Source organism: Amycolatopsis sp. Poz14 (assembly GCF_006704225.1).
Classification (GTDB): Bacteria; Actinomycetota; Actinomycetes; order Mycobacteriales; family Pseudonocardiaceae; genus Amycolatopsis; species Amycolatopsis nivea.
In genome coordinates, this window is the sequence record NZ_JACLHD010000001.1 from 2,705,521 (window position 1) to 2,761,050 (window position 55,530).

Here is a 55,530-nt window from a genome sequence, read left to right on the forward strand (position 1 = left end):
CCGTGTACCCAGGTGCTGGATGAGCTTGAGGCGACGCCTAAAGCCAAGCCGCGGCGGGCAGCTTCGTCTAGGTAGTCGAGTACGCCTTCTCGTGGGCCGTCTTCGGCTAGGAGTTCGTGTACTCGGGCGCGCATGGATGGGCGCAGGGTTTCCGGGTCCACGTTTTCTACTTGTTCGGCTAGCAGCTTGAACATCGTCGCGGCGGTGTTCTGGGTGCCGATGACTGTGTGCCAGACGTCCAGGGGCAGTTCGACTCCGTGTCCGGCGAACATTTCCTGCCAGGACCGCAGTACCGCTGCTTCGGTGTCGGCGAGGGTGCCGTCGAAGTCGAAGATCAATGCTCGCGTGGCCACGTCTCGCAGCTTGCCTCACGAGAGCCGGTGGCGGGTTAGTTCGTGGCGAAAAACTCCGCCAGTACCGGTGCCAGCGCGGCGGTTTTCACCAGGTGCGTCTGGCCGGGCAGGGTGCGGTAGGTGGCGTGGGGCAACTGGGCAGCCGCTGCTGCGACGCCGTTGCGCATCCACTCGGGGCTCTTGCCGCCGTCGAGGATCAGGGTGGGGGCGGTGATTCCGGACCAGCGTTCGGCGGGGAGCGGGCGGCCGGACTGGTTGTCGTCCATGACCTGGGCGTCGTAGGCGAGGGTGTGGGCCACGCGCTTCATCCGCGGCCAGGCGGGCATCAGGCGCATCATCGTGACCATCAGGGCGGGCAGTCCGACGCCTTCGACCATGAACGTCTTGATCGCGTCGCCTCGTTTTCCGGCGGCGACGGCTGCTTCGAGCTTCGCCTGGTAGTCGGCCGGGACGCGCTTGCGGGTGCTGTCGACGACGAACGGCGGTTCGTACACCGCGACCTTCTTGACCGGCACGCCGCGATGGGCGGCTTCCAGTACGAGAGCGGCGCCGGACGAGATGCCGTACAGGCTGATCTCTCCGCCTGCTTCCTTGGCCAGTGCGGAGATGTCTTCGATCTCGCGCTCGACGTCGTACGGAGCGGTGTCGCCGCTTTCGCCTCTGCCTCGGCGGTCGAACGTGTAGACGGTGAAGCGGTCCGCGAGGGCTTTGGCGAGATCGTCGTTGGGCGTCGAGGTGCGGTAGCAGAGCGCGCCGTCGACGAGGACGAGTGCGGGGCCGGAGCCGGTGCGGGAGTAGGCGATCTGGGTGCCGTCGGCGGACGTGACGGTGGGCATGGGGTTCCTCCTCGGGGTGGTGCTGGTGAGGAGAACTTTCGCATCCGATGGTTTGAGTTGTCAAGACAAAAAAATTAGTCGGTGGGATCTGCTGGGGTGCAAGGGGGCTGGCGGGTTTAGGCGCTGCGGAGGGTCAGCAGGGCGATTTCGTTCGGGGCGAAGACCCGGAACGGCGGGCCCCAGAAGCCGGAGCCGCGGCTGTTGTACAGCTGGGTCGGGCCGTGCCGGGTGAGGCCGGACAGTGTCGGCTGGTCGAGGCGGACGAGGAGGTGGAACGGCCAGATCTGGCCGCCGTGGGTGTGGCCGGAGATCTGCAGGTCGACGTTTTCCTCGCGGGCCTGGGCGACCTGTTTCGGCTGGTGGGCGAGCAGGACGACGGGGACGTCGTGGTCGGCGCCGTCGAGGGCGGCGGCCAGGTCGGGGCCGTGCCCGGGCAGGCCGGAGGCGGCTCCGGTGGGGTCGTCGATGCCGGCGAAGAGGAGGCGGGCGCCGTCGCGTTCGATGAGGGTCGAGCTGTTGTGCAGGGTGTCCCAGCCGAGGCTCGCCATGTGGTCCAGCCAGGCCTGTGCCTCGCCGAAGTACTCGTGGTTGCCGGTGATGTAGAACCGGCCGAGCGGGGCTTGCACGCCGCCGAGCGGGTCGACCTGCTTGCGCCGTTTGGCGACCGATCCGTCGGCGAGGTCCCCGGCGTGGCAGACGACGTCGGGCTGCAGCCGGTTCAGTTCCGCGACCAGGCGCTCGGACCAGCGGGTGCGGTCGAGCGGGCCGTAGTGGGTGTCGGTGATGACCGCTACGCGCAGCCCGTCGAGCCCGGGACCGAGCTTCGGCAGCACGACGTCGACCGCCTTCACCGGCGGCACCCGCATGGCGATCCGGTTCCCGCTGACGAGCAGCACCGCCGCGACGGCCAGCGTGACCGCGGCTACGATCCGTGGCCGCGCGGGATCGTCTACTCCGGACACCAGCAGGACCAGCCGCAGCAAGTGCGTGAGGACGCTCCAGGTGAACAACACCCACACCGCGCCGAGCGTGACGTCCCCGACCCGCGCGGCGGCGTCGCTCTGCTTCGGACCGTGCCCGAGCACCATGAGCACCGGAAAACTCACCGCGGCGACGGCGAAAACGACCGTGCCCACGACGGTGCCGGCGACCGGCCACTCCGGCAACAACACGAGCACCGACCACGGCTCGCCGAACAACAAGAGCACCGCGGCGACCACGAAGGCAACCCGACGAACTCCGACCACGGTTTTCTTCCCTTCGCCCGCGTGCTACCCAGCGTAGCCGCATTCGGAGGGTGGGGGCCGGGGTGTGAAGGGGAGTGGGTGGCGGGGCTGGACGGAGGGGCCGGGAATGTGCGGTGTGGTGGCGCGGACGGCGCGTCTGGGGTGGGTGGGGTTCCCGGGCGCGCGGGTCTCGTGCCGCTGCGGTGCGACGGGAACCGGGCTGCGGGCCCTTCGTCCGGTCACGGTGGAGTTGCCGCGAGCAGTCGGAATTGTGCTGCTGCGGTGCGACGGGCGGAGGGGAACGAGCTGCGCATCAGGTGGCGCGGGATTTCAGGTGCGGCCGGATCATGCCGCCGCGGGCTCGGCGAGACGGACACAGCCTCCGGGCCCACAGCCCGCATTCACCCCGCGTGGCTCAGGACTCTCCCCGTCCCGCGCGCCAGTTCGCCACCGTTTCCTCCACGTCCAGTGGGCGGGCTCGCAGCACCGGGCCGTCCTGGGGCATCGCGTGTGCCTTGCGGATGCGGGCGTTCAGGTCTTCGACGATCTGCCGCACCTTGGCTTCGGAGTGGACTTTCGCTAGTTTCCCCGGCAGGTCTTGGATTTCGCGCGGCAAGGCGAGCGACGGCGGCAGGAACGCGGCTACGTCGAGGTCGCCTTCGCGGGCGCGGCGGATCGCCCAGTCGGTGGCGGCGTCGCGGCCGCTCGGGGGCGGCAGCGGTTTTCCTGTTCCGGGAAGGTCTTCGAAGTCGCCGCGGGCTTCGGCGGCGGCGATTTGCCGGTCGACCCACGAACCGTACGACACGCCCGGTGGTTTGCGTTCCGTCACTGGAACCACCTCCCTCGCTCCCCAGCGTAGCGGCCATGGCGGCGTCGCGGAGGGGACGAAGGTCCTGAAACGGCAGGTAAGATCCCACGCTGACGGTACGAGGCCGGGAGGGGACACGATGATCGTCGAGCACGAGGGCGACGGTCCCGAGGCCGCGCGCGAGGAGGTCGCGCGCACGCTCGCGCTGCTGTGGCGCGATTGTGCGGGCGCTCCGGAACCCTCGGCTCGCGGCAGGCGGCCGACGCTCACCATCGAACGGATCATCGTGGCGGCCATCGCGGTCGCCGACGCCGAGGGGCTCGTCGCGACGTCCATGCATCGCGTCGCGAAAGAGCTCGGGGCGGGCACGATGACGCTCTATACCTACGTTCCCGGCAAAACCGAGCTGATCGATCTCATGGTCGACACTGTTCTCCTGGAACGGAATCTCCCCGGACCTGGCGAACCGCGGCCGGAGGATTGGCGTGCGCAGGTGCGCGTTTACGCCGACCGCACGCGCGACATTTACCGTCGGCATCCGTGGCTGCGCGAGCGTTCGCGCGTGCGGCCCGCGCTTGGCCCGGGGCAGCTGGCCGGTCAGGAATACCTGCTGTCCATTATGGAGAGTCTGGGGCTGCCTGCCCGGGAAATCGTCGCGGCGGCCAATTCTGTCGCGGGCTATGTGGACGCGAACGCGGCGGCCGAGGCGGAGAGTGTCCACTTGGAACGGACCACCGGACAGTCCAACGAGGCGTGGTGGGGACAGCGTTCTTCGTTCTGGCACACGTATTTCGACGTCGAATCCCACCCGGCGATGAACCGGACGTGGCTTGCCGGTGGGTTCGAGAAGCCGTCGGCGGAGCAGGCGTCGGACGCGTCGGAGTTCGGATTGGACCGGCTTCTGGACGGGATCGCGGCCCGGATCGGCGGATAGGCTCAACCGCGAGCGTCGAAGCGGATGCCGGTTGCCTCCTCGGAAAGTGTCCACAATCGACGGCCTCGCGCTGGATCCCGGGACGCGCCCATCGCCGTGCCCAGCCGGGGGCGGCCCACTCCGCCGAAAGCCGGACCGTAGTAGGCGCCGCCGGTCGCGGTGGGGTCGACGGCGGCCCGGACCGCTGGCCAGGCGCCGTGGTCCTTTCCGTGCGTATAGGGCGCGAGCAGGCGCATCACCGGCACTGGCTGGGTGATTCCCGGACGCGCGGGGCTGGCCCGCTCCAGGCTGAACCCGGGGTGCGCGAGGATCGCCCGCACCGGTGAAGAGGCCGCACGCAGGCGTCGGTCGAGTTCCATCGCGAATGACTGCACGGCGTGCTTCGACAACGCATACGCGCGGAAGTCCGAATACTTGCGCGAACTCTGCAGATCATCGATGTCGTACGGATACATCCGGGTGATCAGGCTGCCCGCCAGCACCACGCGCGCGGACGACGCGGTCAGCACCGGCATCGCCAGCGCGGTGAGGGCGAAGTGGCCGAAATGGTTGGTGCCGACCGCCAGTTCCAAGCCCTGTTTCGTGGTCCGGCGCACCGGTCCGGGGGCAGTGATGCCGGCGTTCTCGATCAGCGCGTCCAAGCGGTCCAGCCGGCCGAGCGCTTCGACGGCGGACGGGACGGAGTCGAGATCCGCGAGGTCCAGCGGGATCGTGCTCAGCGAAGCCGAACCGACCCGGGTGCGCACCATCTCGACCGCCGCGCGCAGCCGCGACGGGTCTCGGCCCAGGAGGGCGACGTGGGCTCCGGCGGCGGCCAGTTGCTCGGTGATGAAGTAGCCGATCCCGGCGTTGCCGCCGGTCACCGCATAGCACCGACCGGCCAGGTCAGGCAGGTGCCGAGGATTCCACGCCACGATCGCTCCCCCGTAGTCCGGTTTGGTCCGGACTATACGAACGCCGCGGTCAGTGCGTCGGCGCGGCCTCCGTGGTGGTGCTGGAGGTCGTGGTGCTGGACGTCGCCGGGTTCGCCGGGGCCGAACTGGACGTTGTCGTGCTCGTCGTCGGCGTGGTGCTGGTGGGGCTCGTCGACGAGGTAGGCGTAGAAGACGTGGTGGGCGCCGAGCTGGTCGGCTTCGCCGGGGACGAGCTGCTGCTCGGCGCGGTGCTGCTGCCGGGAAGCTGCGTCGGGGTGCCGGGCTGCTGGCTCGGCGGGGCCGGGGTGACCGGCGGCGGCGCGGGCGGGGCGACGTCGCCCGCCGGGCTGCCCGCGGCGGCTTCGACCGCTCCGGGGCCGGGCGGGGCTCCGATCGGGACCTGGCTGTCCGGCAGCTTCGAGACGCCGTTGCGGTAGCCGTACGCGTACGCCATCACAGTGTCCACATAGGACTGCGAGTTGTTGTACCGGCGCACCGCGAGGCGCTGGGCGGCGTCGCTGGAGAGGTCCAGACCTCCGGAGCACAGGTAGCGCGCGGTGGCGAGCGTTTCGTCGTAGATGTTGTTCGGGTCGGAAACGCCGTCGCCGTTGCCGTCGGAGGCGTAGGACGCCCAGGTCGACGGGATGAACTGGGTCGCGCCGACCGCGCGGTCCCACACCGGGTCGCCGTCGAAGCGGCCGTGGTCGGTGTCGCGGATCGCGGCGAATCCGCCGGAACCGTCGAGTACCGGGCCGAGAATCCGCTCGAGGGTGTTGCCGCGCGCGTCGACGTAGCCGCCGCGGGCGTGGTTCGACTCGACCCGTCCGATGGCCGCGATCAGCGCCCAGTCGACGTGGCAGCCGGGTTGTTCGCGGGCCATGATGTCGGCCGCGTTGCGGTAGGCGCGCAGCATGCTGTCCGGGATGCCCAGCGGGCCGGCGGTGGTCGCCGAGCCGGGGCCGTTCGGGTAGCCCGGCACGCCGAGCGCCTGCGGGACCGGCGGCTGCGGGAGGCTGCCGTCGACCCCGATCGGCGGGAGCGTGATGCCCGGCGGCAGTCCGGGAACGCTGGGCGCGGCCTGGGCGGCCGACGGCGGCTCAGCGGCGCGCAACGCCACCGGGATGCCGGACGACGTCACCGTCGGCAGCACCACGAGCGCGCCTCCGGCGAGGGCGGCGAAAGCCCGGCTGCGGGCGTTCCGTCCCTGCGGGCGGCGTCTGGCCATGCTCGTCTCCCCGTTCGTTCTGCCGTCTGCGGCCAAGCTAGCGGATCTGTCCGCGATCCGGTGAGGGCTCGGCGGAATTCTGTCCGTTCCGGCCAACTTTCGTTCGTCTGGCATAAAACCTTTGGCGGGTTCCGGTCATCGGGGCTTAACCGGAACTTCGCCGATTAGGCCGAATGGAGCAATCCCTTCGTATGGTCCACAGTGGACCCTGAGGCGAATTAGGCCGCCGGGCCGAATCGTTTGCGGTATTCGGACGGCGACAAGCCGGTGTGCCTGCGCAGTTGCAGCCGGAGATTCGCGCCGGTGCCGAGCCCGGTGCGGGCGGCGATGCGGTCCAGACCATGTTCGCCGCGTTCGATGAGCCTGCGGGCCAGCGTCACGCGCTCGGCGGTGAGCCAGGCGAGCGGCGTCGTGCCGAGTTCCGCGCGGAACCGGCGGTGCAGGGTGGCGGCGCTGGTCGACGCGCGGGCGGCGAGGTCGGTGACCGCGAGCGGCTGGTCGAGCCGCTGACGCGCCCATTCCAGCACCGGCGCGAGCGAGGCGTCGGGAATCTCCGGCATCGGGCGTTCCACGAACTGCTGCTGGCCGCCTTCGCGATGTCCGGTGAAAACGAGGCGGCGGCTGACCGCGTTGGCGATTTCCGCGCCGTGATCGCGTTGGATCACGTGCAGCGACAAGTCGAGCGCGGCCGCGCTTCCGGCGGCGGTAAAAACTGTGCCGTCCTCGACGAAGAGGACGTCCGGCTCCAGCCGGACCCGCGGGTAGCGCGCGGTGAACTCGTCGGCCCATTGCCAGTGCGTGGTGGCCCGGCGATCGTCGAGCACGCCTGCCTCGGCCAGGGTGAACGCGCCGGTGCAGAAGCTCATCAACCGCGCGCCGCGGGCGTCCGCACGCTGGATCGCGGCGAGGATTTCCGGGTCGGCGGGCGTGGCCGGATCCGGCCGGTTCGGGACGATCACCGTGTCCGCGCTGTCCACCGCGTCGAGGTCGGCGACGTCGGCGAGGGTGAAGAAGCCGAGGTGCATCCGGGCTTGGCCGCCGGGGGCCGCGAGCGCGAAGTCGTACCAGGGCCGGCGCAGTTCCGGCCGGCGCAGGCCGAACAGTTCCGTCGCGACGCCCATCTCGAACGGATTCGAGCCGTCGCCGACGATCATCACGACGCGGTGCGAGGATCCTTTCGGCATATGCGATTCCTAGCACTCCCGGCGACGCGAGACCAGGCCCAAGATCGGACTATGACTACTCAGCCCCTCGATCTGCAGGCCGTGCTGGCCGGATTCGACGCCCCGTGGAGCCCCCGGATCGTCGCCAACGTCAACGACTACGACATCCGCCTCGCCCGGTTCGCCGGCGAACACGTGTGGCACAAGCACGACAACACCGACGAGTTCTTCCTCGTTCTCGACGGCAGCATCGAGATCGGCCTGCGCGAAGCGGACGGCGAACGCACCGTGACGTTGACCCGCGAACAGGCGTTCGTGGTTCCGCGCGGCACCTTCCACAAGCCGTCGTCGAAGGAGGGCGCGGTGGTGCTGCTCGTGGAGCCGTCCGGGACGCTTTCGGTCGGCGACGAGCACGAAGAAGTGCCCGACATTGTCGACGTGACCGTCGGGCATCGCGTCTGACCTGCTGGGTTGCACTGTGGGACGGCGTATCCTCGCCGTCATGAAACGCACTTCCTTCGCGCAGTGGCCGTGCTCGATCGCCCGGACCATGGACCTGCTCGGGGACTGGTGGACGCCGCTGGTGCTGCGCGACGCCTTCTACGGCGTCCGCCGCTTCGACGAGTTCCAGCAGGCGCTCGGCATCGCGCGCAACACCCTCGCCGACCGGCTGCGCAGGCTGGTCGACGAGGGCTTGCTCGAAAAACGCGCCTACCAGGCCGAACCGGTGCGCTACGACTACGTGCTCACCGAGAAGGGCCGCGATTTCTGGAGCGTGCTGGCGGCGATGACGGCCTGGGGCGACCGGTGGCTGGCCACCGAAGCGGGCCCGCCGATCGTGCTGCACCACGACGCCTGCGGGCACGACACGACCGCGACCGTCGTCTGCGCGGACTGCGGCGAGCCGTTGTCCGCCGAGGACACCCGGATGCGGCGCGGGCCCGGCTTTCCGGAACGCCTCTCGCAGCGGCCGGACGTCCAGGCGAGGTTCGCGCCGCAGGAATAGCGGTCCGTGGCGTTGACATGGTCAGTCTAGTTACGCAACTATGCTGGTCGAGACGCCAACGGAGGAGGACTCGCCATGGAGTGGACCGGCGCGCGGTACGCGGACGCCCCGACGGTGCAGGTGGACGCGTGGATCGACGGCTCGCCCGAGCAGGTGTGGCGGTTCGCCTCGGACGTCGCGCTGATGCCGGAGCTGAGCGGCGAACTGCAGTCGGTCCGGTGGTGCGACGAGGGTTCCGCGCCGGCGCTCGGGCGGTCCTTCGTCGGGCGCAACCACCACCAGGCGCGCGGCGACTGGGAAACGACGTCCTACATCGTCGAATGCGAGGAGCCGCGCGTCTTCGCCTGGGCGGTCAGCGATCCGGCCAATCCGACCGCGGTCTGGCGGTTCACCCTAGCCCCGGAGAACGGCGGCACGCGGCTCACGCAGTGGGCGCAGATGGGGCCGGGGCCGTCCGGGGTGACCGAGGTGATCGCGCGGATGCCGGAGAAGGAGCAGAAGATCGTGCACGTCCGGCTGAGCGAGTTCGAAGCCTCGATGACCGCCACGCTCGGCGCGATCAAGGACCGTGTGGAAGCCGCCGGATGATGCGCACGGCCACCACCGTCGAGGCGTCGTCCGGCTGGCCGGAGACCCGGGATTTCGTGCTGGAGGCGGAAAAACTGGGGCTCGGCGAATGCTGGGTGGCCGAGGCGTGGGGTTCGGACGGGCCGTCGGTGCTCGGCTACTTGGCCGCGCGCACGAACCGGATCCGGCTCGGTTCCGGGATCATGCAGCTCGGCGTGCGCACGCCGGTCGCGCTCGCGCAGGCCGCGCTCACCCTGGCCGAGATGTCCGGCGGGCGGTTCGCGCTGGGGCTCGGGCCGTCCGGTCCACAGGTGATCGAGGGGCTGCACGGGGTGCCGTTCGCGCGGCCGCTGACGCGGATGCGCGAGACGGTGCAGATCATCCGCAGTGCTTTCGCCGGGGAGAAAATCTCCTTCGCGGGCAAGGCTTTCCAGATCCCGTTGCCGGGGGAGTCCCGCCCGATGCGGCTGTCGACGACGCCGAACGAGGACATCCCGATCTACCTGGCCACGCTGTCGCCGCGAATGCTGGAGCTCACCGGCGAACTCGCCGACGGCTGGCTCGGCACGAGCTTCGTCCCCGAGGGCGCCGACGCGTACTTCCGCCACCTTGACGCCGGGCTCGCGAAAGCCGGTCGGAGCCGTGGCGATCTCGTGGTGTGCCAAGGCGCGGAGGTCGCGTTCGCGTCCGATGAGGACGAACTGCGCCCGATGGTCGCCGGGCGCAAGAAGGAGCTGGCGTTTTCGCTGGGCGGCATGGGTTCGGCGAGCACGAACTTCTACCACGACGCCTACAGCAGGCAAGGCTGGGCGGAGGTCGCCGCGGAGGTGCGGGAACGCTGGCAGTCCGGCGATCGCGACGGCGCGGCCGGGCTGGTGACCGACGAGATGGTGCTCGCGACGACGCTGATCGGCACCGAGGACATGGTCCGCGCGCGGCTGAAGGTGTGGCGCGCCGCCGGTGTCGACACGGTCCGGCTGTATCCGGCCGGTGACACGCTGGAAAAACGGCTGGCGACGCTCGGCAGGGCACTCGAGTTGGTAACGGAAGTGCCCTGACAGACCAAGTATTGGGCCAACCGGCTGCGTCGGCGGGTCCGGCTGCGCCATAGTGTCGGCGATCCCGAACCTCAAGGAGTCGCTCGATGCGCAAGATCGTGTCCACGTTGTTCGTCTCGCTCGACGGCGTGGTCGAGGCGCCGGACCAGTGGTCGCTCTCGTACTGGAACGACGAGCTCGAACACGCGGTGGGCGACGGCATGGCGGACGCCGACGCGATGTTGCTGGGCCGCGTGACCTACGAGGGCTTCGCCGAGGCGTGGCCCGGCCGCACGGACGACCCGGGCGCGGAGTTCATGAACAGCGTGCCGAAGTACGTCGCGTCCACCACCCTGACCGCGGCGGACTGGCACAACACGACCCTCCTGCGCGGCGACCTCGGCGAGGCGATCGCGGACCTGAAGTCCAGCGCGGGCGGCGACATCATGACCAGCGGCAGCACGACGCTCGTGCGGTGGCTCCTGTCGCACGGGCTGGTCGACGAGCTGACCCTGCTGCAGTACCCGGTGGTGGTCGGCAAGGGACGCCGGTTGTTCCCCGCGGAGGGGCCGCAGCTGGACTTCGAGCTGGCGGATTCGACGGCGTTCCGCAACGGGGTGCTGCGGCTGGTTTACCGGCCGTCCGACGACTGACACTGTCCTAAAAGGACTTCGCCCTGCCCGAAAACCGGCCCGCCGCGCAGGATTCGGGTCATTCCGCCAGACGGGCGCCGCGACGCCAGATGGCGCGGATGTTGAGCGTGTCGCTGATGTCGCGGGTCGGGTCGCCGTCGACGAGCAGAAGGTCGGCGCGGAGTCCTTCGGCGACGCGGCCCCGGTCGCTGAGGCGGAAGCGGCGGGCGGTGGTCGCGGTGGCTGCGCGCAAGGCTCGTTCGGGCGTGAGGCCGGCGTCCACGAGGTACTGCAGTTCGTGGTGCAGGCTCGCTCCGTGCGCGAGGCCTCCGAAGAACGTCTCGGGCATGGAGACATCGGTGCCGGCCAGCACGTCGACGCCCGCCGCGTCCAAGGCCCGCACGGTGTCGTACACGTCTTCGAGCTTGCCTTGCGGGTAGCGGTTGTAGCTGGAGCGCAGGGTTTCCTCCCACTCGCGGTCGAGGCGGGAGGCGACCCGCGGGTCGTCGGCGAGCGCGCTGCCGGTGATCCCCATCAGCGAGGCGTTGAGGCTGATGCAGGGGATGACGAACATGCCCGCGTCCTTGACGAGGCTGACGATCTCGGCGGTGTGCGGCTGGTCCATGAACACGTGGGCGAGCCCGTCGATGCCTGCTTCGACGGCCATTCTGGTCGCGTCGACGGTCAGCGCGTGGGCGACGGTGAGAGCGCCGTACTTCTTGGCTTCCGCGACCCCGGCGTTCACGGTGGCCTGGTCGAGACACGGCAGTCCGGGATGTCCCTCCACACTGCCGTCGTCGATCATGAACTTGATGAAGTCGGAGCCCCGGGCGAGGAGCTGGGGGACGAAGGCGGCCGCTTCCTCGGGAGTGGTGGAGAACGGCATCAGCGGCATCACCGGCGGGAGGTCCCACTTCGGGCGGAACCCTTCGGGCATCAGCTCGCTGGGGTGACCGCCGGGCGGGGTGATGCCGAAACCGGCGGACCGTACGTCGGCGACGGTGTCGTCGTCGGTGATGTGCGCCCGGTTTTCCCGGGTGTTCATCCCCTGCATCTCCAGTTCGGTCGTCACGCCGAACCGCAGTGCCAGCGCCAGCGAGCCGGGTGCGGAGTGCACGTGCGCGTCGACGAGCCCCGGCAGCAGGGTGGCCCCGGTGCCGTCGACGGTTTCGCTGCCCGCGGGGATCTCGCCGCCGACCTGGACGATCCTCGTGCCGTCGAGGACCACGGTCTGCACGCCGAGGGACTTCTCCCCGTCGAAGACCCGGGCGTTGGCGATCGCGGTGAGTGTCATGGGAGGTCGTCTCGATTCATTGCTCAGGGTATTTACATACCTAATGCTATGTACTTGTCGCTGGGTATGCAACTGCGCTGGTGCGGGCCTAGGATCATGCGCATGAGCAGCTCTCCCGAGCGGACCCCGGACGATCCGGTGCTGGACCAGATCGGCCCGGCGCTGTCCCGGCTGCGTCGGCGAACCCCGGCGTCGAACAAGGATTTGTCCCGCAATCTCGTGCTCAACGTGATCGCCGATGCGTCCGACGAGACGACAGTCGGCGGGCTCGCGGTCGAGATGGGCGTCGCGCAACCGGTGGCGAGCCGGACGGTCGCCGCGTGCATCGCCGATGGGTTGCTGCGCCGGGCGGCCTCGCAGGCCGATGGGCGCCGGACCGTGCTTGAGCTGACCGAGCAGGGCGAGGCGGAACGCAACCGGTTCGCTGCCGAACAGCGGAAAGCGTTCGAGGAGATCACCGCCGCTTGGTCGGCGGAGGAACGGGTTCAGTTCGCGCGACTGCTGGCCCGGTATGGTTCCGACGCCGCCGCTTGGTCGAGGAAACAGGCCGCGAGGCGCGACTGAGGGGGTTGGATGGCGAAAATTCGGTGCGTGTGCGGGAACATCGTCCGCGACGACGACCCGCAGGACAGCATGTACTTCCTGACCAATGCCGAATTCGACGTCGACGCTCCTGGCATCGAGTTGTTCGGCAAAGCCACGCTGGTCGTGCGCTGTCCGGAATGCGAGCGCCTGTGGTTCTGGGGAGAAAACGGCGTATATCGCGAATACACGAAGGCCTGGGAGCGAGAGTCCTGAGCCGCCGCGGTGCTCCTTCGGGTCCGGCCCGAAGGAGCACCCCGGCTCAGTTCACCTGCCGTCCCTGCCCTTCCCAAAACGGCTGGCGCAGTTTGAACTTCTGGATCTTCCCGGTAGCCGTCCGCGGCAGTTCGGCGAGGAATTCCACGCGCTTCGGGCATTTGTATCCGGCCAGGTGCTGGCGGCAGTGCGTGATCAGCTCGTCCGCTGTCACCTCGGTTCCGTCGGTCACCACCAGCGCGGTGACCAGCTCGCCCCATTTCTCGTCCGGGATGCCGATCACCGCGGCTTCCCGGACGGCCGGGTGCGAGTTCAGCGCGTCTTCCACCTCGATGGACGACACGTTCTCGCCGCCGGTGATGATGACGTCCTTCTTGCGGTCGGCGATGGTGAGGTAGCCGTCGGTGAAGGTGCCGCCGTCGCCGGTGTGGAACCAGTTGCCTTCTTGCACCCGCGCGGTTTCGTCCGGGTTTTCCCAGTAGCCGTCGAGGTTGTGGTTGCTTTGGGTGAGGACCTCGCCGTCGGCGTCGATCGCGACGCGGACGCCCAGTGCCGGAGCGCCTGCGCGGCCCAGGAGTTTCGCCTGCTCGTGCGGGTCGAGGTCGGCCCATTCGCTGCGGAAGCGGTTGACGGTGACCAGCGGCGACGTCTCGGTCAGGCCGTAGATCTGGATGAATTCCCAGCCGAGTTCCGCGCGCACCCGTTCGATGGTGCGGGTCGGCGGCGGCGCGCCGGCCACGACGATGCGGACTCGGTCGCGGCCGGGGATTTCGCCGTCCCAAGTGGCGGCGCCGTCCAGGGCCGCGGTGACGACGGCGGGGGCGGCGCACATGATCGTCACGCCGTGGTCCTGCACGCGGCGCAGGATTTCGGCGCCGTCCACTTTGCGCAGCACGATGTGCCGTCCGCCGAGACCGGTGACCGCGTACGGCATGCCCCAGCCGTTCGCGTGGAACATCGGCAGCGTGTGCAGCAGGACGTCGTTGTCGCTGAGCGTGGTGTGCAGGCCGAAAGTCGTTGCGTTGAGCCACAAATTGCGGTGCGTGAGCTGGACGCCCTTCGGCCGCGCGGTGGTGCCCGAAGTGTAGTTGATCGTCGCGGTCGCGGATTCGTCGGCGGACCACGGCCGCGGTTCGCCGTCGCCGCCCCAGATCTTGTCGTCGTCCTCGCCGAGGACGAACACGTGTTTCGCGGTTACGCTGTCCAGCAACGGTTTCAGCTCGGGGTCGATCATCAGGACCTCGGCGCCGGAATGCTCGACGATGTAGCGCACCTCGGCGGGCGCGAGGCGGAAGTTCACCGGCACCAGGATTCGGCCCCAGCCGGACACGCCGAAGAACGACGTCAGCAGTCGCGCGGAGTTGTGCGAGACGATCGCGACCCGGCCGCCGGTCGGAACGCCGAGCGCGTCGAGGTTCGCCGCCTGCGCGCGGGCGCGGCGGGCGAGTTCGCGGTAGGTCACCTCGCCCCAGGACTGCGCGGGCTGGGCAGGCTCGTCCACTACCGCGATCCGGTCCGGGTACACCGTTTCGGCGCGGTCGAGGAAATCGCGGACACTCAGGTCATAAAACACGTGCCGATCCCTTCGCGTCAGCGGGCCGCACTGCCCGCGCGGGTGATTTTCGCTCGCCGGACCGGATCCAGCCACCCCACATGGAGGGTGCCCTCCCAGCGGACCTAGCGAAGCAGCCCAGCGGCGCGCGCCCGGTTCACCGCCTGTACCCGATTGGACACAGCCAGCTTCCGCATCGCGTGCTTCAGGTACGACTTGACCGTGTTGGGCAGCAAGCCGAGCCGGTCGGAGATCTCGTCGTTCGTGCAGCCCTCGCTCACCAGCCGCAGCACGTCGACCTCGCGCGGGGTCAGCGCGACGCCCGGCAGGTCCAGTTCCGGACGCAGCCGCTCGCACACCGCCAGCAGTCGTTGCCGGGCGCTCTCGTCCTGGATCGACCCGGCGATCGCGGTGAGTTCGGCGTGCAGGTCGCCGCGTTCAGCCGCGGGGACAGCCGTCGGCGCGGCCAGCCGGCGCTGCACTTCCTCTTCGACCTCGATGTCGCGTCCCAGCCTCGTCGCCACCGCGGTCGCCGCGTGCAACAGCCGATCGCCGAACGTGATCGAATCCCGGGACGCCGCGTACAGCACCGCGCGCGTGCTCTCGCCGACGCGCACCGGCAGCGCCACCATCGCGCGCAGCCGTTCGGGTTCCACCGCGTGGTCGTATTTGTGCGTGATGCCCTGTGCGCTGAGGTAGTCGACCACCGTCGACGGCCGGGCCAGTGCCACCGCTTTGCCGCCGAGCCCGGCCCCGGTGTCCACCTGGACGTGCTGCAACGACCGGGTGGTGGTGCCGCGCAACTGGTCGATGACATGCGAACGGGAAGCCGCCGACACCGGTCCGCCCATCGCGACCGGCAGTTCGGTGGCGATCTGCAGTGCTTTGAGCGCGCCGGCGACCAGGGGGCTGGCCGTCAGCGCGAGCCGGCCCGGAGGCGTCATGGGCACCGTCCCGCTTCACTCGACCTTGCTGGGTGGACGTCCACGTTACGCGTTGCGTCGCGTTCGGACTACTCGTGTGGTTCGGTGGCACACGTGGCAACCACGGATTTCGATACCGTCGCCGACCGGCTCTACGCAGGTGAACCGGCCGACTTCGTCGCGGAGCGCACCGCGGCCGCCCGCGCGGCGAAGGAAGCGGGCGACGTCGAGCTGGCGCGCCGGATCCGCGCGCTGCGCAAGCCGACCGCGGCCGCGGCGTACGTCAACCGCCTGGCGCGCGACGGTTCCGCTCCGCTGACCGAGCTGGCGTCGCTCGGCGACAAGCTGCGCGACGCGCACGAGCAGCTCGACGGCTCCCGGCTGCGCGAACTGGCGCACCAGCGCGCGGAGCTGGTGCAGCGGATCGTGCGGGACGCGACCGGCTTGAGCGATTCCGTCGAACGCGAGGTGGAGGAAACGCTGGAGGCGATCGTCGCGGACGCCGACGTCGCCCGGCTGGCACTGGCCGGACGGCTGACGTCGAAGGCCCGCCAGGACGCCGACCGCTGGCTGTCCCTGCCGACGAATCCCGCGCCTGCCAAGAAGACCCGACAGTCCGAAAAGGACCGGAAAGCCGAGGAGGAAGCTCGGGTCCGCGCCCTGGAACGGCGGCAAGCGGTCCGCGCGCGGGCGGAGGCCGAGCGGAACCTGCAGCGCGCGGAGCGGACAGCCGAGCAGGCCGACGAGCGGGTGACCGAATTGCGGGAACGGCTCGCCGAGGCGGAGCAACGCGCTGCCCGGGCGGCCGACGACCTGGCCAAGGCGCAAAAGACTTTCGAGGAAGCCGACGATGCTGTCCAGCGGTCTTGACGGCGAGCTCGCGTTGTCGCCGCTGCGCCCGGACGACGCCGAGGCGCACTTCGCGGGCGAGGACCCGGAGCTGATCCGCTGGCTCAACGGCGGGCCGGGGACGCTCGCCGGGACCCGGGAGTATTTCCAGCACTGCCAGGAGGAATGGGCTTCCGGCGGGCCGTTGCGGGCGTTCGGCATCCGAGTGAACGACGTGCTCGCGGGGACGGTCGACCTGCGCTTCTCCGGCGAACATCTCGCGCCGGGCGAGGTGAACGTGGCGTACGGCTTGTATCCGGCCTGGCGGGGCCGCGGGTTCGCCACGAGAGCGGTGCTGCTGGCGGTCCGGTACGCGGCCGGCGAGGGCGCTGAGCGGGCGGTGATCAAGGTGGAGCCGGAGGATGCCAGCTCGGGCGCGGTGGCTCGGCGGGTCGGGTTCGAGCTGAGTGGTCGGGTGGTCGAGGACGGCACGGTGCTGGATCGGTATGTCCGTGACCTTGGTTAGCGGCTGATTTCCGTTCCGGCGCACCAGACTGTGCGGATGGCGCGGGTCGCGGACAGGTCGGCCACCGGATCGCCGTCGATGAGGACCAGGTCGGCGCGCAGCCCGGCTCGGATTTCGCCGCGGTCGGTCAGGCCGAATGCCTGTGCCGGAGCGACAGTCGCCGCGCGCAGGATTTCCACCGTGCTCAACCCGGCTTCGGCCAGCAGTTCGAATTCGTGGTGCAGGCTCGACCCGTGCGCGACCGCGACAGGGGCTCCGGAACCTCCGTTGGCGTCGGTTCCGGCGAGGATTTCGACTCCGGCTGCGCGCAACGCGGCCACGTTCGCGAGGTGATCGCCCTCGGCGCCGGCGAAGAACGCGAGCGCGCCTTCCATCATGGTGAGCGTCGGGATCGCCGTCTGCCCGGCGGCCTTCATCGCGGCGACGTCCTCGGCGGCGATGCGGCCGACCACCGGCACATGCGTCACGAATCGCGCGCCGGTCGCCACCGCCAGGTGGTACGCGCCTGGGGTCGCCGCGTGCACGACAGCGGCCAAGCCTCGCTTCCGCGCCGTATCGACCAGCGCCTGCAACGCCTCCGAGGGAGGCCCGCCGTCACCGGGAGCCTCGGCGACGCCTTTCACGTAGTCGACACCCTCCGCGACCCGCGCTTCGACAAACTGCACGGCGGCTTCCGCGGTGGTGACGATCGCGGATCCGGGCATTTCCGGGATCGTCGCGTGCAGGCCGTCCGGGCCGATCAGGGGCAGCCCGGCGCTGCGGAAATCCGCCGGGCCCGCGGTGCGCAACGCGGCCACGCGCTCGGCTGGCCAGCACGCCATGTCCAGCCCGGTGGTGACGCCCCACGCGGCGAGATCGGCCAGCTGCTCCGGCCGCTCCAGGTGGACGTGCGCGTCGATGAACCCGGGCAGCAGCGCCGCTCCGGCAACGTCGATTTCCCGTGCCCCCGCGGGATCCGTGCCCAGCACCGGCCCGTCGATCACGACGGTGCGCGGTTCGGTGAGCCCCAGCCCGTCGAAGACGCGCGCGTTGCGCAGAGCGGTTTTCGCCACGATCCCTCCCCGGGTCAGTGGACGCGATACCGCAAGAGTACTGAGTTGTCGTCCACCAGAGCAGAGAGAAGTTCGAGCTGCTTCGGGTCGATGGCCGCGCCCATCGCGACGCGCGGGGCGTCCCCGGCGATCAGCATCGGCGCGACGGTCAGGCGCAATTCGTCCACGACGCCCGCGGCCAGCAGCGACGCGAACAGGTGCGGTCCGCCCTCGCAGTCGATGCGGCGGAGGCCTCGCCGGGCCAGTTCGTCCACCGCGGCCCGCAGGTCGACGTCGCCGTGCCGGGGGCGCGGGCGCTGGTCGTCCGGATCCGCGTGCAGAGCCGGGTCGCCGGTGGCCTCGTGCAGGGTTGGGTCGCCTGTCCCAGCGACCAGGACATCCGCCCCAGCCGACGCCCACGCGGCGCGCAGTTCCGGATCGGTCGCCGCGCTCGTGACGACGATCGTCGGCACCAGCGCCTTGGTGATCACCGGGGCGTCCGGCGGCAGCGAACGGCCGGTGCTGACCACGGCGATCGGCGCGATCGGGGCCAGCCCGTGCCTGCGCCGCCGCTCCGCGGTCTTCTCGTCCGGGCGCAGGCCCTCGAAGCCCTCGGCCAGTGCGGTGCCCGCGCCGACCAGCACGACGTCGGCGAGATCGTTGCCCAGCCGGTAGACGATCCGATCCGCGGGCGTCGACAGCCCGCCCGAGCGGCCGTCGATGGTGATGCCACCGTCGGCGCTCGACACGAAGTTCACCGCGAGCCATTTCGGCACGTCCGGATAGACGTAGAGCTGCTCGACGTCGGCCTCGGTGCGGTCTTGGTTGCCGGGAAAGATCTCGCGCATCAGACCGACCGTACAACGTTCGCCGGCGGCCGGGTGCCGACGATGCTCGCCACCATCTCCGCGACCTGCCGCGTCTCGCGGACCTGGTGCGCGCGGAACATCGCCGCGCCGTGCAGCGCGGACACCGCGGTGGCGGCGAGCGTGCCGATGACGCGTTCGCCGACCGGGAGGTCCAGCGTTTCGCCGATGACGTCCTTGTTCGACAGCGCCATCAGCACCGGCCAGCCGGTGGCGACCAGCGCGTCGACGTGCCGGAGCAGTTCGAGCGACTGGTAGGAGTTCTTCCCGAAGTCGATGCAGGGGTCGATCATGATGCCCTCGCGCGGCACGCCCGCCGCGAGCGCGCGCTCGGCCAGTTCGGTGGTGCCTTCGACCACCGCGGCGACCACGTCGTCGTACACCGGCCGGAGCGCTTCGGTGCGCGGCACGAGACCGTTGGTGTGCGAGCAGATGTAGCCCGCGCCGTGTTCGGCGGCGACGTCGAGGATCTCCGGTTCGATCGCGGCCCAGTTGTCGTTGACCAGGTCCGCGCCCGCGCGGCAGACGGCGTCGGCGACCTCGGCGCGGTAGGTGTCCACGCTGATGACCAGCTCGGGGAAGTGCTCGCGGGCCCACTCGACGGTCGGCACGACGCGGCGGATCTCCTCGGCCGCGGTGACCTCGGGGCCCTTTCCGGCGGGCACGCCGCCGATGTCGATCAGGTCGGCGCCCTCGGCGTGCGCGCGGCGGATGGCCGCTTGCGCGGGGGCTTCTTCGAAGGTCGCACCGTTGTCGTAGAACGAGTCGGGGGTGCGGTTGACGATGGCCATCACCAGGGCGCGGTCACTGGTGAGGCGACGGCCTCGGAACACGAGGTCGGGCGTATGCATGCGGTCTCCCGGGCCGGAACGAAAGATCTCGCGTGATCATAGGCGAGTTCGCGGCGGGAGTACGTCCGGCAGGTGGCGGGCGGAGCGGTCCGGAGGCCACCTGCGTCCGGGCGTTCGGTCGATCGGCTTGGCGGGTGCGATCAGGAGGCGAGCGCCTCGTTGACGGTCAGGAACTCGCCCGCGGTGCGCGTGGCGGAGAATTCGATCACGCGGTAATGCGCGAGCCGTTGCAGCACGAGCGGGTCGGTGGCGAGCACGGCGTCCAGCTTGCCGCGCAGGCACGGGCGGGAGATGATGACCTGGTCGGCGTCCTCGTTTCCTTTTCCGGAAACGAGGAACAATCCATGCGCGAACTGGCTTCGCAGCCACTCGGCGTGTTCGGCCAGTGCGTAGTCGACTTCGTTTCGAGGGGCTGTGTAGGACAGCAATGCGATGTACATGACCTCAGAGTAGGACGCTCGGTCGGATGGTGCATCCTCCTCCCGAGTGCCGTCCTGGTTCATCGAATGGTCAAGTATTCCCAATAAATCTTTACGGATAAGCGTACTGCTTGGATTTCCGTTACGGGGTACGGAAAATCCCGCGGCCCGGCGTTTCCGCAGGACATTTCGGACGGATGGTCAAGACCACCCCCAGTTCTGCGTGAAGCAGCCCGCCAGATAAAGATCCACGCGGTCGGCGAAGCGGCTCGGATCGCGTCCGGTGAGTTCGCCGATCCGGGTGATCCGGTATCGCAGGGTGTTCACGTGCAAGTGCAGAGTGGCCGACGTCTGTGTCCAAGATCCCGAATGTTCCAGGAACGCCTTGAGCGTCGTTATCAATTCGGAACCGTGTGCCGCGTCGTACGCGAGTACCGGTCCCAGTACTTTTTCGCCGAATGTCCGCCGCAGGTCCTCCGGCAGGGCGGCGAGCAGCAGCAGATGCGACGCAACTTCGTCGCCGGACAGCACCGTCGCGCGGCCCGGCGTCAGCGCGGCCAGCGTGCGCGCGTGCCGGGCTTCCTGCACCCCGGCGCGGAGCCCGGCGGCGTCCGCGGCCCGGCTGAGGCCGAGCGTCAGCCGCGCGGACCCGAGGGCGGGTTCGATCGTGTGCACCGCCTCCCGCAACGTTTCGGTGTCGCGCGAGGAGCAGAGGCCGAAGGTCTCCCCGTCGACGGTCGCCACCAGCACCGGCTGCCCAGTGGTCGAAAGCAGCTCCTCCACCAGCACCTGCGCGAGGCCCGGCCCGCCGCCGCGGACCTCGGCGGACAGCGTCGTCACCGGTTCCTGCGGCGCGAACCCGGCGGCGGACAGCCGGGAGGTCAGCTCGCCCGGCGCGGCGTCGTCGGAGAGCACCAGCCGGAGCAGCGGTTCGGCCGCGCGGTTCTCGATCCGCCTGGCCTCGTCCACCCGGGACCGTTCGAGCCCGACCAGCGCCGCCAGTTCCAGCGCCAGCTCCCGGCGCGCGGACGGCCACTGCGCCGGATCGCCGTCCACCACGAGGAACCAGCTCGCGATCCGGTGGCCCGAGCGTCCGGCCGCGCCGAGCAGGGTGACCGGACCGTCCTGGCACGGCAGCCGTTCGGCGCGCAGGAAGCGGCGGGCCAGCGCGGTGCGGCGCGCGGCGGGCAGTTCGGGGCCGCCCGCCAGCTGCTGCCCGGTCGCGCTGAGCACGAGACAGCCGGTGCCCAGCTCCTCCGCACCGGCCTTGACCAGCGCGGACAGCCCGTGGCCGGAGGTCACCGCGGCCACCAGCCGCCGGTGCGAATCGCGAGCAGGCGCCGAGCGCTCCGCCGCGAGGCCCAGGATCACCCGCTCGGCCACGGTCGCGAACGAAACCGACACCGGCACCTCGAACAACGGCAGGCCGACGCGCTCGCAGGCGGCCACGAGATAGTCCGGCACCGGGCCGCCGACCTCGGCGGTGCCCGCCCCGAGCGCGGTTACCCCCGCGGCGGCGAGTTTGCCGACGAACACGTCCGCGTCTGCGGGACCGGGCAGCCAGCGCATGCCGCACAGCACGATCTCGCCGCCGTCGAGGTACCGCGTCGGATCCTGCAGGGTCGCCTGGAAGACGCGGCCGAACTCGCGGTCGCGCGCCTTCTCGCCCGCCAGCAGCCGCAACCCCAGCTCCGGGGTGTCGAGCAGTGCACCCAGCCGCATGCGCGCCTCCTTCCGCCCATCAGTACCGCACACCAGAGGGGTTTGGCGGAAGCTACGAAAAACCGGCCGTTCGCCGTCGCCGCTTTCGGTGGATCTGCCGTGGCCCGGGCCACGCCGCGGCAGGTGTACTCACTCGGCGAGCGAACGAGAAGGGATGACCAATGGCGATCGTTCTTGGCGACAACCGCTACGGGAAGGCTGAAAACCGGCTGGTCCGCGTCGACCGCGAAGGCGACGAGCACCGGATCACCGACCTCACCGTGAGCGTGTCGCTGTCGGGCGACATGAGCGACACCCACCTGACCGGGGCCAACGACAAGGTGCTGGCCACCGACACGCAGAAGAACACCGTCTTCGCCTTCGCCCGCGACGGCATCGGCGAGATCGAGGACTTCGCGCTGCGGCTGGCCCGGCATTTCGTGTCCACGCAGGAGAGCATCCACGCCGCCCGGGTCGGGATCGTGGCTCACCCGTGGGAGCGGCTGCAGGTCGGCGGACGGCCGGCGCATCACTCGTTCGCCCGGTCCGGGGCGGGCACCCGCACCACGCGCGTCACCTACGACGGCGAGCGGGCCTGGGTGCTCGGCGGGGTCGAGGACCTGACCGTGCTCAACTCCACCGGATCCGAATTCTGGGGCTTCCCGCGCGACGAATACACCACGCTGGTCGAGGTCAAGGACCGGATCCTGGCCACCGCGGTGTCCGCGACCTGGCGGTACTCGGTCGAGGAGACCGACTGGACGCACGCGCACGAGACCGCGCTCGCCACCCTGCTCGACGCGTTCGGCGGCACGCACAGCCAGTCCCTGCAGCAGACGCTGTACGCGATGGGGCAGGCGGTGCTGGAGGCCGTCCCGGAGATCGCGGAGATCCGGTTCTCGCTGCCGAACAAGCACCACTTCCTCGTCGACCTCGAGCCGTTCGGCCTCGACAACCCCGGCGAGGTGTTCTACGCCGCCGACCGGCCCTACGGCCTGATCGAGGGCACCGTCCTGCGCGACGACGCCCCGCCCGCCGGTCCGGCCTGGTCCTGAGCAAACCCGAAACCCGAGCTGTTGGGAGCAGTACTGTCATGACCGTGTCCATCGATGCCGACGTCGAACGCGCCTGGCTCGCCGAATGCGTGCGGATCGCCGAGAAGAACGTCGCCGACGGCGGCGGCCCGTTCGGCGCGCTCGTGGTGAAGGACGGCGAAATCGTCGCGACCGGCGTCAACCGCGTCACCCCGTCGCTCGACCCGACCGCGCACGCCGAGGTGGTCGCGATCCGCGCGGCCTGCCAGGCGCTCGGCACGTTCAGCCTCGCCGGCTGCGTGCTCGTCTCCTCGTGCGAGCCGTGCCCGATGTGCCTCGCCTCGTCGCTGTGGGCGCGCGTGGACCGCGTGCTGTACACCGCCGACCGCGACGACGCCGCCCGCGCCGGGTTCGACGACCGGGCTTTCTACGAGCTGTTCGAGAATCCGCGCGAAACGTGGCAGACCCCGGTTTCGCGAGTGTCCACTCCGGAGGCTTTCGCCCCGTTCTCCGCCTGGCTCAACCGGTCCGACCGGATCGAGTACTGAGCCTCGGCGAGTGCTGATGCCGGTCAGAATCGGCTTCAGCGTTCCCCGCCCCACCCCACCGGGCCACCCTCCCGGTGCTGACCGGAGCACCAGAAAAACGCAAACGTCCCGCCGTCCCGCCCCGTGCGTATGCCAGGGGTGCGGTGCGGCACACCCACCGGCAAGGGGAGGACGCATGACCCAGGTACGCCTCGACGAAGCGGTGACCTCGGCTCCCGGACCACAGCGCAAGTCCATTGTGGAGCGACTATTCGAAATACGCGCTCGCGACACCAGCGTAGGCCGGGAAGTACGCGGCGGCGTGACCACGTTCGTCGCGATGGCCTACATCGTTTTGCTCAACCCGCTCATCCTCGGCGCCTCCGCCGACATCACCGGCGCGAAACTCAGCGCCGCGCAAGTGACGACGGCGACCGCGCTGGCCGCCGCCGTGATGACTGTCCTCATGGGACTCGTCGGCAACGCGCCGCTCGCGCTCGCCGCCGGTCTCGGCATCAACGGCATCGTCGCGTTCCAGATGGCGCCTGCGATGACGTGGGCGCAGGCGTTCGGGCTGGTAGTGCTCGAAGGCGTCTGCATTGTGCTGATGGCGGTCAGCGGGGTCCGGGAACGCATCATGAACGCGATTCCCGGGCCGCTGAAAACCGCGATCACCGTCGGCATCGGCTTGTACATCGCGCTGGTCGGTCTGGTGAGCGCCGGGTTCGTCACGCGGACCCCGGACGCGGCGCATTCGACCGTCCCGGTGCGGCTCGGGCTCGACGGGCATCTCGACGGCTGGCCGATCGCGGTGTTCTGCTTCGGCCTGCTGCTGATGACCGTGCTGATGTCGCGGAAGGTGCCCGGCGCGGTGCTGATCAGCATCGCCGCCGCCACCGTGCTCGCGGTGGTGCTGCACGACGGATTCGGGGTCGGCGAATGGGGTTTGACGACTCCGACGCTGCCGCATTCCGTGGTCGCCGCTCCCGATTTCGGACTGCTAGGGCACGTCGATTTGTTCGGCGGATTCGCCAAGGCGGGTGCGCTGACCGCGACGATCTTCCTGTTCACCCTGGTGCTGTCCGGGTTCTTCGACGCGATGGGCACGATTACCAGCGTGTCGGCCGAGGCCGGGCTGTCGAAGAACGGCCGGGTGCCGCGGATGGGCCGGATCCTGTTCGTGGACGGGGCCGGGGCGATCGCGGGCGGGATGTCCGGCTCGTCGCCGAACACCGTGTTCCTGGAGTCCGCGGCCGGCGTCGGGGAGGGCGCGCGGACCGGGCTGGCGAGTGTCGTGACCGGACTGCTGTTCGGGGCGACGCTGCTGTTCACGCCGATCGCGGGCATCGTGCCGGCGCAGGCCGCCGCGCCCGCGCTCGTGGTGATCGGCGGGATGATGGTGGCGCAGTGCCGCAACATCCCGTGGCACGACCCGGATTACACGATCCCGGTGTTCCTGACCGTGGCGCTCATTCCGTTCACCTACTCCATCACCAACGGCGTCGGCGCGGGCCTCATCGCGTTCGTGCTGATCAAGACCTTCCGCGGGAAGTGGCGTGAAGCAGGGTGGATCCTCACCATGCTCGCGCTCGTGTTCACCGTCTATTTCGGAATCGACGTGGTGAAGGCGATCCTCTAACGAGAAAGGGACCACCATGCCTCTGATGTTCCTCAACGGCGGCGCGATGCGCGGCGAACCTCTGCACCATCTGCTCGACGGCGCTCCGCTGGTGGCCGAAACGACCACGGCCGCGAAGTACCGGTTCTATTCGGTAGGCGGGCAATGCCCGGCGCTGGTCCCGGTAGCGCACGGCGGCGCGGCGATCTCCGGCGAGGTGTACGACCTCACGCTGGACCAGCTGCGCGACCGCGTGCTCCCGTCCGAACCGCCGGAACTGGAGCTGGGCGTGATCGAACTGGCCGACGGCAGTTCGGCGTTCGCGATGCTGCTGCGGCGGCCGCAGACCTCGCACGTGCAGCTGCGGGACATCACGGAAATCGGCGACTGGCGAGCGTTCAAGGCCGCGGCGTGACGGTTCTGGTCGCCCCGGACAAGTTCAAGGGCTCGCTCACCGCGGCGGAGGTCGCGGAGGTGGTGGCCGCGGCGTTCGCCGAGGTCGCGCCGGGCGAGCCGGTGCGGCAGCTGCCGGTGGCGGACGGCGGCGACGGGACAGTCGCCGCCGCTGTCGCCGCCGGGTTCCAGCGGATTCCGGTGCGGGTTTCCGGGCCGACCGGCCGCCGGATCACCGCGTACTACGCGCTGCGCGGGACGGTCGCCGTGGTCGAGCTGGCGGAAGCGTCCGGCCTCCACCGGCTGCCCGGCGGCCGGCTGGAACCGCTGACCGCGTCGAGCTACGGCACGGGCGAGCTGATCGCGGCCGCCCGTGCCGCCGGGGCGACGCAGATCGTGCTCGGGGTCGGCGGCAGTGCCTGCACCGATGGCGGAGCCGGATTGCTGACCGCGTTGGGCGCGCGATTGCTCGACGCTTCCGGCACGCCGCTTCCGCCGGGCGGCGCCGCGTTGACCGAGTTGTCCACAGTGGATCTGTCCGGACTGCCCGAAGTGGACATTGTTCTGGCGTCCGATGTGGATAACCCGTTGCTGGGTGTGGATGGCGCCGCCGCGGTGTACGGGCCGCAGAAGGGCGCCGGTCCGTCCGAGATCGCGGTGCTGGAACGCGGACTCGCTCGATGGGCCGAAGTTGTGGGCTCCGCGCACGCCACCACCCCGGGCGCTGGCGCGGCAGGCGGCGTCGGGTTCGGTGTGCTCACCGGACTCGGCGCTCGCATTCGGCCCGGGATCGAGTTGCTGTTGGAGCTGCTGGGTTTCCCGGCCGCGGCCCGCGACGCCCGGCTCGTCATCACCGGCGAGGGCTCGCTGGATACCCAGTCGCTGCACGGAAAAGCGCCGGTGGGCGTTCTCCGTGCAGCGGGCGGCACGCCGGTTGTCGCGTTGGCCGGGCGATGTCTGCTGTCCGCGCCGGAATGGCGGGAAGCGGGCTTCGCCGGGGTGTACGCGCTGACCGACGTGGAGCCGGACGAGTACCGGTGCGTCGCCGAGGCCCGGTCGTTGCTGCGGGACCGGGCGGCGCAGCTGGCTCGGGATTTCAGCCGAGCAATACCTGCCTGACGTGGTCGGACAGGGGGAGTCCGGCCGCGTCCGCGGGGGTCAGCCAGCGGTGGTCGTCGTGTTCGGCCGGGTTGAGCTGAAGGTCGCCGAGGAATTCCGGATGCGCGTCGTAGTAGGCGGCGTGCACGGTGAACGGTTTGCCGGTGCGGTCCGGCCAGGATTGGCGGGCCCGTTCGCGCGCGAGCCGTATTCGCAGTCCGGTTTCCTCGGCGACTTCCCGTACCGCGGTGGCCTCCGGGGCTTCGCCGGGCTCGACGGTGCCGCCCGGGAATTCCCAGTGCCCGCCGAGGAAAGTGCCTGGGGCGCGGCGGATCAGGAGCACGGTTTCGCCGCGGGGGAGCAGGACGTAGGCGAGATGTTTGTCGTTCACGGCGCACCTCCGTTGGATACGAGGACCTGACCGTTCACCCAGCCGCCTTCCGGGCCGCAGAGGAACGCGACGAGACTCGCGCAGTCGCGTGGGGTGCCGATCCGGCCCAGGGGATTGTGTTGTGCGAACGCTTCGCGGTGGGCTTCGGGGATCCAGCCGGTGTCGGTCGGGCCGGGGTTCACCGCGTTCGCTGTGATGCCGAGATGGCCGAGTTCCCCAGCCGCGGCGAGAGTGATCCGGTCGAGCGCGCCTTTGCTTGCCCCGTACGGCAGGTTGTGCACCACGTGGTCGCTGGTCAGCGTGACGATCCGGCCCGCGCCGTGCGGTCCGCGGTAGCGTTGGGCGAACTCCCGGATCAGCAGCCAGCTCGCGCGGGCGTTCACCGCGAAGTGCCGGTCGAAACTGTCCACTGTGGTGTCGAGCAGGCTGGAATCCACGGACTCGCAGTGGGCTAGCACCAGAGCTTGGACGTCGTCGTCGATCTGGTCGAACAGCCTCGCCGGGGTTTCCGGGTCGGCTAGGTCGGCTTCGATGCCCTGGACGGTTTCGTCGGCGCCCCATGGCATTCGGCGGTCGTAGTCGGACCAGTAGGTGGTGACGACATGCCAGCTGTCTTCCTGCAGCCGGGTCGCGATCGCGGCGCCTATTCCGGCTTTCCTGCCGACTCCGGTGACCAGGGCGGTTTTCTTATTCTTCAATGGCGCCGTCTTTCGCGCGGAGGTGCTGGCGGAAAGTGTAGGACGGGTCGGTTTCCCGGCGGGACAGGAATTCGCTGAACCGGACCTGTTCGCGGAGGGGGACGCCGTCGCGGATCTTCGCGGCTTGCCGGTGTTCGGTTTCGCGGATGGATTCGGCCAGCCGGAAGACCTCTTCGGCTTGGGCGGCTGGGACGAAGAGAACGCCGTCGTCGTCGCCGAAGACCAGGTCGTCGTTGGTCACGGTCCATTCGCCGACAGTGGCGGATTCGAGGGCGTTCGCGGCGCGGTCGTTGAGGTGCAGGGGTCCGGTGGAGAGGGAGCCGAGACTGAATACCGGGAGGCCGATTTCGCGGAGTTCGGCGGTGTCGCGGTGCAGCCCCCAGATGACGATCCCGCTGAGTCCGGCCGCCGCGACTTCGGCGGTGATGAGATCGCCGACGCAGCTCTCGTCCAGCCGGCCCCGGTTGTCGGCCACCAGGACGTCGCCGGGGCTGGCGGCGGTGATCGCTTCCAGGAAGACGTCGACGCTGCCCGCGTGCCTGGCTGGCAGGACTCGCCCGGAGAGCTTCTGGCCTGGGATAACGGACCTGGTCCCGGCTGGGGCGCACCGCACGGTCAGGCGGGCTCGCAAGCAGCCGTCGGCCAGGTGGGCGGTGGTCAGGGTGGCGAAACGTTCGGTGAGTTCGGTGTGGTTCATGCTCCCGCCCTTCGTGCGAATTGCTTTCACGCTAGCGGGAATCCGCGCTGCGGGGTGCCGGGTTTTCGGCGCTGGCTTGGCGGAGCGGGGAGCCGGGCAGATCAGCTGAGCGCAGGAGTCTCGGTCGCCAGCTCCTCCTGGTCGGCCGCCCACGACGCCAAGAGGGCCAGGCCGTCCGCGGCGGCCGTGCCGGCGGGAGCGGTGTAGATGTTGAGGAGCAGGCCGGGGTCGGTGGGCAGGTCCATCGATTCGACGTCGAGGTCGAGCCGGCCCACGACGGGATGGTGCAGGCGTTTGCGTCCGGACCGGTGGAGCCGGACGTCCTGGGAGGCCCACCGCTGCCGGAACAGTTCGCTGCGTGTCGATAGTTCTCCGACCAGGGCGATCAGCTCGTCGTCGTGCGGGTTGCGGCCCGCTTCCATGCGCAGTTTCGCGGCCACGTCACGGGCGACCCGGTCGTAGTCGACGAAGAACGTGCTCGCCGCGTCGGGATCCAGGTACACGAACCGCGCGGTGTTCGCCGGTCGTCGCGGGTCGGCCAGCACCGGCGCATACAGCGCGCGGGCAAGGCGATTCGTGGCGAGGACGTCGTAGCGGCCGTTGCAGATCCACGCCGGGGCGTCGGTGACGGCGGCGAGCACTTGCTGAAGCGCCGGACGCACCGTCACGGCTGGCCGCCGACGGCGGGCACCGCCCGGTGTCTTGGACTGCCGCGCGAGGTGGAACAGGTGGTCGCGCTCGGCCTCGTCGAGCTGCAGGGCCGAGGACACCGCGTCGAGCACGCCGTCGGAGGCCCCGGCGAGGCTGCCGCGCTCCATGCGCACGTAGTAGTCGACCGAGACCCCGGCCAGCAGCGCGACCTCTTCGCGGCGCAGGCCTTTGACCCGGCGGTTGCCGCCGTAGGCGGGCAGCCCGGCCCGCTCAGGTGTGATGCGCGCACGACGCGAGCTCAGAAACTCCTTGATCTCGCTGCGCAGATCGATCATGGCCACCCTTTCACGGTAAGCCCTGCCCGCAGCCGAAGGGAGGCCCTGCCAGTACCCCGTTAGGTGCCCGAGGCGGTGGTGGCGGTGCCGCCGTCGACCGGGACGATGGCGCCGGTCAGATAGGACCCGGCTCGGCTGGCGAGGAACACGGCGACGCCTGCCATGTCGTCGTCGCGGCCGAGCCGGCGCAGCGGTGCTTTCGCCGCGATCGTGTCGCCGATGGCGTCGATGGTGGCCGCCATCATCTGTGACGGGAACACGCCGGGGGCTACCGCGTTCACCGTGATGTGTTGTGGTCCCAGTTCCCTGGCGAGCACCCTGGTGAGTTGGTGGAGTGCTGCTTTGCTGCTGGCGTAGGAGTAGTTGGGCGCCTCGGCGACGTGGATGGCGGCGATGCTGCCGATGTTGATGATCCGGGCGGGATCGTCGGCGGCGCCTGCCTTGCGCAGTGCCGGGAGCAGGGCCTGGACCAGCCAGAACGGCGATTTGAGGTTGAGGTCGAGGACGGCGTCCCAGGCTTCGGTCGGGAATGTCTCCAGCGGCTCGCGTCGCATCGCTCCCGCGTTGTTGACGAGGATGTCCAGGCGGTCCGAGCCGGCGGTGACCAGGTCGGCGAGGCGCTGGCACTCGTTGTGCTTGGACAGGTCGGCGGGAATGGCTTGGACGTCGCCGAATTCGGACAGTTGGCGCTCTGCCTCGGCGCATGCGTCTGCTGTGCGTGAGCTGACAATGACGCGAGCGCCTGCTTGCAGGAGGCCGCGCGCGATCATCATCCCGATGCCTCTGGTGCCGCCAGTGACGAGTGCGCATTTCCCGCTCAGGTCGAACAGGTCTGAGTGAGTGTCCGCCATGGGTCTTCGTTCCTTTGCTGGGGAAGCAGGTACGGACACAGGCTGACGGGATTTCTGGACGTCCGGGAGACCCTGGCGAGACCGGCACTGCGAGACCTCCCCTTGCCTGGCACCGGACATTCCGAATGATCCGGACATGGCTTGAGAGTGTTCATTTCCGGCGAATCGGGCAGTCATTACCACACGCTTTGGCGGCTATGTCCGGCTTCTTCCGTTCTTTGGTTGAAGTCCTGGTGAATTCCCGGGTAGGCGACGTTCTCGGCCAGGGTTTCTTCACTTTCCGCACGCATAATTCCGTCCCGGTAGCCCGAACGTGTGAGTGGAGGAAAGAGTGCCGGGGTCTGTGCGTGCCCGCTGGATCGGCGGTGGGGTCGCGATCGCGGTCGTCGCGGCGGGGATCGCGTTCGCGGTCTGGCCCGACGGGGCTTCGGCGCAGGATCCGGAGATCCAGATCTCCCGGTCGGCCTGCGGGCAGGGCTGGGCGGATCCGCGAGCAGGGGTGCAGACCTTTCGCCTGCACAACACCGGAACCGTGACCGCCGAGGTCGATTTGATCGACCCGGCGACCGGGGTGGTCTACGGCGAGGTCGAGGGATTGGGCAGCGGGACGACCCGGCCGATGCAGGTCACGCTCGGCAATGGAGGTTACGCATTCCGTTGTCTCCCCGAGGATTCGTCGGCGATTGTCGGACCGACCGTCACGGTGAGCGGCGGTGCGGAACGCGGTCCGGGCGTCGCGCCGGTGACGCAGAACGATCTGCTCGGACCGTTGAAGTCCTATCAAGCCCATGTGACGCAAGGACTTGGCCAGTTGGCCGCCGACGTCGGCAAGGTGAAGGACGCCATTCGCGCCAACGATCGCGGCGCGAGTCAGAGCGCTTGGCTTGTCGCGCATCTCGACTACGAACGGCTTGGCGCGGCCTATAACGCCTTCGGCGACTCCGACAAGGCCATCAACGGCACCGCCGCCGGGCTGCCCGACGGAATCAAGAGCCCGGACTTCACCGGGTTCCACCGGCTCGAATCCGGCTTGTGGCACAACGAAGACCTCGCCGCCCTCGCGCCGGTGGCCGACCAGCTGGACAGCGACGTGCAGAAACTTCGCAAGTCCTTTGCGGACAGTCAGGTCGATCCGAACGACCTCGGTCTGCGCGCGCACGAGATCGTGGAGAACACCCTGCAATTCGAACTGACCGCCCGCACCGATTACGGCAGCGGCACCAACCTCGCCACCGCTCGCGCGAACCTCGACGGGACCCAGGCGGTCCTCGATGTGCTGCGTCCGGTTCTCGCTCCGCGTTATCCGGGACTGTCCAAGGTGGACAGCTGGATGAAGCGCACCAAGGCCACGCTCGACAGTGCCAAGAAGCCGGACAGCTCGTGGACGCCGGTCGGTCAGCTGTCCGCGCTGCAGCGGCAGAAGCTCAATGCCGACGTCAGCGAGTTGACCGAGTTGCTCGCGCCGATCGCCGCGATCGCGGAGCCGAGGAGGATCTCGTGACGACGGAGTCCTCTCGCCGGTCCTTCCTGCGTCGTACGGTCGTCGGCGCGGGGATTACCGCGGCTGCCGGAATGGGGGTGGCGGCCAGCGCGAGCGAAGAACCCAAAACCGTTCCCTTCCACGGTCCCAGGCAGGCGGCGATTCTCCGCCAGCCGCCGGCGCAGAGCGTGATCGCGTCCTTCGACGTGGTCGCCGAGAATCGTGCCGAGTTGACGCACTTGTTCCAGGAAATCACCGACCGCGCGCGGTTTCTCACGAACGGCGGTGCTCCGGCCGCGCTCGGGATCACCGCTCCGCCCGCCGACTCGGGGGTGCTCGGCCCGGTCGTGCCGCAGAGCGATCTTGGCGTGATCGTCGGCGTCGGATCGTCCCTTTTCGACGGTCGGTACGGGTTGGCCGAACGCAAGCCCAAGAAGCTCAAGCCGATGACCATGTTCCCCAACGACGCGCTCGACGCCCCGCAATGCCATGGCGACCTGTCGCTCACGCTGTCCGCGAGCGACACCGACACCGTGCTGCACGCGTTGCGCGACCTGACCCGCGCGACGCGTGGCGGGATGCAGCTGCGCTGGAAGATCAACGGCTTCAGTTCGCCGTCAAGGCCGTCCGGCACGCCGCGCAATCTGATGGGGTTCAAGGACGGCACCGCGAATCCGGGCGAGTCCGAAATGGACCGGCTGGTGTGGGTGTCCGGGGCGGGCGAGCCCGCGTGGACGACCGGCGGCAGTTACCAGGTGATCCGGCTGATCCGGATGCTGGTCGAGTTCTGGGACCGGGTCTCGATCACCGAGCAGGAGAACATGTTCGGCCGCCGCCGGGACACCGGCGCGCCGCTGGACGGAGCGTCCGAACAGGACGAACCCCGGTACGCCGACGATCCGATCGGCACCGTCATCCCGCTCACCAGCCACATCCGCAAGGCGAATCCGCGCACCCCGCAGACCGACGGACAGCGGATCCTGCGCCGCGCGGTCAACTACGACCGCGGGGTCGACGCCAACGGCAACCTCGACATGGGTCTCGTCTTCACCTGCTACCAGCAGGACCTCGAGCGCCAGTTCGAGGCGGTGCAGAAACGGCTGATCGACGAACCGCTCGTCGACTACATCTCCCCGTTCGGCGGCGGCTACTTCTTCGCGCTGCCCGGCGTCACCGGTCCCGGCGACCACTTCGGCCGGGCGCTCCTCGCCTGAGGCGCGCCCCGATCCCCACCCCGCGAAACCAGGAGGAATCCTCAGTGGACACAGCATTCGGCAGGCGGCGCCGTCGCCTGCTCGGTGCGGGCGCGCTCGTCTCGGCGGCCGTGCTCGCGATCGTCACCGGGTCCGCGGCGTCGTCCGCGCAGGCCCAGCCGCTGCACCCGCTGCCGGCGTCGTGGCTGCCCACGCTCACCCCGATCAAGCACGTCGTGGTGATCTTCGGCGAGAACATCTCGTTCGACCACTACTTCGGCACCTACCCGAAGGCCGCCAACGAGAACGGCACCCCGTTCCAGGCCGCGAAGAACACGCCGAAGGTCAACGGCCTCGACGACAAGCTGCTGACGCGGAACCCGAACGCCTACAACCCGAAGCGGCTCGGGCCGGACCAGGCGCTCACCTGCGACCAGAACCACAGCTACGGCGCCGAGCAGGCCGCGTTCAACGGCGGCAAGATGGACAAGTTCGTCGAGAAGACCGAGACCGACAAGTGCACCGGCCAGCCGGTCCTGTTCGGCGAGCCGGGCCTGGTCATGGACTACTACGACGGCAACACCGTCACCGGCATGTGGAACTACGCGCAGCACTACTCGATGAGCGACAACTCGTTCAACACCGTCTTCGGCCCGTCCACCCCGGGCGCGATCAACCTGATCTCCGGGCAGACGCACGGGATCCAGGCGGTCGACCCGGTCACGCACGAGCCGAAGAGCGACCCGTACGTCGTCGCGTCGCCGGACCAGGACGGCGTCGGCACCGTGATCAACGACCCGGACCCGGCGTGGGACGACTGTTCGGACAAGAACCACACCGCGAAGGACAACCTGGGCGCGATGCAGGGCCGCAACGTCGGCGACCTGCTGAACGACCGGCACGTCACGTGGGGCTGGTTCCAGGGCGGCTTCAAGCCGACCGGCACTCAGAACGGCTACGCGGTCTGCGGGCAGAAGCACGCGAACGTCGGCAATCAGTCCTCCGTGGACTACAGCCCGCACCACCAGCCGTTCCAGTACTACAAGTCCACTTCGAACCCGCACCACCTGCCGCCGTCCTCGGTGCAGGCGATCGGGCAGACCGACCAGGCCAACCACCAGTACGACACGAGCGATTTCGACGCCGCGCTCAAGGCCGGTTCGATGCCCGCGGTGAGCTTCCTGAAGGCGCCGGAGTACCAGGACGGGCACGCGGGCTATTCCGACCCGCTCGACGAACAGCATTTCGTCGTGGACGAGATCAACAAGATCCAGCAGTCGCCGGAGTGGCGTTCGACCGCGATCGTGCTCGCCTACGACGACTCCGACGGCTGGTACGACCACGAGAACCCGAAGATCGTCAACGGTTCGCAGGACGCGTCGCAGGACCAGGCCGTGTGCACCGGTAAGCCGGCCGGGCTCGGCGGGCACGCCGACCGTTGCGGCTACGGCCCGCGGCTGCCGCTGCTGGTCGTCTCGCCCTACAGCAAGGTGAACTATGTCGACCACACCCGGACCGACCAGACCTCGGTGCTGAAGTTCATCGAGGACAACTGGTTCTCCGGCCGGGTCGGCAACGGCTCGTTCGACACTCGCGCGGGCGGACTCTGGAACATGTTCAACTTCTGGTGGCCGCAGGCGGGCAAGCTTCCGCTCGACCCGCGCACGGGTGCGCCCGCCGGGCGGAACTAGCTCGCGTTTTCTCCTCGCACCGCCGAAGGCCATCGGGTTTCGACCCGGTGGCCTTCGGTCGTTTCGGGCCCGCTCTTCCGTCCGCTCAGCGGGAAACCGCGTGCGAATACCGTGATACTGGAAATTTTCCAGTGCGCCGGAACTGTGCGCGGCGTCGCGGATTGGGTACCGAAGGTGTTCGGGAACCGGCCGGGAAAGCACGGGCGGCGGAACCGGAATGGAGTCGCGCTGCGCGTACCGTCACTCGACACGATAGGGTAATCGCAGGCACATCCTGTAGAAGGTGAAGGAACGCGAATCATGGCGCAAAAAGTCCATGTCGAGATGGTGGACGACATCGACGGCAGCATCGCCGAACAGACCGTCCCGTTCAGTCTTGACGGCGTGAGCTACGAGATCGACCTGTCCGAAGACAACGCTGCCGCACTTCGGGAAGAGCTGGCCCGCTACGTCGCCGCCTCGCGCCGGGTCGGCGGCCGCAAGGTCCGGATGGCCGCCGGGCAGTCCCCGCGGCCGGCTTCGACCGCCGCGGACCGCGAGCGCAACAAGGCGATGCGCGAGTGGGCCGAGAACAACGGTTTCACCGTGTCCGACCGGGGCCGGCTCCCGGCGGAGATCGTGAAGGCGTACGAGGAGCGCGACACCGAGGCTCCGGCCAAGCCGGCTCGCAAGCGCGCGACGCGCAAGAAGGCCAGCGCCTGAGCGTTCTTTTCGGCAGCTGTGCCGCGGGGGCCGCGGCAGTTGATCAGCGGTGAGGGCGCCGCCGGGAATCCCGGCGGCGCCCTTCTGGCTGCCAGGGGGAAATAGCGCGTTCCCCCGGCCTCGACGCGATACCACTTCGGGAACGGAGCCGGTGCCGGGAAAGAGCCGCGTCGACCGCTTCGGGGAATCGATTTCCCGGCGTTAAGACTTGCCGAGTCCGAGCAGCGTGTCCAGATCGATCTTGCCGCCCGCGGCGTCGCGGATCGCGCGCATCGCTTCGGCCGACGGGAGCTGTTCCCCGTGCTGGTCGGCGTGCGCGCGCAGCAGATTCCCGATGTGCCGTTCCGGGACTGTCCACGTGGGCCAGCGGCGGCGGGCGATCGTGGCGAGTTCGGCGAAGTCCGGCGTGCCCGCGCTGGCGGTCGCGTCGAGCAGCCAATGCAGATACGTGCGCAGCACCGCGACCGGGAAACTGCCCGGATGGCTGAGCCCGCCGTGCCCGGGCACGAAGGTGCGGACGTCCGGGAACATTTTGTCGAGCCAGTCCAATGCGGTCAGCCAGCCCGGGACCGAACCGTGCACGGCGAACGGCGTCGACCCGACCGACAGCAGGTCGCCGGTGAAGAGCGTGCCGGTGCGCGGTTCGAACAGCACGAGGTCGCCGTCGGTGTGCGCGGTCCCAGGAAATGGGACGACCTCCACGACGACGCCGCCGAGGTCCACCTCGACCGGTTCGATCACCGCGTGCACCGCCTCGGGCCGCGGCGCCTCGAGCTTGCCCCAGTTCGCGCAGGCGAAGATCTCCTCGTCGCACTGCGGTCCGGACCGGATGATCGGCACCGCGGTGGGCGCGGCGAGGATCCGGCCGCCGTTGCGCAGCGCGACCCCGGCCCCGTTGTGGTGGGTGCCGTGCGCGTGGGTCAGCACGAGCGTGAGCGGCATTTCGACGGTCGAGTACTTGCGGACGTCGCTGACCAGGTCGAGCGTGTCGCGTTCGGTGCCGCAGGTGTCGACGAGCAGAACGCCTTCCCGGCCCCGGATCCAGCCGCAATTGGACACCATCCAGTCGCTCGGGCTGCGCACGTAAGCGACGACGCTCGGGTCGGAATACCGGAGCGGGACGATATTGCGCCTGATGACGGGCATGGGATCCCCTCGTTGGCCACCGGACGGGAAATGATCACCGGAATGGTATAGACCAAGTCACCTGCTGTCAGCGGGGTGGAGACCACGCTCACGCGCGGGGTCTCTCGCCTGTCCCGTTCCGTCCAGCTTCGCGCGCATCGTTGCCCCCGGCTCCGTCGGTGCCCGACAGCGTATACCCCGAGGCCACGGTTTTCTCGATGGTCCACAGAGGACTGGTTTAGGGGTTGCTCACGTCCGGTAGCCGGTGAATACCGGCAGTGAGGCCGGCCGCGCCCAGCGCCACGGATTTCGCCCCGTGCCGGGAGAGCCGGATCGCCACCGGTTCCCCGGACAGCAGCGGCTGTTCCGCCAGCGCTTCCCGCAGCGGTTTCTCCAGGAGTGCCCAGGACCGGACCACCGAGCCGCCGAGCACGCAGGTCGCGAGGCCGAGCAGCCCGGCCGCGTGCGCGATCGCCTGGCCGAGGAACCGGCCCGCGTCGGTGAACACCGCTTGAGCGGCTCGATCCCCGGCGAGCGCTTCCTCGGCGATCGCTTCCGCGGTGCGGGTCCGGCCGGTCGCTTCGGCATAACGGCGGGCCAAGGCGCGTCCGGAGGCGTACGCCTCGAGATGTCCGATCTGCCCGCAGGTGCAGAGTTCCTCCCCGTAGCGGCCGACGTGCCCGATCTCGCCGGCCCCGGTCGCGCCGCCGTACAGCAGCCGCCCGTCGACGAACAGTGCGCCGCCGACCCCGGTCCCGACCGCGACGCCGAGCACGTTCCGCTCGCCTGGCAGCAATTCGCCGAGCAGGAATCCGTCCACGTCGTTGACGGTGCGCACCGGCACCCCGCCGAGCCGGGCGGACAGCTCGGCGTTGACCGGCGTGCCCGCCCATCCGGTGAACGAATCCCCGGTGACCAGCACTGTTCCGGTCACCGGGTCGACGACGCCCGCCGCTCCGACGCCGACCCCGGCGAGCGCCGCGTGGTCCGGCACCAGCGAGCTGACCAGCTCCGCCGCGCGGTCGAGGATCGCCGCGCCGCCCCGGTGCGACTCCGACGGAGCGGACGCCGAGCCCAGTTCCTTTCCTTCCTCGTCGCACACCACCACCAGGGTTTTCGTCCCGCCGATGTCGACTCCGGCCCGCAATCCGGTCACGCCGCGGGGTCCGCGCCGGCCAGCGCCTCGCGCCGGCTCCGCTGCAACTGCGGATCCGGGACCGGCGAGGACAGCAGCAACGCCTGCGTGTACGGATGTTCCGGCGTGCGCAGCACCGTTTCCGCCGGGCCTTCCTCCACCAGTTCGCCCGCGCGCAGCACCGCAACCCGATCGCACAGGCTGTCCACCACCGCGAGGTCGTGGCTCACGAACAGGCAGCCGAAGCCGAACTCGCGATGCAGCCGCCGGAACACCTCCAGCACGGCTGCCTGCACGGATACGTCCAGCGCACTCGTCGGTTCGTCGGCGATCAGCAGCTTCGGGCCCAGCACGAGGGCGCGGGCGAGGCTCACGCGCTGCCGTTGCCCGCCGGACAGCTCGTGCCCGTACCGGCCCAGCAAGCTTTCCGGCAGCTCCACCGCGTCGAGGAGCTCCCGCACCCGCCGCTGCCGCTCGCCGCGACCGGCCGAGGTGTGGACCACCAGCGGTTCGGCGACGGTCTGCGCGACCGTCATCCGCGGGTCGAGCGACGACGCCGGGTCCTGGAACACCGCGCCGATCTGCCGCCGGACCGCCCGCGCCGAGCGGCCGGTGCCTTTCGGCAGCGGTCCGCCGAGCACTTCGACAGTGCCGGATTTCGGCGTGACCAGCCCCAGCGCACAGTTCCCGAGCGTCGTTTTCCCGGAACCGGATTCGCCGACCAGTCCGACAATCTCACCGGCTGAGACGGACAGGGAAACGTCGTTCACCACCTGGCGTCCGCTGTACTCGACCACCACATTCGACAGCGCGAGCACCGGCTTCGGGGTTTCCCCGGCCGCCGGTTCGTGCGCGAACGAACCCAGTTGCGGAACCGCGGCCAGCAGTTCCCGGGTGTAATCCGCCTTCGGCGACGAGAACAGTTCCGTCGCCGGGGCTTCCTCGACGAGCGTGCCGTTCCGCAGGACCGCGACGCGATCCGCGACGTCGGCGACGACGCCCATGTTGTGCGTGATCAGCAGCGTCGCGGTGCCCTCGTGCTCGCGGATGTCGCGCAACAGGTCGAGAATCTGCTGCTGCACGGTGACGTCGAGCGCCGTGGTCGGCTCGTCCGCGATGATCAATTGAGGCCCGGCGGCGAGTGCGATCGCGATCATCACGCGCTGCCGCAGACCGCCGGACAGTTCATGCGGGTACTGCTTCAGCCGCGCGGCCGGTTCCGGGACGCCGACGCGGTCGAGCAGTTCGGCGCACCGGTCGTAGTAGCGGCGGTGGCGCAGTTTCTTCGGATCGTGGTTGCGGATCGCCTCGGCGAGCTGGAAACCGATGGTCCGCAACGGGTTCAGCGCGGTCATCGGTTCCTGGAACACCATCCCGGCGGCCGGGCCGCGCAGTTTCCGCAGGTCCTCGCCGCGCAGGTCGAGGACGTTCTGCCCGGCCAGCTCGATCGACCCGGTGACCCGCGCGGATCCCGGCAGCAGCCCGAGCACCGCGAGCGCGGCCGTGCTCTTGCCGGAACCGGACTCGCCGACCACCGCCACGATCTCGCCGGGCGCGACCGACAGGCTCAGCCCGTCGACCGCCGCCGCACCGCCGGAATAGGACACCCGCAGGTCACGGATGTCCAGCACTGCTTCGCTCATCGTCGCCCCTTCACCGCGAACGCGTCGCGCAGCCCGTCGCCGAGGAAGTTGATCGCGCACACCACCACGACGATCGCGATGCCCGGTGGCAGGATCAGCCACCACGCGCCGTCGAAGGTGTAGGTAATTCCTTTGGAGAGCATGGCTCCCCAGTCGGTGTCCGGCGCCGGAACGCCGAGGCCGAGGAAGCTGACGTACGCCACGAGCAGGATCGCGTCGGCGATCTGGAACGTCGCGTTCACCACCACGGTGCCGATCGCGTTCGGGATGATGTGCCGGAACACCACGCGCGTGCGGCTCGCACCGAGCACGGTGATCGCGCGGATGTAATCGCGTTCGCGCAGGCTCACCGTTTCCGCGCGCATCAGCCGCGCGGGCACCAGCCACGACACCGCGCCGATCAGCAGTGCCAGCACACCGACGCTCGGCGTCACCAGCGTCGCGGCCACCAGCAGCAGGAACAGCGCCGGGATCGCGACGCCGGTGTCGACGATCCGCATCAGCACGGTGTCCAGCCAGCCGCCGGTGTACCCGGCGACCGCGCCCCACACCGCGCCGATCGCGGTCGCGATGAGCCCGGCGAGCACGCCGATGATCAGCGACGTCCGTCCGGCGACCATGAGCCTGCCGAGCACGTCGTACCCGAGGTCGTCGGTGCCGAGCAGATGTCCGCCGCCCGGTCCGAGGCGCGCCGAGGCGAGGTCGGTGTGCGACTGGTCGGTGCCGTAGAACACCGGTCCGAGGAAACAGAACGCCACGACGAGCAGCAGCAGGACCGCGCCCACGACCGCGGATTTGCGGGCAAACAGCCGCGAAAGGACAGTCACGACCGCGCTCCCTTCACCCGCACCCGCGGGTCGATCGCCAGCTGGACCAGGTCCGCGAGCAGGGAGCCGAGCACGGTCGCCACGGCGATCACGAGCACGACGCCCAGCAGCACCGGGAAATCGGCGGTGCGGGTCGCGGTCCAGAACAGCAGGCCGATGCCGGGGTAGTTGAACATCGATTCGACGACCAGCGAACCGCCGAACACCACCGGCACGTAATAACCGAGCATCGAGACCACCGAGGTCAGCGAGTTCGGCCAGACGTGCCGCCAGATGATCGTGCGCTCCGGCGTTCCCTTGGCCCGCGCGGTGCGCACGAAGTCCTCGGACAGGCTGTCCAGAGTGGACGCTCGCATGTACCGGCTGAACGCGGCGAGCGCGGCTCCGGTCCCGGCGAGCACCGGCAGCACCAGCGCACCTGGCTGGGACAGCAGTTCGCCGATCGTCTCGCCCTGTGCGGCCTGCGCCGGGAACCACGGCAGGACCTGCGCGAACAGGATGATCAGCACCAGTGACAGGAAGAACACCGGCGTCGCGTAGAGCACGAAGGTGATCGCCGTGGTGAGCACGTCCGCGGTACGGCCGCGGCGGACCGCTTGCCACACGCCGAGCGGCAGCGCGACGAGGATCGCGAGCGCGGTGGACAACACGGTGAGCAGCAGGGTTTTCGGCATCCGCTCGGCGAGCAGGGTGCTCACCGGCGAGTTCTGCGTGTACGACTCGCCGAGGTCGCCCTGCAGGAGCCGTAGCAGGTAATCCCAGTACTGCACCGGAAGCGGCTGGTCGAAGCCCTGCGCGTGGTTGAACGCGGCGATCTGCGCCTCGGTGGCCTTCACACCGAGTACGCCGCGGGCCGGTCCGCCGGGCAGCAAATGCAGCAGCACGAACGTCACCACGGTGACCAGCAGCACGACCACCACGGCCAGCACGAGCCGGCGGAGGATGTAGCGCGTCATGTCCTCACCTCGTCCAGAACCAGCGTTGCGGGAGCAGCCCGGCCATCGGGTCCTGGGTCACGCCGTGCAGCGCGGTGTCGATCGCCGACACCTGGTACGGCGGATTCGGCAGCCACAGCACCGGAAGCTGCTCGGCCAGATAAGCGCTGTACTCGAGCATTGCCCGGTTGTCCGACGCCAGGTTGGTGGCTGCGATCAGCTTGTCCGCCTTCGGATCGGTGTAGCCGCCGAAGTTCGTGCCCGCGCCGGTCGCGAACAGCTCCTCGCCGCTCGGGTTCGCCGGGAAGTACCAGCTGCCTTGCGTGCCGAAGTAGGACAGCTGCCAGCTGCACGACGGGTCCTCCGGTTTGCACGTGGTTCCGTTGGCCAGCACGGTGTTCAGCGGCTGCGCGTTGATCTTCATCTCGATGCCGACCTTCGACAGCTGAGAGCGCAGTTCCTGCATGGTGCCGTCGGTTTCGTCGGAACCGGACTCGGTCAGCATGGTCAGCGACAGCCGGGTGCCTTCGGCGATGCCCTCGCCGCATTTCGCCGGGTCGGCGCAGAGGAGGACGCCGTCGGAACCGGGTTTCCAGCCGTGGTCGGCGAGCAGCTGCCTCGACTTGTTCAGGTCGAACGGGTACGGATTGGTCTTTTGCTTGGGCGACAGGTACTTCGTGTCGTTGTCCTGCGGCACCGGGCCGTAGCCGACGCGCGCGGCGCCACGCCAGATCACCGAGGTGATGGCGTCCTGGTCCACCGCGTGCTGGATCGCCTGCCGCACGTACAGCTGGGAGAACACCTTGCCCAGCTTCGGATTGTTGAAGTTGTACGGCGAATACGTGATGGACCAGCCGTTCCACGGTTCGACCCGGTAGCCCTGCTCTTCCAGCTTCGAGCGCTGGCCGAGGTTCGACGTCGGCAGGTACCCGTAGTCGAGGCCGCCGGCGCGGAGCACGTTGTACTCCGCCGACGGACTGGTGAAGGTCAGGAACCGGACAGTGTCGAGCTTCGCCGGATCCGGTCCGGTGTACTTCGGGTTCTTCCGCAGCGTCACCTCGCCGGACGTGCTGAACCCGGCCAGCGTGAACTGTCCGTTCACGACCTTCCACAGTGGATTCGTCGCGTACGTGCCGAGCTGTTTCGCTTGGCTGACCAGGAAATCGAAGACCTGTTTCGCGCCGTCCGGGGTGCGGTCGTGGTCGCCGACCGGACCCGCGGCGCTCGTGCGGTCCCACGCGTGCGGCATCGGGACGATCAGGCTGAGCTGATTGGCGGTGAACCAGTCCGGGTTGTATGCCTTGTCCAGAGTGAACGTGAAGGTGCGGTCGTCCACGGCGTGGAATCCGACAATGCTGTCCGGGATCGAGCCCTTCGAGTACTTGCCCCACTTGTCCTTGCCCGCGCGGGCGAGGTTGAGCCAGAACTCGACGTCGCGGCTGGTCAGCGGCTCGCCAGTGGACCAGGTCAGCGGCTTGAGCGTGATGGTCACGGTCTTGCCGTCGGGGGAGTAGCTCGGCACGTTCGCGGCGCTCGCGGCGTCGTCGAGGGTGACCGAGCCGGAACTGCCGTCGTAGCTGTACAGCGGCACGTACATGGTCGACCGGATCATGCCGTTGTACGACCCGCCGTAGCCGGGGAGCGAAAGCGGCATGATCCAGTTCGGCGTCGCCGACGGGGGCAGCGCGAACCGCACGGTCCCGCCGGTTTTCGGGGTGCCGGAACCGCCGCCGTGCGGTTCCCGGCTCGCCGCGCAGCCGGACAGCGCCAGCGCGGCGGCGAGCGTGACCCCGAGCGCGGCGCGCCACGGGCGTCGAGCCATTCGCATCACTTCCAACAACTCTGATGAAAGGCCAGTGCCAGGTGCTATGCCGCGTCCTGGCTGTCGGGTAATCTTGCACGCGAGACGGGAATTGCCAAGAGTCCTTTCGCACAGTTTAGTTACATCAATCGTGATGAAAGAGGTGACGCGGTGGATCCGGCCGGACCGCTGCGGGTGTTGTGGCTGGTCGCGCACGGCCACGCGAGGTCGCGCATGGACCTGGCGCGTGCGCTGGGCCTGCCGCAATCGACGGTGTCGGTGCGCACGCAAGCGCTGATGTCCGCCGGGGTGCTGAGCGAATCCGGCGAGGGCCGGTCCGCGGGCGGGCGGCGGCCGAAGCTGCTGTCGGTCAACACGGAGTTCGGCCACGTCTGGGGCACCGACGTCGGCTCCCGGCACGTGCGGATCGGCGCGCTCGACATCGCGGGCAACCTCCTGGAAGTGCACGAGCGTCCGCTGGACATCAGCCAGGAGCCGCGAGAACTGGTCGCCGGGCTCGCGGCCGCGGTGCGCGATGTGATGGCGGGCGCGGATTGCCCGGGCCGCGCGCTCGGTCTCGGCGTGGCGTTCCCGGGTCCGGTGGATGTCGACGCGGGCACCATCACGCTGCCGTCGCGGATGCCCGGCTGGCGCGGGTTCGCGGTCCGGGACGCGCTGGCGGAGCACTTCGACCTGCCGGTGTTCGTGGACAACGACGCGAACCTGCTGGCGCTGGGCGAATCCGTGGCCGGCGCGCCCGGCCGGACGCTGCTGGTGGTGAAGGCCGGTACCGGCATCGGGTCCGGAATAGTGCTGGGCGGCGAGCTTTACCGCGGCCGGGCCGGAGTCGCGGGCGATATCAGCCACGTGCGCGTGCCCGCCGCCGAGGACCGGCCGTGCACCTGCGGGAACCGCGGCTGTCTGGAAGTGGTGGCCAGCGGCGCCGCGCTCGTCGCGCAGTTGCGGGCGCAGGGTTTGAAGCTGGAGACCACCGCGCAGGTGATGGCCACCGCGGAAGACGGACATCCCGAAGCGACCACGGCCGTGCGGCGCGCCGGGCTGCGGCTCGGCGAGGTGCTGGCCACGGTCGTCAACTTCAGCAACCCGGACGAGGTGCTGCTCGGCGGCGCGCTGTCCGGTTCGGAAGCGTTCGTCGCGGCCGTGCGCGGTGCGTTGTACGAACGGTGCCTTCCGTTGGCTACCAGGGAACTGCGGATCGACCGGGTGCGGTTCGGTGCGGACGCGGGACTCTGCGGCGCGGGCGCGCTCGCGCTGGACGCGGTGTTCGAGCAAGCGATCAAACGGAGTGGACGATGAAGAAGCTGCGGGTCGGGATCACCGGAATCGCCATCGAATCGAGCACCTTCTCGCCACATCGGTCCACAGTGGACGATTTCCGGGTGCTGCGCGGGGACGAGCTGCTTGGCCGCTATGACTTTCTCGACGCGGACTGGGCGGCCGAGGTGGAATGGGTCCCGCTGATGGACGCGCGGTCGCTCCCGGGCGGTGCGGTCACCGAAGAGGCGTACGCCGAGCTGTCCGGGGAAATCCTGGACCGGCTGCGCTCGGCGGGTGAGCTGGACGGGCTGTTCTTCGACATCCACGGCGCGATGAGTGTCGTCGGACGGTCCGATGTGGAGGCTTCGCTCGCACAGGAGATCCGTTCGATCCTCGGTCCGGACGTGCTGGTGTCGGCGTCGATGGACTTGCACGGCAACGTTTCGCGCGAACTCGTCACCGCGCTGGACCTGATCACCTGCTACCGGATGGCTCCGCACGAGGACGCGTGGGAGACCCGCGAACGCGCCGCGCGGAACCTGGTGTCGCGGTTGCGGTCTGGCGGTCGGCCGAAGAAGGCTTGGGTGCAGGTTCCGGTTCTGTTGCCGGGGGAGAAGACCAGCACCCGGCTCGAACCGGCGAAGAGCGTCTACGCGGCAGTGGATTCCGTCGAAGCGCTGGACGGAGTTCTGGACGCGGCGATTTGGGTCGGCTACGCGTGGGCGGACGAACCGCGCTGCCAGGCTGCGGTGGTAGTGATGGGCGACGACGTTCCGTTGATCACGAAGGAAGCCGAGCGACTGGCTCAGTCCTATTGGGACGCTCGCCACGACTTCGCTTTCGTCGCCCCGACCGGCACGCTGCCGGAATGCCTCGAGCAGGCGGTCGCTTCGGAATCGAGGCCGTTCTTCATCAGCGATTCCGGGGACAACCCGACCGCCGGCGGTGCCGGGGACACGTCGTGGAGTCTCGACGTCCTGCTGAACACACCGGCCATTGTGGACTCTTCGCTGAGCACTTTGTACGCGGCCATTGTGGACCCCGAAGCCGTTGCTACGGCGGTCGAAGCCGGCGTCGGCGCGACGATTTCTGTTGAACTGGGCGGAAAAGTCGACTCCGGACCGCGCGGCCCGGTCGCACTCACCGCACAGGTGGCCGCGATCGACGTCGACGACCCGGTCGCCGGAACCACGGTGGCACTGGCTGTCGGCGGCCTGCGGGTGATCGTGACCGCGCGCCGCAAGCCGTACCACCTCGAATCCGACTTCCACGCGCTCGGCCTGCGCCCGCGTGAGGCGGACGTGGTGATCGTGAAGATCGGCTACCTCGAACCGGAGCTGTACGACATGGCCGCGGACTGGCTGCTGGCCCTCACCCCCGGCGGCGTCGACCAGGACCTGCTCCGGCTCGGCCACTCCGGCATCGTCCGCCCGATGTTCCCCTTCGACGCCGACATGGCGGCCCCGTCTCTCACCCCAGAGGTCTTCTAAACACTCTCGGTAGCCAGCACCGAGGCGGTCAGTAACTCGCCTCGGCGCTGACCTGTGTTTCCCTCTGCTGGCTTGACAGGCAGGCATTTGCCTGCCTTACTGTAAGTGTGCAACCTGACCTGGACAAAGTGTTCAAGGCGCTGGCGGATCCGACCCGCCGGTACCTGCTCGACCAGCTGCGCGAGGACAACGGGCAGACGCTGGGCGAGCTGTGCCGCCGGCTGGAGATGACGCGGCAGTCCGCGACCCAGCACCTCGCCGTGCTGGAGGCGGCGAACCTGGTGAGCAGCGTGCGCCGCGGCCGGGAAAAGCTGCACTACCTCAATCCGGTGCCGCTGCACGAGATGCAGGCGCGGTGGGTGGACCGGTTCGAGCAGCCGCGGCTGCGGATGCTCAGTGCCGTCAAACGTCGAGCAGAGGAAGCCATGAAGCCGAGTTTTGTGTATGTGACCTACATTCAGAGCACGCCGGAGCAGGTGTGGCACGCGCTCACCGACCCCGACCTGACCGGGCAGTACTGGGGCCACCGCAACGAATCCGATTTCAAGCAGGGTTCGCGCTGGGCGCACGTGCGGACCGACGGGTCCGGGATCGCCGACGTCGAGGGCGAGGTGATCGAGTCGGTCCCGCCGAAGCGCCTGGTCACCACCTGGTACGACCCGAACGGCCCGAAGGACCAGGAGCCGTCCCGCGCGACGTTCGACATCGAACAGCACGAGGGCATCGTCCGGCTGACCGTGACGCACGAGGACCTGCCCGACGAGAAGGCGCACCAGGACGTGTCCGGCGGCTGGGCGGCCGTGCTGTCGAACCTGAAGTCGCTGCTGGAGACCGGGCACGTGCTGCCGCAGGCTCCGTGGGAGATGCCGTGACCGGCGCGCGGGAATAGACCCGCCTCCAGGTTTGTTGGGGCCTTGTGAGCGCCGGTTTTTCGACGGCAGTCGCTCACGAGGCCCCTCTTCGCGTGCAGTGCCAGTTGTGCGGCCGGAACCGATGCGCTACTCTCGGCGCATACCCCAGGAAGTCGGCCCCGCCGCCCCGGGGTTCCGCCCTCTCCGTCAGCGTGAGTCAACGCGACGCGAATCGGCGTCTTTTCCGAAGCCCGTCGCCTGACCCGCTTCGTCTCATCCGGCGGTCCGCTTTCCGCGTCGACTGTCACTGCTCAAGGAGCCGCAAACCATGACACAGCAAGGAATTCTCGATATCCACGGCAAGACCGCCACCCTGGGCTACGCCCCAGGCGGCCCGTCCGTGCCGCTGTCCCTGATCCGCACGCACAGCCTGCGCCGCGGCGACGAACTCGTCCTCGACGACGGCGAACTCGTCTCGGTCAACGGCCGTCCGCCCGGAGAACGGCGTCCCGATTTCGACCAGCTCACCCCCGTTCACCCGGATCAGCGACTGGTCCTCGAAACCAGCAGGCACCAGCTCACCACACGCGTCCTGGACCTGGTCGCCCCGCTGGGCAAAGGCCAGCGCGCGTTGATCGTCGCCCCGCCGCGCACCGGCAAAACCACTGTGCTGCAAGCGATCGCGCAAGCGGTCGCGGTCAACCACCCCGAGGCACACCTCATGGTGTTGCTCGCCGACGAACGCCCCGAAGAAGTCACGGACATGACCCGCTCGGTGCGCGGCGAGGTCGTAGCGTCCACTTTCGACCGCAAGCCCGCCGAACACACCGCCGTCGCCGAACTGGCTCTGGAACGCGCGAAACGCCTGGTCGAAACCGGCCGCGACGTCGTGCTGCTGCTGGATTCCCTGACCCGCCTGGGCCGCGCGTACAACCTGGCAGCCCGCACCTCAGGCCGAATCCTGTCCGGCGGCGTCGACGCCAGCGCACTGCACCCGATGAAGAAAATCCTAGGCGCGGCAAGGAACATCGAAGGCGGCGGCTCGCTCACGATCATCGCCACCGCACTGGTCGGCACGGGTTCTTTGGCGGACACGGTGTTCTTCGAGGAACTGAAAAGCACCGGCAACTCGGAACTCCGCCTGGACCGCATGCTCGCCGACCACCGCGTTTTCCCCGCGGTAGATTTCTTCGGCTCCGGCACTCGCCGCGACGAGCTGATCGTCCCGCCGCAGGAACTGGCCGTGATGAACGAGGTGCGCCGCGCACTGTCCACACAGGACCCTAAGCGGGCCGCGGAACAGTTTCTGGAACAGGTCCGCACGACGAAGTCCAACGCGGAATTCATCGCCCGGGTGAACGCTTCCCTGGCTGTTCCGACTACTGCGGCCGCCTGAGTTGGAGACCGAACGCCTCCGGCTCACCCCGATCGGCCCGGCTCTCGCCGACGAGCTGTACCGGCTTCACTTGGATCCTGGCATCGCCCGCTGGTACGGCCAATGGACCCGCGCCGACGCGGAAGCCCGTGCCGCGGAGATCGGCCGAAGCTGGCAACGCGACGGCGTGGGCAAATGGCTGGCATACCACCGAGAATCGGGAGAACTCCTCGGCCGAGGCGGACTGTCCTATCAGGACGTCGACGGCGCGCGACGGCTGGAAATCGGCTGGGCGGTGCGCGAGGAGCGTTGGGGAAACGGCTATGCGACCGAGATCGGCCTCGCTGGCCTGGCCCGCGCACGAGACCTCGGCGCAGCGGAAGTCGTCGCCTTCACCGAGGTGTACAACGCCCGTTCCCGCGCGGTGATGGAACGGCTCGGCTTCGCTTACCGCCACGATTTCCCGCACCGAGGCGAGCCCTTCGCGCTCTACGCAATCTCCTTCGGCAGCCCCGCCTAGAAAACGGCGAACCATCCTCAGTCGTGAGCAGATGGCCGCCCCTCCCGCACGACCATCTCCTCGAGCCGACCGAAGCACTGCGCCCGACCAACCTGTCCGTCCTCACCGGAGCCAGGGTCAGGGAATCGTCACCAGCCACCGATCCGACCGCCGGCGCAGGTAGCCCCACCAATACGCAGCCGAAACCACCAGCACCCCGGCCGTGATCGCCAGGTCCAGCAGGCTCTGCGACACCAGTACGTAGCCGAGCGCCAGCACCGCGACCACAGGCACCACCGGCCACCCCGGCATTCGCCATACCTGCGGACGCCGGTGCGCCGGCCGCCGTGCCCACAGCACGCTCACCGAGATCGCCAGGTACAGCGCGACCACAGCCACCCCGGTCACGCCGCTCAGCGTTTCCACCGGCACGAAGCACAGCACCGCTTCCGAGACGCCGACCACGAGCGTCGCCACCCAAGGCGCGCCGAACCGTGGGCTCACCACGCTCAACGCGCGATTCACCGGCTCCGGCCAAGCGCGATCCCGGCCCGACGCGTACAGCACGCGCGAGTTCTGGATCACCATCACGATCACCGCGTTCACGATGGCCGCCGCGATGCACAGGCTGATGATCGTGCCGAACGTCGAACTGCTCCAGCTCACCACGAGCGCGGTCAGGTCGAGGTTCTGCAGCGTCGCGAGATCCGGCACGCCCAGCGTGATCGCGATGACCGGCACCAGGATCACGACCGCGCTGACGCCGAGCGTCCAGAACACGGTCCGCGACACCGTCTTGTGCGGCTCTCGCATCTCCTCCGCCAGATACACCGCGGTCGAGAAGCCCTGCACCACGAACAACGCCACCGCCAGCCCGGCGATCACCGAGACCAGCGCGATCGGATGCACGCCGTCCATGCTGGGCCGCACGAGCACCGCGGCCGGCCGGTCGGTGTGCGCGAAGCCGAGCACGGACACCACGACGATCGCGACGATTTCGATCACCAGGAAGATCCCGGTCAGCCAGGCGTTCGACCGCAGGTTCACCAGGCCCATCCCGGTGGACGCCAGCATCACCAGCGCACCCGCCACCGACGGATCGACGTGCACGATCACCGACAGGTAGTCGGCCACCCCGATCGCGATGATCGGCGGCACCACCAGGATCACGATGAACGACAGCATGAAGGTGATCCACCCGGCGAACCGGCTGACCACTGTGGACACCATGGCGTACTCGCCGCCCGAACTGGGCACCAGCGTGCCGAGTTCGGAATAGCAGAACGCGATGCCCACGCACAGCAGCACGGCGAGCCCGATGGCCAGCGCGGTGCCAGTGCCGAGCGAGCCGAACAACGGCGGGACGAGAACGAACAAGGACGACGCGGGAGTCACGCAACTCAGCGTCAGCAAGGTACCGCCGCCGACGCCGATCGATCTGGTGAGCGAGCGGGGCGCGGGCGAACCGGCGGCAGTGTCGGTCTGGACGGGGACCGGATGAGGCGGCATGGGGATCCCTCCGTCGGCGGCGCTGGAATTCGACGGATGGAACAGGACGGGTTTGCCGTTGTCAACGTCGGAAAGACGACGAAATCCGTTGTCAGGCACCCTGGGTAACGGGCCATCTGGACACTCAGGGCGACGATGTGCCACGCCCCCGGTTGCCCGGGGGAGGGTCGACCCGAGATGATCCCGGGATGCAGAGCCAGGACCCGAACCGGCCGGTGCCGCCGGTGGTCGACGACATTTCGAAGCAGATCATCGCCCAGTTGCAAGAGGACGGACGGCGGCCGTACGCCACGATCGGCAAGGCGGTCGGGCTGTCCGAGGCGGCGGTCCGCCAGCGGGTGCAGCGGCTGTCCGATTCGGGCGTCATCCAGATCGTCGCGGTGTCGGATCCCTTGCAGGTCGGGCTTTTCCGGCAGGCGATGGTCGCGATCACCGTAGACGGCCCGCTCGATCCGGTCGCCGACGCACTGGCCGAAATGGACGAGATCGACTACGTCGTGCTGTGCGCCGGCCGCTTCGACGTGCTGTGCGAGGTGCTCTGCGCCGACGACGAGGCGCTGCTCGACGTGATCTCCAACCGCATCCGGACGCTGCCCGGCGTGCGGACCGCGGAGACGCTCGTGTACCTCAAGCTGCGGAAACAGTCGTACCAGTGGGGCACGCACCGCCGGTGACGACGAAATCCGAAGGTCTGTCCCGATGAGACAGCTGAAATTAGTCGTTGTGGGTGGCGCTGGCGACTGATCCGCTTGCCAAGCGGCGTCGGCTCGTGCGATAACCGAGAAGTCCGGCCGGTGCGCCACGGTGCGTGCCGGCAGCTTCGAGGCCCGTTTCGAGGAGCCATGACCACGACCGCCGAACCCGCCGGGATCGCCACCGTCCAGGGCGCCGCCGCACACGACAACCTCTGGCTGCATTTCACGAGGCACAGCCAGGCCGAGCACTTCCCGGTGATCGTGCGCGGCGAAGGCGCCTACATCTGGGACGACACCGGCAAGCGTTACCTCGACGGCCTCGCCGGACTGTTCGCGGTGCAGGTCGGCCACGGTCGCGAGGAACTGGCCGAAGCCGCCGCGCGGCAAACGAAACAGCTCGCGTATTTCCCGCTCTGGGGCCACGCGCATCCGCCCGCGCTCGAACTGGCCGAACGCCTCGCCGCCGCGTCGCCGGGCGACCTCAACCGCGTGTTCTTCACCGTCAGCGGCGGCGAATCCGTGGAAACGGCGTGGAAACTCGCCAAGCAGTACTTCAAGCTGACCGGAAAACCCACCAAGCACAAGGTGATCAGCCGCGCGCTCGCGTATCACGGCACGTCGCAGGGCGCGCTGTCCATCACCGGAATCCCTGGTGCGAAGGCCGATTTCGAGCCGCTCGTGCCGAGTACGCTGCGGGTGCCGAACACGAACTTCTACCGCGCGCCCGAGCACGCCGACGATTACGAGGCTTACGGCCGCTGGGCCGCTGACCAAATCGAGCAGGCGATCGAATTCGAGGGCGCGGACACGGTCGCCGCGGTATTCCTCGAACCCGTGCAAAACACCGGCGGCTGCTTTGTCCCGCCGCCCGGCTATTTCGAGCGGGTCCGCGAGATTTGCGACAAACACGACGTGCTGCTGGTGTCCGACGAGGTGATCTGCGCGTTCGGCCGGGTCGGCTACGACTTCGCGGCCAAGCGATACGGCTACCAGCCGGACATCATCACCACCGCCAAGGGCCTGACCTCCGGGTACGCCCCGCTCGGCGCGGTGCTCGCGAGCGACCGCCTGATGGAGCCGTTCGCTGGCGGCGAGGCGACCTTCATGCACGGCTCGACCTACGGCGGACACCCGGTTTCGTGCGCGGTCGCGCTGGCGAACCTCGACCTCATCGAGCGCGAGAACCTTTACGGCCACGTGCTGGACAAGGAAACCGCCTTCCGGGCGACCCTCGACCGGCTGACCGATCTGCCGATCGTCGGCGACGTGCGCGGCACCGGTTTCTTCTACGGCATCGAACTCGTCAAGGACAAAGCGACCAAGGAGACGTTCACCGCCGAGGAATCGGAACGCATTCTGCGCGGCTACCTCTCGAACGCGCTGTTCGAGGGCGGTCTCTACTGCCGCGCCGACGACCGCGCCGAGCCGGTGGTCCAGCTGTCGCCGCCGCTGATCTGCGACCAGCCGCAGTTCGACGAGATGGAGCAGATCCTGCGCGAGGCGCTCACCGGAGCGTGGAAATTGCTCTGACGCCCGCTGCCGCCCGGGTTGTCCCGCTACGCTGATCTTCGTTGCCTACCAACGGGAGGAAGCGCGTGGCGCAGTGGAATGACCTGGTCGCCTACATCAGGCAGACCTACCGGGTGATCCGGGACGACCCGGGCGAAATCCGGATCCGGGTCCTGTTCGGCGACGACGCGGAGACGACGGGGCGCGCGCAGGTCGTGGTGATCGCCAGGGAGATTTTCGACCAGCGCGAGGACTGGGTGCAGATCGCGACCCCGTTCGCCCGCGTGGACGAGGTCGATCTGCACACCGTGCTCACGGAGGTAGGCCAGACGCTGGTGGTCGGCGGGCTCGTGGTGATGGGCGAGCACCTCGTGCTGCGGCATTCGCTGCCGCTGCTGAACCTCGACCTCAACGAGTTCACCGATCCGCTCGAACTTGTCGCCGGTTCGGCCGAGCTGCTGGAACAGCAGTTCACCGGGCGTGACGACTACTGAGCGACGGCAGCCACGAAAAAGCGGGGCCCTGATCCGATCGGGGCCCCGCTTTTCGTTGGCTCAGTACGGTTGCGTGGCCGGCGGCCGCACACCGTCCATCCTGGACTGAACGCTCGGCTCGACCGCCGGGCAGTGCTTGCCGCGACCCGGGCTCGTGCCGTCGATCAGGAAGGCGTCCGCGGCGTCGATGACGCACTGGCTCTTCTTGAAGTACGCGCCGTGGCCCCAGCCCTCGTAGGTGAGCAGCGGCGCACCGGACTGCTGCGACGCGCGCACCGCCCAGCTGTACGGCGTGGCCGGGTCGTAACGGCTGTTCAGCATCAACATCGGCACGCCTGCCCGGACCGACAGCGGATGCTGCGGGTTGCGCACCGGGCTCGGCCAGCCGGCGCAGCCCGTCGCCGCGCTCCAGCCCAGCGGCGAGAAGTGCAGGTCAGGCGACACCCTGGCGAGCGCGCGCCGGTAGCTGTCGAGCTGCGGGTAGCTGGTGACCGGCAGCCGCCAGTCGGAGCAGAAGATGCTGTTGAACGTGTTCGGAATGGGAATGTCGTCCTTGCCGAACGACGCCTCGGCCGGTTTCCCGTCGCGCAGGCCGACCAGGCTCTTGGCGAGCTTGTCCCAGGTGGGGCCGTAGAAGTTCTGCGAGATCAGTCCGACGAACGCCATCGGGTCGAGGCGGTCGTCCGGGGTGCCGAGTTCGCCGCGTTCGGCGCGGGCGTACAGGTCCGCCACCACCGCGCTGACGTCCTGGCCGTGCAGCGCGCACGACGTCGTCCGGTCACACCAGTCGGTGAACTGCTCGAACAACTCTTGCGTGGCCTCGGTTTCCGTCCTCAGGAATTCCCAGGTGCTGCGGATCGAGTGGTCCATGTTGCTGTCGAGCACGAGCGCGCGCACCCGGTCCGGATACGCCTCGGCGTACTGCTGGCCCATCAGCGTGCCGTACGAAACGCCGTAGTAGGTGAGCTTTTCGTCGCCGAGCGCGGCGCGGATCGCGTCCATGTCGCGCACGACGCTGCGGGTGTCCGAACGACTGGCGAGCGGCCCGGTGATCCGGTCGCAGCTGCGCCCGAGCGCGCGGTTGTACGCGAGCAGCTGCTGGAATTCGCCGGAATCCTTCGGCAGCACCGGGTTTTTCGCGGTGAGCTCGTCGAGCCCGCACTGGATCGCGGTGCTTTCCCCGACCCCGCGCGGATCGAACCCGACCGTGTCGAACTGCGCGGTGACCTTCGGCGACAGCGTCCAGCCGCTCTGCACCTCGCCCGCGCCGGCACCGCCCGGCCCGCCGGGATCCATGAGCACCGAACCGATCCGGTGCGCGGGATCGGTGGCCTTGCGCCGCGCGAGCGCGAGCTGGATCGTGCCGTCGCCGGGACGGTCCCAGTCGAGCGGCACGGTGAGCTTGCCGCATTCGGCCCCTTGCCCGGTAGGACACGGTTTCCAGTCGATGGCCGCGGGAGCGGCGGTCGCCGGTGCCGCGGTGAACAACGCCGTCGCCGCGGTGACCGCGGTGGTGGCGGCGGCCAGTTTCCTGCCCAGACCCAATGCCCTGCCCCTTCGGCGTGAACTGGAGACGTCGGAGCCCTCGATCTTGCCAGAAGGTGACAGGAGCCACTAGTGCGGGTTACCGTCCTTTGTGGACAGTCCGGGTGCTGGCCAGGTGCACGGCGAAGTCGAGCGGGATCAGCCCGTCGGGCCGCGCCAGTGCCGGAGCCTGGGAGAGAAAGGCGGTTTTCAGCGCCTGGCAAGCGGGTTCGCCGAGCGGGAAGAGGTTGTAGACGGTCGAGACGAACTCCCAGACCTGATCGAGCGGACCGCTGAAGTCGATCTCCTCGGTGCGCCACTGAACGGGAGCGAACCCGGCCGGGACGAGGATGTCGTCCAGCCCGGCCTGAGTGCGGGTGCGCTTGTCGCCGAGCGGAGGCAATCGCTGCTCGGCCGGGACGTCGGCGAGGATTTCCCGCAGCAGCTTGCCGAACAGGGCGCGGGCCCCGCCTTCGGCCGCCCCGCCGCTGAGGACGAGCGAGAGCTGTCCGCCCGGCCGGAGCACGCGGGCCAGTTCCGCGGCCACCTCGTCGATGTCAGTCATCAGCATGAACGCCATGTGCGACACGCAGGAATCGAAAGAGTGGTCCGCGAACGGAAGTTGCTGTGCCAGGCCTTCCGCGACCGTTGCCGAACGCTGCCGGGCGAGGGTCAGGTCCACCCTCGACAGGTCGACTCCGATCGCCTGATGTCCCGCCGCGGCAAGGAGTTCGAGCAGGAATCCGTCGCCGCAAGCCAGATCCAGTACGCGTCCCGGAGAAGCGATCTCGTCCCGGAGAAGCTCGTAACTCGACCGTCCGTCGGCGCTTCGGCCATCGCCGAACGCGCGCGACGTAACCGCCGGATGGCTTGCGTGGAAGGCACGAAAGAAGGTTTCTTGAGCGGACCTGGTCACTCTCCCAACTTACGCACCGGCGCGAAATCCCGCCCTCTGTTTGTAGAATCAGCGGATGGCGGACGTGGTGCCCGATCGGCGCGAGGCTGAGGTCTGGTGTTCCTACCAGCGCGTGCAGCGGGCGCTCGGCAGCGCGCTCGACCGGCAGCTGGAGCGCGACGCCGGGATCTCCGGAGCCGACTACGCCCTCCTCGTCCCGCTCGCGAACGAACCGGACGGCGTGCTGCGGATGCGCGAACTCGGCGCGACCGTCGAATGGGACCGCAGCCGGCTGTCGCATCACGTGAGCCGGATGTGCAAGCGCGGGCTGGTCACGCGGGAGAACTGCACCGAGGACGCGCGCGGGGCGAACGTCCGGCTCACCGAGGCCGGTCGCGCGGCGGTCGCGGCGGCCAGGGAACAGCACGGCGAACTCGTGCGCCGGTATTTCTTCGACCAGGTCAGCGGCCCCGAGCTGGAGCTGCTCGGCCGCGTTTTCTCCCGGATGCTCACCCGGCTGGCGCAGGACTGACGGAGATCGTCAGCGCTCCGTGCGGGCGCGGTAAGCGGTGCGCCGCAGTCTTGCCGCATCGCCTACCGACCCAGGGGAGCAGAGATGACCAGCAAGACAGTTCTCGTGTCCGGCGCCAGCGTCGCGGGTCCGTCCGCCGCCTACTGGCTGCACCGTTACGGCTATTCGGTGACCGTCGTCGAGGCCGCGCCGCAGCTGCGGCCCGGCGGGCAGGCCGTCGATTTCCGCGGCGAGCAGATGAAGCTCGTCGAAGCGATGGGCCTGCTCGACGACCTGCGGGAGCACGAGACCGCACTGCGGGAGCAGGTGCAGCTCGACCCGTCCGGACAGCCCGCCTTCACCCTGCCGAGCGGGTTCACCAACGGCGAGCTGGAGGTCCTGCGCGGCGACCTCGCCCGTGTCCTCTACGACCACACCAAGGACTACACCGAGTACGTCTTCGGCGACCGCGTCACCTCGCTGACCGAGACCTCCGACGGCGTCGACGTCACCTTCCGCCACGGCGCCCCGCGCCGGTTCGACCTGGTCGTCGGCGCGGACGGGATCCACTCCGGCGTGCGGACG

At 69.2% G+C, this 55,530-nt stretch carries 58 protein-coding genes (2 of these 58 cut by a window edge); 29 read left to right on the forward strand and 29 right to left on the reverse strand.

Annotated elements, in window-relative coordinates:
* The 4 genes from FKO37_RS13395 to FKO37_RS13410 all read right to left on the reverse strand — a co-directional run.
* On the reverse strand, positions 1 to 353 hold the 5' portion of the coding sequence (locus FKO37_RS13395) for an HAD family phosphatase (protein WP_238604528.1). 304 nt of this gene lie to the left of the window's left edge; only the first 353 of its 657 coding nucleotides appear in the window; its start codon is at positions 351 to 353; the stop codon falls past the left edge of the window.
* A 35-nt stretch (positions 354 to 388) separates the two neighbouring features.
* Positions 389 to 1,189, reverse strand: a complete 801-nt coding sequence (locus FKO37_RS13400; RefSeq protein ID WP_134729895.1) for an alpha/beta fold hydrolase — start codon at positions 1,187 to 1,189, stop codon at positions 389 to 391.
* Between the two features lie 116 nt (positions 1,190 to 1,305).
* Complete coding sequence (locus tag FKO37_RS13405) at positions 1,306 to 2,436, reverse strand: metallophosphoesterase (protein ID WP_167754179.1); 1,131 nt, start codon at positions 2,434 to 2,436, stop codon at positions 1,306 to 1,308.
* Positions 2,437 to 2,830: 394 nt separating this feature from the next.
* The gene (locus FKO37_RS13410) at positions 2,831 to 3,244 is read right to left on the reverse strand and encodes a DUF1992 domain-containing protein (protein WP_037815197.1); all 414 of its coding nucleotides are present in this window, start codon (positions 3,242 to 3,244) and stop codon (positions 2,831 to 2,833) included.
* Between the two features lie 118 nt (positions 3,245 to 3,362).
* Here FKO37_RS13410 and FKO37_RS13415 point away from each other — a divergent pair, with 118 nt between their 5' ends.
* Positions 3,363 to 4,157, forward strand: coding sequence for a TetR/AcrR family transcriptional regulator (locus tag FKO37_RS13415; RefSeq protein ID WP_037815194.1), 795 nt, complete (start codon positions 3,363 to 3,365; stop codon positions 4,155 to 4,157).
* A gap of 2 nt (positions 4,158 to 4,159) precedes the next feature.
* On the opposite strand, the gene FKO37_RS13420 is transcribed toward FKO37_RS13415, so the two are convergent.
* The 3 genes from FKO37_RS13420 to FKO37_RS13430 form a co-directional block, all read right to left on the reverse strand.
* A complete protein-coding gene (locus tag FKO37_RS13420; protein WP_238604529.1) occupies positions 4,160 to 5,071 on the reverse strand; it encodes an SDR family NAD(P)-dependent oxidoreductase in 912 nt (303 codons plus the stop codon).
* Between the two features lie 49 nt (positions 5,072 to 5,120).
* Positions 5,121 to 6,296: a lytic transglycosylase domain-containing protein gene (locus tag FKO37_RS13425; RefSeq protein WP_037815188.1), complete on the reverse strand. Its 1,176-nt coding sequence runs from the start codon at positions 6,294 to 6,296 to the stop codon at positions 5,121 to 5,123.
* A 218-nt stretch (positions 6,297 to 6,514) separates the two neighbouring features.
* Positions 6,515 to 7,480 (reverse strand): helix-turn-helix domain-containing protein, encoded by a 966-nt coding sequence (locus FKO37_RS13430; RefSeq protein WP_238604530.1) that lies wholly within the window; start codon positions 7,478 to 7,480, stop codon positions 6,515 to 6,517.
* Between the two features lie 51 nt (positions 7,481 to 7,531).
* Here FKO37_RS13430 and FKO37_RS13435 point away from each other — a divergent pair, with 51 nt between their 5' ends.
* The 5 genes from FKO37_RS13435 to FKO37_RS13455 all read left to right on the forward strand — a co-directional run bounded on the left by FKO37_RS13435 (position 7,532) and on the right by FKO37_RS13455 (position 10,722).
* Positions 7,532 to 7,921 (forward strand): cupin domain-containing protein, encoded by a 390-nt coding sequence (locus tag FKO37_RS13435; RefSeq protein ID WP_037815184.1) that lies wholly within the window; start codon positions 7,532 to 7,534, stop codon positions 7,919 to 7,921.
* A 40-nt stretch (positions 7,922 to 7,961) separates the two neighbouring features.
* A complete protein-coding gene (locus FKO37_RS13440) occupies positions 7,962 to 8,465 on the forward strand; it encodes a helix-turn-helix domain-containing protein (RefSeq protein ID WP_037815182.1) in 504 nt (167 codons plus the stop codon).
* Positions 8,466 to 8,540: 75 nt separating this feature from the next.
* Positions 8,541 to 9,053, forward strand: coding sequence for an SRPBCC family protein (locus FKO37_RS13445; RefSeq protein WP_037815180.1), 513 nt, complete (start codon positions 8,541 to 8,543; stop codon positions 9,051 to 9,053).
* The gene (locus FKO37_RS13450) at positions 9,053 to 10,090 is read left to right on the forward strand and encodes an LLM class flavin-dependent oxidoreductase (RefSeq protein ID WP_238608261.1); all 1,038 of its coding nucleotides are present in this window, start codon (positions 9,053 to 9,055) and stop codon (positions 10,088 to 10,090) included. The genes FKO37_RS13445 and FKO37_RS13450 overlap by 1 nt, the downstream gene beginning before the upstream one ends.
* A gap of 86 nt (positions 10,091 to 10,176) precedes the next feature.
* Positions 10,177 to 10,722: a dihydrofolate reductase family protein gene (locus tag FKO37_RS13455; RefSeq protein WP_037815178.1), complete on the forward strand. Its 546-nt coding sequence runs from the start codon at positions 10,177 to 10,179 to the stop codon at positions 10,720 to 10,722.
* A gap of 58 nt (positions 10,723 to 10,780) precedes the next feature.
* On the opposite strand, the gene FKO37_RS13460 is transcribed toward FKO37_RS13455, so the two are convergent.
* Positions 10,781 to 11,995: an amidohydrolase family protein gene (locus tag FKO37_RS13460; protein ID WP_238604531.1), complete on the reverse strand. Its 1,215-nt coding sequence runs from the start codon at positions 11,993 to 11,995 to the stop codon at positions 10,781 to 10,783.
* 102 nt (positions 11,996 to 12,097) lie between these two features.
* Between FKO37_RS13460 and FKO37_RS13465 the strand changes: the two genes are divergently transcribed.
* On the forward strand, positions 12,098 to 12,559 hold the full coding sequence (locus tag FKO37_RS13465; protein ID WP_238604532.1) for a MarR family winged helix-turn-helix transcriptional regulator: 462 nt from the start codon (positions 12,098 to 12,100) through the stop codon (positions 12,557 to 12,559).
* Positions 12,560 to 12,568: 9 nt separating this feature from the next.
* The gene (locus tag FKO37_RS13470; protein WP_037815175.1) at positions 12,569 to 12,793 is read left to right on the forward strand and encodes a hypothetical protein; all 225 of its coding nucleotides are present in this window, start codon (positions 12,569 to 12,571) and stop codon (positions 12,791 to 12,793) included.
* A 46-nt stretch (positions 12,794 to 12,839) separates the two neighbouring features.
* Here FKO37_RS13470 and FKO37_RS13475 read toward each other — a convergent pair whose 3' ends face one another.
* Together FKO37_RS13475 and FKO37_RS13480 are read right to left on the reverse strand one after the other, a co-directional pair.
* Entirely contained in the window at positions 12,840 to 14,366 is a 1,527-nt protein-coding gene (locus FKO37_RS13475; protein WP_238604533.1) for an AMP-binding protein, read from the reverse strand.
* A 104-nt stretch (positions 14,367 to 14,470) separates the two neighbouring features.
* Positions 14,471 to 15,289 carry a response regulator transcription factor gene (locus FKO37_RS13480; RefSeq protein ID WP_037815172.1) on the reverse strand — a complete coding sequence of 273 codons (819 nt, stop codon included), beginning with the start codon at positions 15,287 to 15,289 and terminating at the stop codon, positions 14,471 to 14,473.
* Between the two features lie 93 nt (positions 15,290 to 15,382).
* On the opposite strand from FKO37_RS13480, the gene FKO37_RS13485 reads away from it, so the two are divergent.
* The gene (locus tag FKO37_RS13485; protein ID WP_037815170.1) at positions 15,383 to 16,138 is read left to right on the forward strand and encodes a hypothetical protein; all 756 of its coding nucleotides are present in this window, start codon (positions 15,383 to 15,385) and stop codon (positions 16,136 to 16,138) included.
* Entirely contained in the window at positions 16,119 to 16,622 is a 504-nt protein-coding gene (locus FKO37_RS13490) for a GNAT family N-acetyltransferase (protein WP_238604534.1), read from the forward strand. Before FKO37_RS13485 ends, FKO37_RS13490 begins: the two co-directional genes overlap by 20 nt.
* On the opposite strand, the gene FKO37_RS13495 is transcribed toward FKO37_RS13490, so the two are convergent.
* From FKO37_RS13495 to FKO37_RS13515, 5 genes are all read right to left on the reverse strand, one after another.
* Positions 16,619 to 17,674: an amidohydrolase family protein gene (locus FKO37_RS13495; RefSeq protein WP_238604535.1), complete on the reverse strand. Its 1,056-nt coding sequence runs from the start codon at positions 17,672 to 17,674 to the stop codon at positions 16,619 to 16,621. The two genes, FKO37_RS13490 and FKO37_RS13495, sit on opposite strands and share 4 nt — an antisense overlap.
* 14 nt (positions 17,675 to 17,688) lie before the next feature.
* Entirely contained in the window at positions 17,689 to 18,501 is an 813-nt protein-coding gene (locus FKO37_RS13500) for a pyrimidine reductase family protein (protein ID WP_238604536.1), read from the reverse strand.
* Positions 18,501 to 19,370: a dihydropteroate synthase gene (gene folP, locus FKO37_RS13505; RefSeq protein WP_037815165.1), complete on the reverse strand. Its 870-nt coding sequence runs from the start codon at positions 19,368 to 19,370 to the stop codon at positions 18,501 to 18,503. Before folP ends, FKO37_RS13500 begins: the two co-directional genes overlap by 1 nt.
* Before the next feature lie 140 nt (positions 19,371 to 19,510).
* Positions 19,511 to 19,810, reverse strand: a complete 300-nt coding sequence (locus FKO37_RS13510; RefSeq protein WP_037815164.1) for a YciI family protein — start codon at positions 19,808 to 19,810, stop codon at positions 19,511 to 19,513.
* Between the two features lie 180 nt (positions 19,811 to 19,990).
* Positions 19,991 to 21,511 carry a PucR family transcriptional regulator gene (locus FKO37_RS13515; RefSeq protein WP_134729871.1) on the reverse strand — a complete coding sequence of 507 codons (1,521 nt, stop codon included), beginning with the start codon at positions 21,509 to 21,511 and terminating at the stop codon, positions 19,991 to 19,993.
* Positions 21,512 to 21,672: 161 nt separating this feature from the next.
* Between FKO37_RS13515 and pucL the strand changes: the two genes are divergently transcribed.
* The 5 genes from pucL (at position 21,673) to FKO37_RS13540 (ending at position 26,181) form a co-directional block, all read left to right on the forward strand.
* The gene (gene pucL, locus FKO37_RS13520) at positions 21,673 to 22,545 is read left to right on the forward strand and encodes a factor-independent urate hydroxylase (protein ID WP_037815161.1); all 873 of its coding nucleotides are present in this window, start codon (positions 21,673 to 21,675) and stop codon (positions 22,543 to 22,545) included.
* 38 nt (positions 22,546 to 22,583) lie between these two features.
* Entirely contained in the window at positions 22,584 to 23,072 is a 489-nt protein-coding gene (locus FKO37_RS13525) for a nucleoside deaminase (RefSeq protein WP_037815160.1), read from the forward strand.
* Positions 23,073 to 23,247: 175 nt separating this feature from the next.
* Entirely contained in the window at positions 23,248 to 24,690 is a 1,443-nt protein-coding gene (locus tag FKO37_RS13530) for an NCS2 family permease (RefSeq protein ID WP_238604537.1), read from the forward strand.
* Between the two features lie 16 nt (positions 24,691 to 24,706).
* On the forward strand, positions 24,707 to 25,084 hold the full coding sequence (locus tag FKO37_RS13535; protein ID WP_009082380.1) for a gamma-glutamylcyclotransferase: 378 nt from the start codon (positions 24,707 to 24,709) through the stop codon (positions 25,082 to 25,084).
* Positions 25,081 to 26,181: a glycerate kinase gene (locus FKO37_RS13540; protein ID WP_238604538.1), complete on the forward strand. Its 1,101-nt coding sequence runs from the start codon at positions 25,081 to 25,083 to the stop codon at positions 26,179 to 26,181. Before FKO37_RS13535 ends, FKO37_RS13540 begins: the two co-directional genes overlap by 4 nt.
* On the opposite strand, the gene FKO37_RS13545 is transcribed toward FKO37_RS13540, so the two are convergent.
* The 5 genes from FKO37_RS13545 to FKO37_RS13565 form a co-directional block, all read right to left on the reverse strand.
* Positions 26,159 to 26,551: an NUDIX hydrolase gene (locus FKO37_RS13545; protein WP_037815153.1), complete on the reverse strand. Its 393-nt coding sequence runs from the start codon at positions 26,549 to 26,551 to the stop codon at positions 26,159 to 26,161. The genes FKO37_RS13540 and FKO37_RS13545 overlap by 23 nt on opposite strands.
* A complete protein-coding gene (locus FKO37_RS13550; RefSeq protein WP_238604539.1) occupies positions 26,548 to 27,249 on the reverse strand; it encodes an SDR family oxidoreductase in 702 nt (233 codons plus the stop codon). The genes FKO37_RS13545 and FKO37_RS13550 overlap by 4 nt, the downstream gene beginning before the upstream one ends.
* Positions 27,239 to 27,946, reverse strand: a complete 708-nt coding sequence (locus FKO37_RS13555) for an RraA family protein (RefSeq protein ID WP_238604540.1) — start codon at positions 27,944 to 27,946, stop codon at positions 27,239 to 27,241. Before FKO37_RS13555 ends, FKO37_RS13550 begins: the two co-directional genes overlap by 11 nt.
* Positions 27,947 to 28,047: 101 nt before the next feature.
* Positions 28,048 to 28,938 carry a helix-turn-helix domain-containing protein gene (locus FKO37_RS13560; protein WP_238604541.1) on the reverse strand — a complete coding sequence of 297 codons (891 nt, stop codon included), beginning with the start codon at positions 28,936 to 28,938 and terminating at the stop codon, positions 28,048 to 28,050.
* Between the two features lie 53 nt (positions 28,939 to 28,991).
* Entirely contained in the window at positions 28,992 to 29,783 is a 792-nt protein-coding gene (locus FKO37_RS13565) for an SDR family oxidoreductase (protein WP_238604542.1), read from the reverse strand.
* Positions 29,784 to 30,114: 331 nt separating this feature from the next.
* Here FKO37_RS13565 and FKO37_RS13570 point away from each other — a divergent pair, with 331 nt between their 5' ends.
* From FKO37_RS13570 to FKO37_RS13585, 4 genes are all read left to right on the forward strand, one after another.
* On the forward strand, positions 30,115 to 31,284 hold the full coding sequence (locus FKO37_RS13570) for an EfeM/EfeO family lipoprotein (protein WP_238604543.1): 1,170 nt from the start codon (positions 30,115 to 30,117) through the stop codon (positions 31,282 to 31,284).
* A complete protein-coding gene (locus tag FKO37_RS13575) occupies positions 31,281 to 32,477 on the forward strand; it encodes a Dyp-type peroxidase (RefSeq protein ID WP_134736118.1) in 1,197 nt (398 codons plus the stop codon). Before FKO37_RS13570 ends, FKO37_RS13575 begins: the two co-directional genes overlap by 4 nt.
* Before the next feature lie 44 nt (positions 32,478 to 32,521).
* Positions 32,522 to 34,147 (forward strand): phospholipase C, encoded by a 1,626-nt coding sequence (locus FKO37_RS13580; protein WP_238604544.1) that lies wholly within the window; start codon positions 32,522 to 32,524, stop codon positions 34,145 to 34,147.
* Between the two features lie 300 nt (positions 34,148 to 34,447).
* A complete protein-coding gene (locus tag FKO37_RS13585; protein ID WP_037815144.1) occupies positions 34,448 to 34,849 on the forward strand; it encodes an Lsr2 family protein in 402 nt (133 codons plus the stop codon).
* Positions 34,850 to 35,050: 201 nt separating this feature from the next.
* Here FKO37_RS13585 and FKO37_RS13590 read toward each other — a convergent pair whose 3' ends face one another.
* The 6 genes from FKO37_RS13590 to FKO37_RS13615 form a co-directional block, all read right to left on the reverse strand.
* Positions 35,051 to 35,995 carry an MBL fold metallo-hydrolase gene (locus tag FKO37_RS13590; protein ID WP_134667438.1) on the reverse strand — a complete coding sequence of 315 codons (945 nt, stop codon included), beginning with the start codon at positions 35,993 to 35,995 and terminating at the stop codon, positions 35,051 to 35,053.
* Positions 35,996 to 36,212: 217 nt separating this feature from the next.
* The gene (locus tag FKO37_RS13595; protein WP_238604545.1) at positions 36,213 to 37,130 is read right to left on the reverse strand and encodes an ROK family protein; all 918 of its coding nucleotides are present in this window, start codon (positions 37,128 to 37,130) and stop codon (positions 36,213 to 36,215) included.
* On the reverse strand, positions 37,127 to 38,752 hold the full coding sequence (locus tag FKO37_RS13600; protein WP_238604546.1) for an ABC transporter ATP-binding protein: 1,626 nt from the start codon (positions 38,750 to 38,752) through the stop codon (positions 37,127 to 37,129). Before FKO37_RS13600 ends, FKO37_RS13595 begins: the two co-directional genes overlap by 4 nt.
* Positions 38,749 to 39,579 (reverse strand): ABC transporter permease, encoded by an 831-nt coding sequence (locus FKO37_RS13605; RefSeq protein WP_037815136.1) that lies wholly within the window; start codon positions 39,577 to 39,579, stop codon positions 38,749 to 38,751. Before FKO37_RS13605 ends, FKO37_RS13600 begins: the two co-directional genes overlap by 4 nt.
* Positions 39,576 to 40,535 carry an ABC transporter permease gene (locus tag FKO37_RS13610; RefSeq protein WP_037815134.1) on the reverse strand — a complete coding sequence of 320 codons (960 nt, stop codon included), beginning with the start codon at positions 40,533 to 40,535 and terminating at the stop codon, positions 39,576 to 39,578. The genes FKO37_RS13605 and FKO37_RS13610 overlap by 4 nt, the downstream gene beginning before the upstream one ends.
* A 4-nt stretch (positions 40,536 to 40,539) precedes the next feature.
* Positions 40,540 to 42,336, reverse strand: coding sequence for a peptide ABC transporter substrate-binding protein (locus tag FKO37_RS13615; RefSeq protein ID WP_238604547.1), 1,797 nt, complete (start codon positions 42,334 to 42,336; stop codon positions 40,540 to 40,542).
* 150 nt (positions 42,337 to 42,486) lie between these two features.
* On the opposite strand from FKO37_RS13615, the gene FKO37_RS13620 reads away from it, so the two are divergent.
* The 5 genes from FKO37_RS13620 (at position 42,487) to FKO37_RS13640 (ending at position 47,829) form a co-directional block, all read left to right on the forward strand.
* The gene (locus FKO37_RS13620; RefSeq protein WP_238604548.1) at positions 42,487 to 43,632 is read left to right on the forward strand and encodes an ROK family transcriptional regulator; all 1,146 of its coding nucleotides are present in this window, start codon (positions 42,487 to 42,489) and stop codon (positions 43,630 to 43,632) included.
* Positions 43,629 to 45,083 carry a M81 family metallopeptidase gene (locus tag FKO37_RS13625; protein WP_238604549.1) on the forward strand — a complete coding sequence of 485 codons (1,455 nt, stop codon included), beginning with the start codon at positions 43,629 to 43,631 and terminating at the stop codon, positions 45,081 to 45,083. Before FKO37_RS13620 ends, FKO37_RS13625 begins: the two co-directional genes overlap by 4 nt.
* Positions 45,084 to 45,190: 107 nt before the next feature.
* Positions 45,191 to 45,955 carry a metalloregulator ArsR/SmtB family transcription factor gene (locus tag FKO37_RS13630; protein ID WP_238604550.1) on the forward strand — a complete coding sequence of 255 codons (765 nt, stop codon included), beginning with the start codon at positions 45,191 to 45,193 and terminating at the stop codon, positions 45,953 to 45,955.
* Between the two features lie 307 nt (positions 45,956 to 46,262).
* Positions 46,263 to 47,330 (forward strand): transcription termination factor Rho, encoded by a 1,068-nt coding sequence (gene rho, locus FKO37_RS13635; protein ID WP_238604551.1) that lies wholly within the window; start codon positions 46,263 to 46,265, stop codon positions 47,328 to 47,330.
* Between the two features lies 1 nt (position 47,331).
* Positions 47,332 to 47,829, forward strand: coding sequence for a GNAT family N-acetyltransferase (locus FKO37_RS13640; protein ID WP_037815125.1), 498 nt, complete (start codon positions 47,332 to 47,334; stop codon positions 47,827 to 47,829).
* 117 nt (positions 47,830 to 47,946) lie between these two features.
* Here FKO37_RS13640 and FKO37_RS13645 read toward each other — a convergent pair whose 3' ends face one another.
* A complete protein-coding gene (locus tag FKO37_RS13645) occupies positions 47,947 to 49,317 on the reverse strand; it encodes an APC family permease (RefSeq protein ID WP_238604552.1) in 1,371 nt (456 codons plus the stop codon).
* 188 nt (positions 49,318 to 49,505) lie between these two features.
* Between FKO37_RS13645 and FKO37_RS13650 the strand changes: the two genes are divergently transcribed.
* From FKO37_RS13650 to FKO37_RS13660, 3 genes are all read left to right on the forward strand, one after another.
* Positions 49,506 to 49,991, forward strand: coding sequence for an Lrp/AsnC family transcriptional regulator (locus tag FKO37_RS13650; RefSeq protein WP_009082329.1), 486 nt, complete (start codon positions 49,506 to 49,508; stop codon positions 49,989 to 49,991).
* Between the two features lie 168 nt (positions 49,992 to 50,159).
* Positions 50,160 to 51,542 (forward strand): aspartate aminotransferase family protein, encoded by a 1,383-nt coding sequence (locus tag FKO37_RS13655; protein WP_134729840.1) that lies wholly within the window; start codon positions 50,160 to 50,162, stop codon positions 51,540 to 51,542.
* A gap of 65 nt (positions 51,543 to 51,607) precedes the next feature.
* Positions 51,608 to 52,015, forward strand: a complete 408-nt coding sequence (locus FKO37_RS13660) for a hypothetical protein (protein ID WP_037815122.1) — start codon at positions 51,608 to 51,610, stop codon at positions 52,013 to 52,015.
* Between the two features lie 60 nt (positions 52,016 to 52,075).
* On the opposite strand, the gene FKO37_RS13665 is transcribed toward FKO37_RS13660, so the two are convergent.
* Entirely contained in the window at positions 52,076 to 53,560 is a 1,485-nt protein-coding gene (locus FKO37_RS13665; protein WP_238604553.1) for an alpha/beta hydrolase, read from the reverse strand.
* 79 nt (positions 53,561 to 53,639) lie between these two features.
* A complete protein-coding gene (locus FKO37_RS13670) occupies positions 53,640 to 54,455 on the reverse strand; it encodes a class I SAM-dependent methyltransferase (RefSeq protein WP_134667426.1) in 816 nt (271 codons plus the stop codon).
* Between the two features lie 55 nt (positions 54,456 to 54,510).
* Here FKO37_RS13670 and FKO37_RS13675 point away from each other — a divergent pair, with 55 nt between their 5' ends.
* Positions 54,511 to 54,966, forward strand: coding sequence for a MarR family winged helix-turn-helix transcriptional regulator (locus FKO37_RS13675; RefSeq protein WP_037815113.1), 456 nt, complete (start codon positions 54,511 to 54,513; stop codon positions 54,964 to 54,966).
* Positions 54,967 to 55,050: 84 nt separating this feature from the next.
* On the forward strand, positions 55,051 to 55,530 hold the start of the coding sequence (locus FKO37_RS13680) for an FAD-dependent monooxygenase (RefSeq protein WP_238604554.1). The gene runs 720 nt beyond the window's last position; only the first 480 of its 1,200 coding nucleotides appear in the window; it begins with the start codon at positions 55,051 to 55,053; its stop codon lies beyond the right edge, outside the window.

What these genes read in the sequence shown, in the direction of transcription:
- FKO37_RS13400 (WP_134729895.1), bottom strand. Translation starts at nt 1,189, where the DNA reads ATGCCCACCGTCACGTCCGCCGACGGCACCCAGATCGCCTACTCCCGC.
- FKO37_RS13415 (WP_037815194.1), top strand. Translation starts at nt 3,363, where the DNA reads ATGATCGTCGAGCACGAGGGCGACGGTCCCGAGGCCGCGCGCGAGGAG.
- FKO37_RS13425 (WP_037815188.1), bottom strand. Translation starts at nt 6,296, where the DNA reads ATGGCCAGACGCCGCCCGCAGGGACGGAACGCCCGCAGCCGGGCTTTC.
- FKO37_RS13430 (WP_238604530.1), bottom strand. Translation starts at nt 7,480, where the DNA reads ATGCCGAAAGGATCCTCGCACCGCGTCGTGATGATCGTCGGCGACGGC.
- FKO37_RS13435 (WP_037815184.1), top strand. Translation starts at nt 7,532, where the DNA reads ATGACTACTCAGCCCCTCGATCTGCAGGCCGTGCTGGCCGGATTCGAC.
- FKO37_RS13440 (WP_037815182.1), top strand. Translation starts at nt 7,962, where the DNA reads ATGAAACGCACTTCCTTCGCGCAGTGGCCGTGCTCGATCGCCCGGACC.
- FKO37_RS13445 (WP_037815180.1), top strand. Translation starts at nt 8,541, where the DNA reads ATGGAGTGGACCGGCGCGCGGTACGCGGACGCCCCGACGGTGCAGGTG.
- FKO37_RS13450 (WP_238608261.1), top strand. Translation starts at nt 9,053, where the DNA reads ATGCGCACGGCCACCACCGTCGAGGCGTCGTCCGGCTGGCCGGAGACC.
- FKO37_RS13455 (WP_037815178.1), top strand. Translation starts at nt 10,177, where the DNA reads ATGCGCAAGATCGTGTCCACGTTGTTCGTCTCGCTCGACGGCGTGGTC.
- FKO37_RS13460 (WP_238604531.1), bottom strand. Translation starts at nt 11,995, where the DNA reads ATGACACTCACCGCGATCGCCAACGCCCGGGTCTTCGACGGGGAGAAG.
- FKO37_RS13465 (WP_238604532.1), top strand. Translation starts at nt 12,098, where the DNA reads ATGAGCAGCTCTCCCGAGCGGACCCCGGACGATCCGGTGCTGGACCAG.
- FKO37_RS13470 (WP_037815175.1), top strand. Translation starts at nt 12,569, where the DNA reads ATGGCGAAAATTCGGTGCGTGTGCGGGAACATCGTCCGCGACGACGAC.
- FKO37_RS13480 (WP_037815172.1), bottom strand. Translation starts at nt 15,289, where the DNA reads ATGACGCCTCCGGGCCGGCTCGCGCTGACGGCCAGCCCCCTGGTCGCC.
- FKO37_RS13490 (WP_238604534.1), top strand. Translation starts at nt 16,119, where the DNA reads ATGCTGTCCAGCGGTCTTGACGGCGAGCTCGCGTTGTCGCCGCTGCGC.
- FKO37_RS13500 (WP_238604536.1), bottom strand. Translation starts at nt 18,501, where the DNA reads ATGCGCGAGATCTTTCCCGGCAACCAAGACCGCACCGAGGCCGACGTC.
- folP (WP_037815165.1), bottom strand. Translation starts at nt 19,370, where the DNA reads ATGCATACGCCCGACCTCGTGTTCCGAGGCCGTCGCCTCACCAGTGAC.
- FKO37_RS13510 (WP_037815164.1), bottom strand. Translation starts at nt 19,810, where the DNA reads ATGTACATCGCATTGCTGTCCTACACAGCCCCTCGAAACGAAGTCGAC.
- FKO37_RS13515 (WP_134729871.1), bottom strand. Translation starts at nt 21,511, where the DNA reads ATGCGGCTGGGTGCACTGCTCGACACCCCGGAGCTGGGGTTGCGGCTG.
- pucL (WP_037815161.1), top strand. Translation starts at nt 21,673, where the DNA reads ATGGCGATCGTTCTTGGCGACAACCGCTACGGGAAGGCTGAAAACCGG.
- FKO37_RS13525 (WP_037815160.1), top strand. Translation starts at nt 22,584, where the DNA reads ATGACCGTGTCCATCGATGCCGACGTCGAACGCGCCTGGCTCGCCGAA.
- FKO37_RS13530 (WP_238604537.1), top strand. Translation starts at nt 23,248, where the DNA reads ATGACCCAGGTACGCCTCGACGAAGCGGTGACCTCGGCTCCCGGACCA.
- FKO37_RS13535 (WP_009082380.1), top strand. Translation starts at nt 24,707, where the DNA reads ATGCCTCTGATGTTCCTCAACGGCGGCGCGATGCGCGGCGAACCTCTG.
- FKO37_RS13555 (WP_238604540.1), bottom strand. Translation starts at nt 27,946, where the DNA reads ATGAACCACACCGAACTCACCGAACGTTTCGCCACCCTGACCACCGCC.
- FKO37_RS13565 (WP_238604542.1), bottom strand. Translation starts at nt 29,783, where the DNA reads ATGGCGGACACTCACTCAGACCTGTTCGACCTGAGCGGGAAATGCGCA.
- FKO37_RS13585 (WP_037815144.1), top strand. Translation starts at nt 34,448, where the DNA reads ATGGCGCAAAAAGTCCATGTCGAGATGGTGGACGACATCGACGGCAGC.
- FKO37_RS13590 (WP_134667438.1), bottom strand. Translation starts at nt 35,995, where the DNA reads ATGCCCGTCATCAGGCGCAATATCGTCCCGCTCCGGTATTCCGACCCG.
- FKO37_RS13600 (WP_238604546.1), bottom strand. Translation starts at nt 38,752, where the DNA reads ATGAGCGAAGCAGTGCTGGACATCCGTGACCTGCGGGTGTCCTATTCC.
- FKO37_RS13610 (WP_037815134.1), bottom strand. Translation starts at nt 40,535, where the DNA reads ATGACGCGCTACATCCTCCGCCGGCTCGTGCTGGCCGTGGTGGTCGTG.
- FKO37_RS13615 (WP_238604547.1), bottom strand. Translation starts at nt 42,336, where the DNA reads ATGGCTCGACGCCCGTGGCGCGCCGCGCTCGGGGTCACGCTCGCCGCC.
- FKO37_RS13625 (WP_238604549.1), top strand. Translation starts at nt 43,629, where the DNA reads ATGAAGAAGCTGCGGGTCGGGATCACCGGAATCGCCATCGAATCGAGC.
- rho (WP_238604551.1), top strand. Translation starts at nt 46,263, where the DNA reads ATGACACAGCAAGGAATTCTCGATATCCACGGCAAGACCGCCACCCTG.
- FKO37_RS13645 (WP_238604552.1), bottom strand. Translation starts at nt 49,317, where the DNA reads ATGCCGCCTCATCCGGTCCCCGTCCAGACCGACACTGCCGCCGGTTCG.
- FKO37_RS13650 (WP_009082329.1), top strand. Translation starts at nt 49,506, where the DNA reads ATGCAGAGCCAGGACCCGAACCGGCCGGTGCCGCCGGTGGTCGACGAC.
- FKO37_RS13655 (WP_134729840.1), top strand. Translation starts at nt 50,160, where the DNA reads ATGACCACGACCGCCGAACCCGCCGGGATCGCCACCGTCCAGGGCGCC.
- FKO37_RS13675 (WP_037815113.1), top strand. Translation starts at nt 54,511, where the DNA reads ATGGCGGACGTGGTGCCCGATCGGCGCGAGGCTGAGGTCTGGTGTTCC.